This window comes from Pedobacter sp. AW31-3R (genome assembly GCF_052180285.1).
Lineage (GTDB): Bacteria > Bacteroidota > Bacteroidia > Sphingobacteriales > Sphingobacteriaceae > Pedobacter.
On sequence record NZ_CP197475.1, the window covers coordinates 4,094,677 to 4,152,347 of the forward strand.

The 57,671-nt window shown below is 45.9% G+C and carries 47 protein-coding genes (2 of these 47 only partly in view); 16 read left to right on the plus strand and 31 right to left on the minus strand.

Features of this window, described 5'->3' with window-relative positions; translation table 11 throughout:
* Nucleotides 1-982: the 3' portion of a hypothetical protein gene (locus ACSBL2_RS16765; protein WP_442587697.1), read on the plus strand. The gene continues 908 nt to the left of window position 1, outside the view; only the last 982 of its 1,890 coding nucleotides appear in the window; its start codon lies off the left edge, out of view; it ends in the stop codon at nucleotides 980-982.
* 785 nt (nucleotides 983-1,767) lie between these two features.
* Here the strand turns inward: ACSBL2_RS16765 and ACSBL2_RS16770 are convergent.
* The 9 genes from ACSBL2_RS16770 to ACSBL2_RS16810 all read right to left on the minus strand — a co-directional run bounded on the left by ACSBL2_RS16770 (nucleotide 1,768) and on the right by ACSBL2_RS16810 (nucleotide 9,770).
* Entirely contained in the window at nucleotides 1,768-2,526 is a 759-nt protein-coding gene (locus tag ACSBL2_RS16770; RefSeq protein WP_442587698.1) for a LytR/AlgR family response regulator transcription factor, read from the minus strand.
* Nucleotides 2,507-3,532, minus strand: coding sequence for a sensor histidine kinase (locus ACSBL2_RS16775; RefSeq protein ID WP_442587699.1), 1,026 nt, complete (start codon nucleotides 3,530-3,532; stop codon nucleotides 2,507-2,509). The genes ACSBL2_RS16770 and ACSBL2_RS16775 overlap by 20 nt, the downstream gene beginning before the upstream one ends.
* 141 nt (nucleotides 3,533-3,673) lie before the next feature.
* Nucleotides 3,674-4,822: an outer membrane beta-barrel protein gene (locus tag ACSBL2_RS16780; RefSeq protein ID WP_442587700.1), complete on the minus strand. Its 1,149-nt coding sequence runs from the start codon at nucleotides 4,820-4,822 to the stop codon at nucleotides 3,674-3,676.
* The gene (locus ACSBL2_RS16785; protein WP_442587701.1) at nucleotides 4,819-5,436 is read right to left on the minus strand and encodes an RNA polymerase sigma factor; all 618 of its coding nucleotides are present in this window, start codon (nucleotides 5,434-5,436) and stop codon (nucleotides 4,819-4,821) included. Before ACSBL2_RS16785 ends, ACSBL2_RS16780 begins: the two co-directional genes overlap by 4 nt.
* Before the next feature lie 59 nt (nucleotides 5,437-5,495).
* The gene (locus tag ACSBL2_RS16790; protein WP_442587702.1) at nucleotides 5,496-6,200 is read right to left on the minus strand and encodes a DUF4397 domain-containing protein; all 705 of its coding nucleotides are present in this window, start codon (nucleotides 6,198-6,200) and stop codon (nucleotides 5,496-5,498) included.
* A gap of 287 nt (nucleotides 6,201-6,487) precedes the next feature.
* Nucleotides 6,488-7,819: a DUF6089 family protein gene (locus ACSBL2_RS16795; RefSeq protein WP_442587703.1), complete on the minus strand. Its 1,332-nt coding sequence runs from the start codon at nucleotides 7,817-7,819 to the stop codon at nucleotides 6,488-6,490.
* Between the two features lie 276 nt (nucleotides 7,820-8,095).
* The gene (locus ACSBL2_RS16800) at nucleotides 8,096-8,785 is read right to left on the minus strand and encodes a GNAT family N-acetyltransferase (RefSeq protein WP_442587704.1); all 690 of its coding nucleotides are present in this window, start codon (nucleotides 8,783-8,785) and stop codon (nucleotides 8,096-8,098) included.
* A gap of 5 nt (nucleotides 8,786-8,790) precedes the next feature.
* Nucleotides 8,791-9,276, minus strand: a complete 486-nt coding sequence (locus ACSBL2_RS16805) for a MarR family winged helix-turn-helix transcriptional regulator (RefSeq protein WP_442587705.1) — start codon at nucleotides 9,274-9,276, stop codon at nucleotides 8,791-8,793.
* A complete protein-coding gene (locus ACSBL2_RS16810; protein ID WP_442587706.1) occupies nucleotides 9,273-9,770 on the minus strand; it encodes a GNAT family N-acetyltransferase in 498 nt (165 codons plus the stop codon). The genes ACSBL2_RS16805 and ACSBL2_RS16810 overlap by 4 nt, the downstream gene beginning before the upstream one ends.
* 341 nt (nucleotides 9,771-10,111) lie before the next feature.
* On the opposite strand from ACSBL2_RS16810, the gene ACSBL2_RS16815 reads away from it, so the two are divergent.
* Nucleotides 10,112-10,612, plus strand: coding sequence for a PRC-barrel domain-containing protein (locus ACSBL2_RS16815; protein ID WP_442587707.1), 501 nt, complete (start codon nucleotides 10,112-10,114; stop codon nucleotides 10,610-10,612).
* Nucleotides 10,613-10,684: 72 nt separating this feature from the next.
* Here the strand turns inward: ACSBL2_RS16815 and ACSBL2_RS16820 are convergent, their stop codons facing one another.
* The 3 genes from ACSBL2_RS16820 to ACSBL2_RS16830 all read right to left on the minus strand — a co-directional run bounded on the left by ACSBL2_RS16820 (nucleotide 10,685) and on the right by ACSBL2_RS16830 (nucleotide 13,290).
* A complete protein-coding gene (locus ACSBL2_RS16820) occupies nucleotides 10,685-11,149 on the minus strand; it encodes a ferritin-like domain-containing protein (RefSeq protein WP_442587708.1) in 465 nt (154 codons plus the stop codon).
* Between the two features lie 102 nt (nucleotides 11,150-11,251).
* Nucleotides 11,252-12,223 carry an SDR family oxidoreductase gene (locus ACSBL2_RS16825; protein ID WP_442587709.1) on the minus strand — a complete coding sequence of 324 codons (972 nt, stop codon included), beginning with the start codon at nucleotides 12,221-12,223 and terminating at the stop codon, nucleotides 11,252-11,254.
* A gap of 365 nt (nucleotides 12,224-12,588) precedes the next feature.
* Complete coding sequence (locus ACSBL2_RS16830) at nucleotides 12,589-13,290, minus strand: AIM24 family protein (RefSeq protein WP_442587710.1); 702 nt, start codon at nucleotides 13,288-13,290, stop codon at nucleotides 12,589-12,591.
* A 449-nt stretch (nucleotides 13,291-13,739) separates the two neighbouring features.
* On the opposite strand from ACSBL2_RS16830, the gene ACSBL2_RS16835 reads away from it, so the two are divergent.
* The 6 genes from ACSBL2_RS16835 (at nucleotide 13,740) to ACSBL2_RS16860 (ending at nucleotide 22,129) form a co-directional block, all read left to right on the plus strand.
* Nucleotides 13,740-14,000, plus strand: a complete 261-nt coding sequence (locus ACSBL2_RS16835) for a hypothetical protein (protein WP_442587711.1) — start codon at nucleotides 13,740-13,742, stop codon at nucleotides 13,998-14,000.
* Between the two features lie 377 nt (nucleotides 14,001-14,377).
* Nucleotides 14,378-15,493, plus strand: coding sequence for a sensor histidine kinase (locus ACSBL2_RS16840; protein ID WP_442587712.1), 1,116 nt, complete (start codon nucleotides 14,378-14,380; stop codon nucleotides 15,491-15,493).
* Complete coding sequence (locus ACSBL2_RS16845) at nucleotides 15,483-16,238, plus strand: LytR/AlgR family response regulator transcription factor (RefSeq protein WP_442587713.1); 756 nt, start codon at nucleotides 15,483-15,485, stop codon at nucleotides 16,236-16,238. The genes ACSBL2_RS16840 and ACSBL2_RS16845 overlap by 11 nt, the downstream gene beginning before the upstream one ends.
* A gap of 144 nt (nucleotides 16,239-16,382) precedes the next feature.
* On the plus strand, nucleotides 16,383-17,534 hold the full coding sequence (locus ACSBL2_RS16850) for an efflux RND transporter periplasmic adaptor subunit (protein WP_442587714.1): 1,152 nt from the start codon (nucleotides 16,383-16,385) through the stop codon (nucleotides 17,532-17,534).
* Between the two features lie 28 nt (nucleotides 17,535-17,562).
* Nucleotides 17,563-20,694 carry an efflux RND transporter permease subunit gene (locus ACSBL2_RS16855; RefSeq protein WP_442587715.1) on the plus strand — a complete coding sequence of 1,044 codons (3,132 nt, stop codon included), beginning with the start codon at nucleotides 17,563-17,565 and terminating at the stop codon, nucleotides 20,692-20,694.
* Nucleotides 20,695-20,725: 31 nt separating this feature from the next.
* Nucleotides 20,726-22,129: an efflux transporter outer membrane subunit gene (locus ACSBL2_RS16860; RefSeq protein ID WP_442587716.1), complete on the plus strand. Its 1,404-nt coding sequence runs from the start codon at nucleotides 20,726-20,728 to the stop codon at nucleotides 22,127-22,129.
* A gap of 85 nt (nucleotides 22,130-22,214) precedes the next feature.
* On the opposite strand, the gene ACSBL2_RS16865 is transcribed toward ACSBL2_RS16860, so the two are convergent.
* Nucleotides 22,215-23,696 (minus strand): aminotransferase-like domain-containing protein, encoded by a 1,482-nt coding sequence (locus ACSBL2_RS16865; protein ID WP_442587717.1) that lies wholly within the window; start codon nucleotides 23,694-23,696, stop codon nucleotides 22,215-22,217.
* A 75-nt stretch (nucleotides 23,697-23,771) separates the two neighbouring features.
* On the opposite strand from ACSBL2_RS16865, the gene ACSBL2_RS16870 reads away from it, so the two are divergent.
* Nucleotides 23,772-24,416: an FMN-binding negative transcriptional regulator gene (locus tag ACSBL2_RS16870; RefSeq protein ID WP_442587718.1), complete on the plus strand. Its 645-nt coding sequence runs from the start codon at nucleotides 23,772-23,774 to the stop codon at nucleotides 24,414-24,416.
* A gap of 80 nt (nucleotides 24,417-24,496) precedes the next feature.
* Entirely contained in the window at nucleotides 24,497-25,096 is a 600-nt protein-coding gene (locus ACSBL2_RS16875) for a GNAT family N-acetyltransferase (RefSeq protein ID WP_442587719.1), read from the plus strand.
* Between the two features lie 39 nt (nucleotides 25,097-25,135).
* Here the strand turns inward: ACSBL2_RS16875 and ACSBL2_RS16880 are convergent, their stop codons facing one another.
* Both ACSBL2_RS16880 and ACSBL2_RS16885 read right to left on the minus strand, forming a co-directional pair.
* Nucleotides 25,136-26,089, minus strand: coding sequence for a hypothetical protein (locus ACSBL2_RS16880; RefSeq protein WP_442587720.1), 954 nt, complete (start codon nucleotides 26,087-26,089; stop codon nucleotides 25,136-25,138).
* A gap of 255 nt (nucleotides 26,090-26,344) precedes the next feature.
* Nucleotides 26,345-28,486, minus strand: coding sequence for a glycoside hydrolase family 97 protein (locus tag ACSBL2_RS16885; protein WP_442587721.1), 2,142 nt, complete (start codon nucleotides 28,484-28,486; stop codon nucleotides 26,345-26,347).
* Between the two features lie 237 nt (nucleotides 28,487-28,723).
* On the opposite strand from ACSBL2_RS16885, the gene ACSBL2_RS16890 reads away from it, so the two are divergent.
* Entirely contained in the window at nucleotides 28,724-32,800 is a 4,077-nt protein-coding gene (locus ACSBL2_RS16890) for a two-component regulator propeller domain-containing protein (RefSeq protein ID WP_442587722.1), read from the plus strand.
* Nucleotides 32,801-33,145: 345 nt separating this feature from the next.
* Here ACSBL2_RS16890 and ACSBL2_RS16895 read toward each other — a convergent pair whose 3' ends face one another.
* The 10 genes from ACSBL2_RS16895 to ACSBL2_RS16940 form a co-directional block, all read right to left on the minus strand.
* Nucleotides 33,146-35,194 carry an aceric acid hydrolase gene (locus ACSBL2_RS16895; protein WP_442587723.1) on the minus strand — a complete coding sequence of 683 codons (2,049 nt, stop codon included), beginning with the start codon at nucleotides 35,192-35,194 and terminating at the stop codon, nucleotides 33,146-33,148.
* A 111-nt stretch (nucleotides 35,195-35,305) separates the two neighbouring features.
* The gene (gene fucP / locus ACSBL2_RS16900; protein ID WP_442587724.1) at nucleotides 35,306-36,562 is read right to left on the minus strand and encodes an L-fucose:H+ symporter permease; all 1,257 of its coding nucleotides are present in this window, start codon (nucleotides 36,560-36,562) and stop codon (nucleotides 35,306-35,308) included.
* Nucleotides 36,559-37,017: a MaoC/PaaZ C-terminal domain-containing protein gene (locus tag ACSBL2_RS16905; protein WP_442587725.1), complete on the minus strand. Its 459-nt coding sequence runs from the start codon at nucleotides 37,015-37,017 to the stop codon at nucleotides 36,559-36,561. The genes fucP and ACSBL2_RS16905 overlap by 4 nt, the downstream gene beginning before the upstream one ends.
* Before the next feature lie 12 nt (nucleotides 37,018-37,029).
* The gene (locus ACSBL2_RS16910; protein ID WP_442587726.1) at nucleotides 37,030-38,094 is read right to left on the minus strand and encodes a Gfo/Idh/MocA family protein; all 1,065 of its coding nucleotides are present in this window, start codon (nucleotides 38,092-38,094) and stop codon (nucleotides 37,030-37,032) included.
* 3 nt (nucleotides 38,095-38,097) lie between these two features.
* Nucleotides 38,098-39,342: an extracellular solute-binding protein gene (locus ACSBL2_RS16915; protein ID WP_442587727.1), complete on the minus strand. Its 1,245-nt coding sequence runs from the start codon at nucleotides 39,340-39,342 to the stop codon at nucleotides 38,098-38,100.
* Nucleotides 39,329-40,489: a CaiB/BaiF CoA transferase family protein gene (locus tag ACSBL2_RS16920; RefSeq protein WP_442587728.1), complete on the minus strand. Its 1,161-nt coding sequence runs from the start codon at nucleotides 40,487-40,489 to the stop codon at nucleotides 39,329-39,331. The genes ACSBL2_RS16915 and ACSBL2_RS16920 overlap by 14 nt, the downstream gene beginning before the upstream one ends.
* A complete protein-coding gene (locus tag ACSBL2_RS16925) occupies nucleotides 40,489-41,643 on the minus strand; it encodes a CaiB/BaiF CoA transferase family protein (protein ID WP_442587729.1) in 1,155 nt (384 codons plus the stop codon). Before ACSBL2_RS16925 ends, ACSBL2_RS16920 begins: the two co-directional genes overlap by 1 nt.
* Nucleotides 41,640-42,800, minus strand: a complete 1,161-nt coding sequence (locus tag ACSBL2_RS16930) for an ABC transporter substrate-binding protein (protein ID WP_442587730.1) — start codon at nucleotides 42,798-42,800, stop codon at nucleotides 41,640-41,642. Before ACSBL2_RS16930 ends, ACSBL2_RS16925 begins: the two co-directional genes overlap by 4 nt.
* 99 nt (nucleotides 42,801-42,899) lie before the next feature.
* Nucleotides 42,900-44,441 carry a RagB/SusD family nutrient uptake outer membrane protein gene (locus ACSBL2_RS16935; protein ID WP_442587731.1) on the minus strand — a complete coding sequence of 514 codons (1,542 nt, stop codon included), beginning with the start codon at nucleotides 44,439-44,441 and terminating at the stop codon, nucleotides 42,900-42,902.
* Between the two features lie 11 nt (nucleotides 44,442-44,452).
* The gene (locus ACSBL2_RS16940) at nucleotides 44,453-47,593 is read right to left on the minus strand and encodes a SusC/RagA family TonB-linked outer membrane protein (RefSeq protein ID WP_442587732.1); all 3,141 of its coding nucleotides are present in this window, start codon (nucleotides 47,591-47,593) and stop codon (nucleotides 44,453-44,455) included.
* Between the two features lie 431 nt (nucleotides 47,594-48,024).
* On the opposite strand from ACSBL2_RS16940, the gene ACSBL2_RS16945 reads away from it, so the two are divergent.
* Nucleotides 48,025-48,801 carry an IclR family transcriptional regulator gene (locus ACSBL2_RS16945; RefSeq protein WP_442587733.1) on the plus strand — a complete coding sequence of 259 codons (777 nt, stop codon included), beginning with the start codon at nucleotides 48,025-48,027 and terminating at the stop codon, nucleotides 48,799-48,801.
* A gap of 19 nt (nucleotides 48,802-48,820) precedes the next feature.
* On the opposite strand, the gene ACSBL2_RS16950 is transcribed toward ACSBL2_RS16945, so the two are convergent.
* From ACSBL2_RS16950 to ACSBL2_RS16960, 3 genes are all read right to left on the minus strand, one after another.
* Entirely contained in the window at nucleotides 48,821-49,048 is a 228-nt protein-coding gene (locus ACSBL2_RS16950) for a ferredoxin (RefSeq protein ID WP_442587734.1), read from the minus strand.
* Nucleotides 49,048-50,286 carry a peptidase U32 family protein gene (locus tag ACSBL2_RS16955; RefSeq protein ID WP_442587735.1) on the minus strand — a complete coding sequence of 413 codons (1,239 nt, stop codon included), beginning with the start codon at nucleotides 50,284-50,286 and terminating at the stop codon, nucleotides 49,048-49,050. The genes ACSBL2_RS16950 and ACSBL2_RS16955 overlap by 1 nt, the downstream gene beginning before the upstream one ends.
* Nucleotides 50,287-50,402: 116 nt before the next feature.
* Nucleotides 50,403-51,071: an HAD family hydrolase gene (locus ACSBL2_RS16960; RefSeq protein ID WP_442587736.1), complete on the minus strand. Its 669-nt coding sequence runs from the start codon at nucleotides 51,069-51,071 to the stop codon at nucleotides 50,403-50,405.
* A gap of 363 nt (nucleotides 51,072-51,434) precedes the next feature.
* On the opposite strand from ACSBL2_RS16960, the gene ACSBL2_RS16965 reads away from it, so the two are divergent.
* From ACSBL2_RS16965 to moeB, 4 genes are read left to right on the plus strand one after another with little or no spacing between them, the layout of a single operon-like run.
* Nucleotides 51,435-52,844 carry an NAD-dependent epimerase/dehydratase family protein gene (locus ACSBL2_RS16965; protein WP_442587737.1) on the plus strand — a complete coding sequence of 470 codons (1,410 nt, stop codon included), beginning with the start codon at nucleotides 51,435-51,437 and terminating at the stop codon, nucleotides 52,842-52,844.
* Entirely contained in the window at nucleotides 52,837-53,259 is a 423-nt protein-coding gene (locus tag ACSBL2_RS16970) for a M67 family metallopeptidase (protein WP_442587738.1), read from the plus strand. The genes ACSBL2_RS16965 and ACSBL2_RS16970 overlap by 8 nt, the downstream gene beginning before the upstream one ends.
* Before the next feature lie 21 nt (nucleotides 53,260-53,280).
* Nucleotides 53,281-53,616: a MoaD/ThiS family protein gene (locus tag ACSBL2_RS16975; protein WP_442587739.1), complete on the plus strand. Its 336-nt coding sequence runs from the start codon at nucleotides 53,281-53,283 to the stop codon at nucleotides 53,614-53,616.
* Nucleotides 53,603-54,760, plus strand: coding sequence for a molybdopterin-synthase adenylyltransferase MoeB (gene moeB / locus ACSBL2_RS16980; RefSeq protein WP_442587740.1), 1,158 nt, complete (start codon nucleotides 53,603-53,605; stop codon nucleotides 54,758-54,760). The genes ACSBL2_RS16975 and moeB overlap by 14 nt, the downstream gene beginning before the upstream one ends.
* Before the next feature lie 106 nt (nucleotides 54,761-54,866).
* Here the strand turns inward: moeB and ACSBL2_RS16985 are convergent, their stop codons facing one another.
* From ACSBL2_RS16985 to ACSBL2_RS16995, 3 genes are all read right to left on the minus strand, one after another.
* Nucleotides 54,867-56,510 (minus strand): carboxylesterase/lipase family protein, encoded by a 1,644-nt coding sequence (locus ACSBL2_RS16985; protein WP_442587741.1) that lies wholly within the window; start codon nucleotides 56,508-56,510, stop codon nucleotides 54,867-54,869.
* A gap of 134 nt (nucleotides 56,511-56,644) precedes the next feature.
* Nucleotides 56,645-57,181, minus strand: a complete 537-nt coding sequence (locus ACSBL2_RS16990) for an RNA polymerase sigma factor (protein WP_442587742.1) — start codon at nucleotides 57,179-57,181, stop codon at nucleotides 56,645-56,647.
* Between the two features lie 237 nt (nucleotides 57,182-57,418).
* Nucleotides 57,419-57,671: the end of a hemin-degrading factor gene (locus ACSBL2_RS16995; RefSeq protein WP_442587743.1), read on the minus strand. It continues 776 nt past the right edge of the window; only the last 253 of its 1,029 coding nucleotides appear in the window; the start codon falls outside the window, past its right edge; the stop codon is at nucleotides 57,419-57,421.

A 57,671-nucleotide genomic window follows, 5' to 3' on the forward strand; every position in this document is an offset into this window, starting at 1 on the left:
GATTATTTGGGATATTTCGAGGAATTATGAAAACCTTGTCAATCTTGCCTCAAATCCTTTACTCAACCATGAACTTGATGCGAAGCAAAAAGAGGTATTGGAAACTTGTCAGAATAATATTACCAAAAACGCAAATGCAGCCAGCGATTTTTACTCGGCAGCTGAAGATTTCAGAAACAATTACAACAACCTGTCAACCAGCGACCTCGAAGACCACATAGAAAGCTCGATCGAATCCAGGCTACAGAAATATCCGGATGCCATGAACGCCAAGGTTGACCAGATGACAAATGTGTTCAAGAATAAAAACGCCAATAGACTTATATCAAAATCTAAAGAACTCCTCACCCTTCTACAGAATAAAGAAACGTTCATCAAAGCATCAGCACCAATTCAACCTTCAAAGGACATGGTAATTTTCGATATAAAAATTACCAGCAAATTTGATAGCCTGCCCTTCCATGATGCAAAAAAATTCACCTATAGGGATTTTGTACGTGGTGGATTGAGATATGATTTCAGTACAGGACTGGTTTTCAGCCTTGGCGTAGGAGACCGTAGCTATAGTAAATCAGCAGTTAGTGACAGTACATTCAAGATTATCCGAAATCAACGACGGAATGTGTATCTTCCTTCAATTGCAGGCATGTTCCACGCCAGTCTGCGGACCTGGAGAACCACTACCATAGGATTTACACTCGGTGCATCAATAAATACCAACGAATTGTCCTTAAACTCTCTTTTTCCCGGATTGAGCCTGATGGTTGGAAAAAGTGAGAAGTGGATTTTAACGCTCGGCCCGGCATTGCAAAGTGTGGATTATTTAAGTTCACCCTACAGCGAAGGTCAAAATTACCCGAACTCAACATTCTCATCAGATGTGGTTCCTGTAGAAAAAACATTCAGGGTTGGAGGATTTATAGGTATTTCTTATAATCTCACTAAGAAACAGAAAGCCAATTTTACCATTAAAAAAGATTAACGCTATCCTGGATTTCCAGGATTGTAGAATGATGCCAGTCAAACCAGCATCATTCTACAACTTGATAACATTTTCCATTAAAAAAACAGCTGTTTAGCGCTGTGCCTTAATTTAACTTTAAATTAATACACACAAGCACTATTTAGCGCCCAGGATCCAATTCCATCTTCAGCATTTAATACACAAAAGTTAATCGGCCAAAACACTATTTATGGGGCGATAAAATCCGGAAGTTGCCCATCCATTTTCCCATTCCAGCGATTTTAACGAAAAAACCTCACCAATCCTATTCTTGATTTCCAATATAAGCCACATTAACTCCCGCTCAGCCTCTTTATTGGCAGACCGCGACCTACGTGTTCAACACAAAAAAAAACTCCTCTAATCGCTTGTATTCAGTTATTTTTTGTTTCTGGTGATTTTCCGGAATGCCCCGGAAGAAGAAAAGATTGCCACCCTGGACCTTGAACATTTTTCCATAATTCGGAGACGCATTGGGATAGGTCCGTATCAATTCCGTAGTGAGTCCGACCTGGGTCCGACCAAAAACAACTAGCTCAAAACAGTCGGACCCAGGTCGGACTCAGCACGCAGCCAGGTCGCAGCTATCCCAATGCGTCTCCGAATAATCTCTATATCTCTTAAGTAAAACAAAACACCATTAATTCGACATTTATTTACATATAACAATTCATTTTGATATCTCCAATACCTCCCAGTGGCATTATTTTTAGCGACGGGATTTAAACTGATTTCTTAAATTCTACCAGCGGTTCAGTAGGTGGCTATTGTTCAATCCAGGCCAGGAAATCCTGGACTTTGAGACGGCTCACGATAATTTTAATGGGAGTTTCGCATGGTAACTTTACAAAAAGTCTCCTGTTGAAATAATGCTCAATATTCTGAACGGACTCCCTGTTGATGATGAACTGGCGGTTGACCCTGAAAAAAGACTGCGGGTTCAGCATATTTTCCATCTGGTCAATGGTATAAGGGAGTGTATAATCCTGATTTGAGAGCGTCCGGAGGGTAACCAATCCTGCAGCGGCATAAATATAACAGATATCAACCACCTTTACGGGAATAATCTTTTCCCTGTAATAGATCAGGAGGGTCTGTTTATAAGAGACCTCCATCTGTACCATTACCTTGTTGAAATTAGTTGTATAGGTCCCGGAAGCGTAATAATCTTTAATGCGGTGATATTTTAGGAGGCTTCGTTCTACCATGGTTTCTTCTAAAGGTTTCAGCAGGTAGTCTACACTATTGGATTCAAAAGCGTGGATAGCATATTCATCAAAAGCAGTGCAAAAGATGATGGGAATCGTCAATGGTACTTCCTTAAAGATTTCGAAACTCAGTCCATCGCCCAGCTGAATATCTGAAAAGATCAAATCAGGTGCAGGATTGTTCCGGAACCAGGAAATGGCTCCGGCCACTGAAGAAAGGATGGGAAAAATAGTAATTTCACTGTCTAGCTTTTCCAAAATCCCTTTCAGTTCCTTCGCTGTTCGTAATTCGTCCTCAATGATAATGACTTTCATTGCTGATAATGGGTAAAGTGACTGTAAAAAACTCTTCGGTCCGGCTAATCGCAATCTCTTTATTAAAGAGCAACCGGAAACGATCATTGATATTCTGCAGCCCAAGATACGTACTTTCCACAGCAACTTTTTTAGGATGATAGGGATTCTGAACAACCAATTCATTGTTTCCATTCAAAAAAACAGAAATATTCAAGGGGTTCTCCATGGAAACCACATTGTGTTTAATTGCATTTTCGATCAGGAGCTGCAGGGACAGCGGAGGGATCAGATAGTTATGGAAATCATCCGGTATTTCAATGGATACATGAAGCGCCCCTTCAAAGCGGACATGTAAGATATACAGATACGCATGGATAAATTTCAGCTCTTCTGAAAGATTTGTGGTCTGGTGCTCATTGATATTCAATAAATAACGGTATACATGCGACAGTTGGATCACAAAATGCTTGGTATCTGCTTCCTCAGTGATCGTCTTTAAAGTACTTAAGGAGTTGAATAAGAAATGGGGACTGATCTGCTGCTGTAGGGACAGTAACTGGGCACGCAGGTGTGCCTGTTTAAACTGCTCATTCTCAATCCTGGTCTGTTGGAGGATATCTTTTGTGGATATGGTATTAAAAACAATAAAAGAAATCATGGTGAGCAGAAAAGAACCCACATAACGTCTCAGAAAGTCAAAAAACGTAGGTTCATAGGGTGCGTCATTGATGTACATACTGGCAGGCACATAAAATATAATGAAATAATTGAGGCCTAAAATAGCGACACTGGCAACGAATACACTGGCCATGGTGTTGGCATCGGTACTGAGTCCCTGAATACGGTTCATCTTGAAATACCCCATGATCAGCCAGCTGATCAGCACAAAAAGTGTAATTGAGATAATGCGTCCGGCATGCTGTACCGATAGTATTTCTACATCCCACTTTCTCATGAGCGTAGTGGTGGCAACAAGGATGCCGATGAGGATAAAACACCACTTCAACTGATAATTCTGAAACATCCTCAAATTTAACAACTTCAACTGTAGAACGTATCATTGCCTCGGTGAACTGTACAAAACTGGCAATGAAATGTGCATCGACCAACTGTTGCAAGTATCAGCCATGCCCAAGAAGCCTTGCAAAAGCCCTTTCTCAAGTGCTTAAAAATCAACTTTAATGTGCAGACCGGCTTGTCCCAGGTGAAGCTTCTGCTCAGCGTAACTGCTAACCGGCAATTTCACATAAGGTTCAAATGATAAGGTATTGCGTTTGCTGATCTTTTGCTGAAATCCGACTGATAGGTTATACAATGCCACATACTTATTTTGTCTTAGTTTTTCTCCGGGCACGAACTCGGTAGATTCCTGGGTATAATTAATGACTTGCATACGTTCTTGTCCGGCTGCATCAATATAGGAGCTTACCGTTGATATATCCTGGCTATAGGTTAATATTTGTTTTTGCGAGAGAATGGAATAGGCGGAAAGGCCCAGCCCCGCGTATATTTTCTTACTGATGCGGTATTGCAATTCCAGGGGGATTTCAATACCGGTCATACTGGCCTGGGTACTTTCAAGCTTCCTTGAGCTATTCTCTATGTTGAACCCTGCTGGTTGCTGTATTTTTTTAGCCCCGCCAAGTTCATTATAATGTATCCCTGAGCTAATGGCCAGTTTACGGTTAACAGCATACGACACCTGGATCCCCAGATTTAAATTGGCTTTTGAGCGGGAATCGATCGCCCGGCCAAGCATCAGGCCAAAACTCCATTTCTTTTCATCCGGTGCAACCCGTGTTTTTTTTGCATTTAACAGACTTTCCTGTTCCAGGAATTCTTCCATACTCATTTTTTTATGGGCAGGTGTTTTTACGATGACGGAAACCACATTATTTTCTGGGTGTTGATGTACTGAGGTATCTGCAATAGGCTGTTTTTCTATCGCTGCAGCAAGGTCTGTATGGTTTGTTGTCCCGGCTATCAATAAAGGCGAACGCATGGCCTGCAAACCTAAGGGCTGGGCAGGTCGCCTCAGGCCGGCCCCATGTTCGCCGACCATAATTGGAGGGTCTTTCGGAATTATTTTTACGGCAGTTGGAAATGTTGTGGTGTTAGGGTGCTGGCTTATTCTATCAGGCCCCAATAAAAAAAGAGCAATGAATAAACAGGCTGCAACCGATATTCTTTTCCACTGGACTATTTTATGCTGCTTGTTTTTGCGGGCACGGAATTCCTCCCAGGCGCCTGGGCGGTAATCAAATTCCAGTTCTTCCAGCTTTGCTTTGATATGCTCAATCCGTTCGTCTTTCATGATACTGATCGGGTTAGGGTTTGCTGATAGAGTATCCGCAAACGTTCTTTAGCACGGCCCAGGTAAACCCGGCTGTTCTTTACCGGTATATGGAGTTCATTGGCGATCTCTTCGTGTTTGAATCCCTCAATTTCATACATGTTAAAAATAATGCGCTGTATCTGCGGCAAATCGTCCAACAGCTTGAGGATATCCTGTGCATTCATCTTGTCCAACACGTTATAATGGTCCGCCAAGCTGTGAACTTCTGTCAGCTCATCGTTAGTTTGGATATTTTTGGATATCCTCAAAAAATCTATTGCCGTTCGGGAAGCTATTTTTGCCATCCATCCCTTAAATGCTTTCAAAAGGTTTTCCGAACCTTCCGGATAAATAAACATTCGTATATTTTTAAAAATCTTGATGAAGCTGTCGTTCACCAGTTCTTCAGCCTGGCTTACATCTTTGTTGTACCTCACGATTACCCCCATTACGTATCCGTAAAATGATTTGTATACCCACTCCTGGCATTGCTCATCATTGTCTGAACATCCAATAAGTATGTCCTGAAGCTTTTCTATGGGCTTCACCTGTAGCTGGCTTTTAAACTTGAACAACAGTGCTTCGGATTTCATTTCAGCTCAAATACCACCCTTAAGCGCTTAAGGGTGGTGGAGTATGGAAGAGTGTATACTTATTTGTTGGTGATCAGTTTCACAGCGAGTTTGGTATTGTCGGTAGCACTTTTAAGTCCGTTTGCCCAGATCGTGTAGATCTTTCCTTTCTCGATCTTCACTTTCTCTAATTTGGCCAGTACCTCAGTCTTGGTGTTTTCTTTGATCTCGAAGGTCAGTTCCGCGCCAGGAGTTACTGCAGCAAATGAGGTTGATTCCTTAAATGCAGTTTTATTGAACAGGTTGGTGGCAACACCGTTAATACCCAAATCCAATGCACCAGCGTCAGGGCTGAGGTTGATAAATCTTACATTTGCTTTATCAGCAGCAGGAGCAGCAAGATTATCTTCTGTCCATACAAACGCTACCTTATCCGGAAGGTCAGCAATGTATAAGGAGTAATTTTTATTGGCTTTAAGTTCCAGTTTTGATTTCAGCAGCACTGCATCCGCGTCTTTTTTAGTGATGCTGAACTCGTAAGCTTTGGAAATGAGGGCACTGTAAGGTATAATGGTACCGAAAGTGAGTGCGCTTTGGTGCGCTTTGGTACCGTCAGCCTTTAAAATAAGCTCAGGACTGCCCGGTGAAGCGTGTACTACTGCCAGGGCAGACTGGCTCTGAGCCGGAGCTGGCTGATCATCATCGTCATCGCTGCAGGCTGTAAAAGTTAGGGCGATGGCCAATAAAGTCACTGTCGGTTTAAAAAAGGTTTTGATTTTTCTCATGATTTTATTTAATCTTTTGTTTACCTGATAAAACGGGGGTCACTGAAAAAGCGCAACAGTGGCAGTAGATTTTTTTTAGAAGTTTTATTCGGCAATTAAGGATTAATCATGATGGATGGAGGTGCTCGCTAATTTTGTTAAATGAGTTCTGGTGTTAAATGAGTTCTGGGAAATTTCCTGGTGTTCGACATCAATGCCTGGATCTTTAATGCAGCATAGCATCAACTAAAAAGGGCTGTATCGTGTGATACAGCCCTTTGCTTTTTCAATAAATATAATGTGGTGGCTTAGAAAAGCGAAAATTCAACCCTTCTGTTTTTCTGACGCCCCTTAGCAGTTTTGTTGGTTGCAATCGGTTGGTTCGGACCATAACCTGTTGCTTCAATTGTTGAAGGATTAGCACCCTGAGATACAAGGTATGCTTTTACCGCTTCTGCCCTGTCTTTCGATAAACGTAAGTTAACAGCCATTGAACCTGTGTTATCTGTGTGGCCTGCCAGTTTCAGGCTGAAGTTTTTCTCTACCAATAATGAAGCTACACGATTTAATGTTGGATAAGATTTCGCTTTGATCGTAGCTTTACCCAAAGCAAATTCTAAGTTGGAAATCGCTTCACCCACTACCTTACGGTCTGCTTCTGTAATGACTACTTTTTCCTTGATGACGGGTGCCGGAACTTTTAAAGGACAACCTGCACCATCGACAACGGTGTTGGCAGGGGTTCCAGGACATTTATCAAATTTGTTGGCAACACCGTCCATATCGTCATCACCCAAATCTTTGGCATACTGTTCCTGATCTCTCAGCCTGTTTTGCTCTGAAGTAGACAATGCTCTTCTTAACTCTGCACTTTCTGCTGCACTTTCCTGACGAACAGCCGCAATAGCACTGAAGTTTTGTAATTGGGAAGTTCCCTTTTTACCTAAGGCAATCTCTACTCCGGCATGTGCATAAGAGAACTTGTCATTGTACGTACCCGCAACACCATCAAATTCACTGGTTCTCATGAAATTCACCGTATAACCCAAATCAATATTCAGGCCTTTGGATACGCTAATTTTTAAACCTGCTCCAATTGGTATGAACCAGTCTTCATCGTAACCTCTGCTAAAACCAACAGGAGTGTTCACAACATTTGGACTGTAGGACATATAACCAGCACCTCCAGTGACATAGGGTGACAGGATGTTACGTTCCTGGTTTAAACTTAGGTTCGCTACCGTGAAGTTTAGGCTTACCGCTGCCGACCAGTCAATACGTGTTTGGAAACTGCTATTGTCCTGTGCCGATCCCGGAGCCAGAGCGTTTGATCTTAATCCCTTTACTTTACCTGCAAGAAAATCTGCCTGGATACCAAATCCCGGAACGATTTGCTTCTTGATATAACCTCCGTAACCCCAGCTCTCCTGTGGAGTATGCCAGTCACCATTAGTTCTGGACCTGTTATTGAATGGAGTGTGATGCGTAAGCATGCCTCCGTTGAGTCCGATAGACCAGGTACGGAAATTTTTTTTATCAAAACGTTTAGTCGTATCCGAGTTTAAGTCTTGAGCGAATAGGGTTCCTGATAGTCCTAGTAAGGATAGGATCAAAGCCGATTTTGTAATTCCTGAGTTCATAGTGTCAGATTAAGTCTATATCAGGTAATACGATAATTTGTTACAGAAGGCTCAACAATTACAAGAAAAAAAATTCAAACCACCAAAACAAAATACATAAAACACTAACAAACAGACAGTTGACAAATGAAAATTTATTACCAATCAAACGTAAATTGGATAAAAATCGATATTTTCATCACCTGAATCCATCATGAAAGTCGATAGACGACCCCTAATCCCCAGCTGTTCAGGGCAGTTAAAAAATCCGTCTACCTAAATCCATCCTTAAAATTTTCAGGGCTGATGGGCTCGGATAAGGTGCCAGAAACTGATGTTACAGCGGGTACGAAAGCCCAGTTTTTCATAAAGCCCAATTGCTGAGGTATTACTTTTCAATACATGTAAGTAAGGTATTTTTCCATCAGCCAATATTTTACTGCTGACACGGGCAACCAGTTGCTTGGCATAACCCCGCCCTGTATAATCCGGATGGGTAACCACCCCACTGATTTCAGTAAAGCGATCCATCTGCATCCGTTCGCCGGCAACAGCGACCAGCTTGTTACCGGTGTATATGCCATAATAGTTACCCATCAGGGCAGTTTCTTTTCTAAAATACCCCGGCTGAACCAGATTCACGAGATCCGATAAATCCTTCAGGTCTTCTTCTTCGAGTAAACGGGTATTTCCTGTATCAATTACTTGTGGAGTATCTAGAAGAAGCATCTGATTACATAACAACTCCTTGTTGATCCTTAGTCCGGAACTGAAATCCGGCCGTTCACCTACGACGTAAAAATTATCATTTAATAATGCATGCTCGTCAATGCCTTGTATCGTCCGGGCGCCTTCATAGGAACCACCAAATGGGGTATAATCGGGATGATAAAATTTAATTCCCCCATAATCTATGGCAAACTGCCTGTGGCTTTCAGTGAGGGAATAATAAACCGGACTATTTAGCTTTAGTATTTCGTTATTCATTTCTGTTATTGTTCAAGTTTAGCCTTTAATTGTAATGCCCTTTGCAGAAAACTCTGGCTGGCAATTTTTTCTTCAGCTTCCTTTATTGCCTTCAGCATGTTGTTCTGGTTGTTGGTCACTTCGGTAAGTACAGCAATCATGATCTCCCATACCGGTTTCATTTTCAGGATCAGTTCCTTACCTTTTGCCGTGAGCTGGATCAATCGCTTACGTTCATCGACCTTATCTTTTTTCGAGCGGATAAGTTTTTGCTTTTCCAGTTCCTTCAATAAACTGATCGTAGAAGGATGGGTATAGCCAATTTCAGCGGCAATTTCTACCACGCTTAAAATCTCCTTGTGATGTAAAGTATAAATTACAGGAAACCATTTCGGCTCAAAATCTATATCAAATGCTTTATATACCAGGGCACCATCTTTCCGCAACTGCTCACTCAGGCGTTGCAGCCGTGTCGACAATGCCAGAATTCCCGATTCATCTATAATATTCATAAGGATGAATTCAAGTGTAAATGACAAAACACGTTATCCGCACGCATCAAAGGGAAGGCTTCAGGAAGATCTGTTTTTTCCAGACGGATAAAGTGATTCCTTTCATAAAAGCGCAATGCAGCTTCCAGGATAGTTACTGTTCCCAAATATAAATCCTGCAGTCCATTGTCTTTAGCATAAGCGATCAATGTATCCAGCAGCTGCTGGGCGATGTTCAGTTCCTTGCCCCGGTATTCTTTTTTAACAAACATTTTTCTGATTGCCCCCGCCTGGTCATCAAATTTGATCAGCGCGATGGTACCAACCAGCTGTCCATCTATAAATGCTGCCCAGAAACATCCTCCTCCCTGGTAATAGAAATCTGCTATGGTTAAAAGATCAGGCTGATCTTCCAGTGTAATCGGCACATTAAATTCATTTTGCTGTATGTTTAAAATCAATTCAATTACCGGAGTGGCATATTGGTCCTGAATAGGGATAATGTTTACTTTCATGTTCGTTATAAGTGTAAATAAAACTACGTAGTTGAATACATAATATACACAAACATATAAATAAATCTGTCATTTTTAAGGTTTAAATATAGATTCAGGGTTGTTTTTGTGTCATTTTTGATTGTCACTGCAGACCACTTCCAGCCTGATTTATTCCTGCTGAAGATTGACGGTTAATTTCTTAACTACATAAATACAAGAGGCATCCAATTTATTTAAACCCGTACTGGTCGCGGTCAGAAACATGCAAGCACAAAACATTTTCACCTGTCCGGAGGTTTAATATAGCATGTTATAACCTAGCATACAGCACTATAAGTATTAACAAGTCAATTGATATCATGGAAGTAAACGAAAACAACAGAACAACCTATCTGGAAGAACTTGGTGGGAGCGATTTTAAAATTGCCGATCATCAGCCGAACATCATTGGCTGGGAAATAGTGGATAACCATGGGAATGACTTAGGTGATGTAGAAGACCTGATTTTCGATAGCAACGCCAGAAAAGTACGTTACATCGTGGCCAGTATCGGTACAGGTGAATTTGAGGATATAGAGGCCGAAGAAGAATCCAAACTGGTACTGATCCCTATCGGGATTGCTGAACTGAGTGAAGCGGATGACGAGGTTATTCTCCCTGATACTTCCCCTGAGTTTTTAGTTACCTTACCCGAGTTTGAACCCGGAAAGATCATTTCTCCGGCAGAAGAACTTGCAGTGCGTTATGCATTCCTGGGTCAGGATTCCCTGCCGAATGCAGATTCAGTAGCTTATGAAAGCCACCCTGAAGATTTCTACGATCATGGTCATTTCGACGAGCGTCGTTTTATCAAAAGATAGTAAACAAAGGGCAGCACTGAAATCAGTTGCTGCCTTTTGTTTACTATCGATTCCCCAATTGGGGTTCAGATTTTATTGTGCGGCACTTACAGCACGGTGGTAAAATGATTCAATTTCACTAAGGGCCTGTTGAATTGCCGTCCTGTGGCGTTGTAAGAGCTCAAGGTGATCTGTATGTATTTCAGGATGTTCTATAGCTTTATCAAATTTCTCTATGGCAGCTACCTCCCCTGTAACAATCGCTCCCAATATTGCGGCATCTTCTTTACTGCTCAATGCCTGCTTGATATCAATCCAGGTACGGTGCAGTGCACCAAGTACACCACCGCTTTCATTTTCGGAATCCCCTCCATGTTCATTCAGGTGCGTTTTCAACTCTTCGGCAAATGCTTCGCGTTGGGAAGAATAAGTGGCAAAGATACCTTTCAGTTCCGGGTTTTCCGTAGTTTCACTCGCAGAAGCATATCCCTCTTTTCCATCATTCAAAATGTTGACAAGACCTTTCAGGTCGCTGATAATTTCATTGTTTTTTTCCATAACCGGGTAGATTTTAAACTTACAACGCCCAGGAATACATTAAGTTTTCATTTTTTTGAATCTCATCATTCCACAAACATAGCCAAACCCAGCGCTATCGGGTTATCCTTCCGCGATGGTATCTACACTGGCCAGAATAGCGTTTTCCATTGTTATCGGTGTCCAGTCTAGCCTACTTTTCGCTTTTTCATTGGAAATAACCATATGTCTGGCCGCTGCATTAGGCTTCAAACCTGCCACTTTTCCCGCCAGCCCAGGTCTTTCCTTTTTGATCAGCGCTGCTATTTCATAAAAAGTGACTGTACCATCTGCCGTTACAATAAAACGTTCTCCTGCAGCTTCCGGTTTATTCATGGCCAGCAGGTGTAATCTGGCCACATCACGCACATCCACCACACCGAAAGATAATGGAGGGGTTGTGGTCACCTCACCTTCAAGTACACTTTTCACCATGCCTATTGAGCTGGAATAATCTTTGCCCACCGCCGGGCCAAAAATCCCTACCGGATTCATGACAGTCAGCTCAAGTCCTCCACCCTCTCTGGCCATAAAGTCCCATGCCGCTTTTTCTGCTATCGTTTTTGATTTGATATAGGGATGGTCAACAGCCCGCTCATCTGTCCAGTCCTCTTCAGTAAATGTATGTCCATCGGGATCAATGCTATACCCTACTGCAGCGAAAGAGGAAGTCAGCACTACCCTTTTTACGCCAGCATTCCTGGCTGCCCGAAGGACTCTCAATGCTCCATCCCTCGCCGGAACAATCAGCTCATTTTCGTCTTTTGGCTGTTCGGCAGGAAAAGGGGAAGCGACATGAAGCACAAAAGTGCATCCGGCTACGGCCAGATCCCAATTATCGTCTGAAGTTAAATCGGCCTCCACAAAAGTCAGCTTTCCTGAATTGGCTATCTTACATTGTTCCAAAAGCGCTAAGACCTCCTGCTGCCGACCCAGGGAGCGAACTGTAGTTCTTACCGTATAACCATCATTCAATAATGCAATGATGGTATGGATACCTACGAAACCTGTACCTCCCGTAACCAGCACCAGTTCTTTTTTTTCTGTATCGTTCATCTTTTTAATTTTTACCGAATGTAGCCATTACCCTTCCTGCCTGGTTTTGTTCTAAAGTTCTATTTTTATTTGTTCAGGAGTCCGGGAACAGGGTTAATGAGATCAGAGGATCAGTATTTTATCTGAATAAATTTGAATCTCCTGATGTCAGCTGAATAAAAATATCAGTTTAAAATTGAACGGTGGGGTTTCCCTGTAGGTTAAGTGCCTGTGAAAGGAATGTTATGATTATTTTAACCACGAAACAAATGCTACATTTAATATAATTATTTACCTATTTTATACAGAAAAAAGAATGTATTAAGCACAATATTGCCTCAGGTAGCCATCTGAAGCAATTTTGTGCTTAATATCACCTGTAGGCATTAAGATTTTTGTGCGTATTTCACTTCTTCATAAGGCTGTACCAATACCCAACCCTCGCCAGCAAATTCAAGCTGGAAAGATTCACCACTTCCCCTGCCAATGAAAGAACCGAAGGTCAAATTCGTTTTAATTTTCGGGGACAGGTTTTCAGACCATGCCACAGTCGCATTGGGATCCGTAAATACGGGCTGTCCCGGAGTTACCCGAAGAAGAATAGGCTCCCCGTGGGTGGTAATGGCAATATATCCGGAACCAGCAAGTCTGACCTGGAATAAACCACCAGACATCATGCCGGCCACACTTTTAAGCATTTTAATTTCATTGCTGATGCTTTCTTCCAGTGCCAGCACATCATTGCCATTCACAAAAATAGCTTCGTTCTGCAACTTTATAATTTTCACTTTCTTTCCTTCATCTGCCAGGTAAAGTTTTCCACTCCCCCTAGCAAACATTAAGGAAGTACCTTCTCCGGAAATTGCTTTCTTTAATAATCCACCCAGTCCTTTACTTAACATCCCTTCCCTTTTGAAATCAATATTGCCGATATAGGCAACCATAGATCCTGCTTTCGCCATAATGGTCTGGTTGTTCATGTTGATTTCCAACATGGCAGGTTTCTCCAATTCAAAGAAATCATTCTCATTTGGATCTTCTGCAGCCTCCTGTATAAACTCTTTTAAGGTGTACTCTCTTTTTTCCATTGTAAATTTTATTGATTTATCCTCATAATTTATGCCAATCATTTAAACACAAAACAGATATTATAAATATTCCTTAACATCCTCTCCAATGAAATCCGGAAAACAATCCCAGGAACTGTACTGGAAAGGTCTTTTAAAATTGCTTCCAATCGGGAGAATGTGCTCATACAGATGCATCAGGCTTTCCGGAAGCCCCACCAGGTATACCCTTGAAAATCAACAATTGTGAAACAAAGATCAACTCTTTTAAAAGAGAAAAAAAGAAATGGAAAACAGGAATAATCCTGCGCGATTTCAATTGGCTAAACGTACGGTTCGGGAGCGATTTTGGTTGTTTCGGTGAAGTTTCCGGCACATTTTCAGGAGAGCTTCTTATACTTGTATACACACATGATCACCTGTAAGTTTTATTTCCGTATCACCCCTAAGTTTTATTAAAATATCCAAATATGCCACAATTTGTCATCATCCTTTCAACGGTAATCAATAATTCAGCTGAGCTGGAAAGTATCAACCATGCCATCGCATCTACAGCAAACATCATAGAATGGAACCATGACCTTGATGACGATGACAAAGTACTGCGCATCGTTTCCAAAAACAATATCAGTCAACACTTGCTTTTAGCCCTGCAGAATGCTGGAGTAAGTTCGGCATTACTGGGCGTATTCAAGAGGACTAAAACCAGGATAGTAAGTTATTTACAGTAAAACCTTTACCTCCAGACTTCACAATTTCAGTTCTTCCCAATCTTGTATCGGGTACAATTTAAATATCAGCTCGAATACTGGTTCAATTCCTTTATGTGTAAAGGAAGCACTGTACCCTATGACATAAATCCTCCATGGAATAAGCGCATACAAAAATGGGATATGTGCATGAAAAAGGATAAAATCCAAATCCTTTTCTCTTTCTATTGACATTCCCGCGTCATATTCAATCCCATTTCATACCTGCTATATGTATATTCAGTATTCATTTTCTACGCTTAAGTGAAAGAAACGCCACCGCTCAGGAAAAATTGACCAATTTTGTAAATCCATATTATACATGAATTATAAACCAGGTAAAGGAGAAAACAATTAAGATGTCACCATTAGAAAGAAAAATATTAAGCAGGAAGAGTAAGCGGATCGTCTTTGTGATGTGTGCGCTCGTACTCTTATACCTGGTTTCCTTCCTCATGGATCCATATTCAGAGAACTGGACAAACTATTTCGACAGAAGTTACCTGAATATTCTGGCAGAATGGACTGTATCTTTCCTTTTCTGTTTTCTGGTTGCAGAATCGTCTTTAATCATACACCGGAAACTCAATAAAAGATTTCCATGGACCAGGAATCCGGTCAGGAGATTACTGATTGAATCGGCCATCAATTGCTGTGTTGTACTGATCTTAATCTTCCTTGATGGCGTGTGCATGCACCTGATCTTCAAAGAGTCTTTTGCTTCACAGGACCAGTGCTCTATCGAAAACATACGGGAAATGATCAGGTGGACCCTGGTAAGTTTTGCCATTTCCTTTTTTATTATGGCCGTAAATACAGGGAATTACCTGATCAACAACTGGAAAAATACCGAGCTACAGGTCACCGAACATAAACTGCGTGTATCAGAATTACGGCAAGCTTCCGTCGAAGCAGAGCTCAATGCCTTCAAACTGCAGATCGACCCCCATTTTATTTTCAACAACCTCAGTGTACTGTCGGAACTCATCCTTGAAAATCAGGACCTGGGTTATCAGTTTTCAGAGAATTTCTCCAAGGTATACCGTTTCCTGCTGGTCAACTCCAAGAAGAATTTTATTTCTCTGGAAGAGGAAATGAAATTTGTAAAGGCTTATATCTTCCTGATTCAGCACCGCATAGGTTCAGGGGTACATTTTGAAATCACCGTCGAAAAGGAATCCAACGGCTTCTTCCTGCCGCCACTGACCTTACAGCTCCTGGTAGAAAATGCACTCAAACACAACAAAACCCACAAGAACGATCCACTCCAGATTAAAATATACAGTGATGGTCCTGAAAAGATCATCGTAGAGAATACCCTCGCTCCTCTTGAAAATAAAACAGACTATTCCACAGGCATTGGACTTTCAAATATTTTAAACCGCTTCAACCTTTTATCGAGACAAGCTCCAGATATTATCAACCGGGATGGGTATTTTAGGGTAATTATTCATTTGATGAAATATGATAAGTAAAATTCTAATTATTGAAGATGAGAAATTAAATGCCGACAGACTTACAAGGCTGCTCAGGACAATCATCCCTCAGGTTACGATCATCGCAGTCCTGGAAAGTGTGTCGGAGAGTATAGCCTGGTTTGAACAAAACAACACACCCGACCTCGTCATGATGGATGTCCGCTTATCCGACGGCCTGAGTTTTGACCTGCTTAAAAAGGTCGACATGGATTGTCCGATTATCTTCACCACAGCATATGATGAATACGCTGTCCAGGCCTTCAAATACAATGGGATCGATTATCTCCTCAAACCTATTGAACCTGAAGAGCTGGAACATGCCCTCCGTAAAGTAGAAAAATCCAGCCACAAACCATTCGACACACAGTCCATCGAAAACCTGGTCGGTTTACTGCGGCCTAAAGCATACCGAAACAGGTTCTTATTACCCTTTAAAGATGGTTATAAAGCCGTACTGGTACAGGAAATCATTTATATTTATGTGGAGCAAAGGGTAACTATTGCCCACCTGACCGACGGATCAGAGGTAGTCCTTCAGCAAAGCATGGAAGAATTGGACCAGCAGCTTGACCCGAAGATATTTTTCAGGGCAAACCGGCAGTTCATTATCAACATTGATTTTGTGGTGCAGGTACTCAACTATTTTAATGGAAAACTAAAGGTAATATTAAAAGATAGCAACACCGAAATCATTGTCAGCAGGGATAAAGCCAGTGCCTTAAAAGCCTGGATGGATTTTTAAATTCAGGCCATTAACCCCGCACAATTTCAGGAAGCCATTTTTGCAATTCAGGTTGGAATAAATACGTTTCAGCCAATTTCAAACGCTCCGAATCCACATATTTTGTTTCTTTGTCTTTGATATTAAAACAACTCAAAGAATAAAATGAAAGCGGATTTAACAACGAGAACCAGAATAAGCTATGTGATCGTAGCCATAGCAACTGCTGCCCTGTTCGCCTCCTGTGGAGCTGGGGCTAACGACCAGTATGGCCAGCAGGGACCGCCGCCGGAAACTGATTTTGCTCAGTTGAACAATGGCAGTTCAGCAGTGAAAACTACTTATCCGGGAACCATAGAAGGATCCGACAATGTCGACATCAAAGCACAGGTCACCGGTTACCTGGAAACCATTTACGTGAAAGAAGGCGATTATGTACAAAAGGGACAGTCGCTCTTCAAAATCAAAAGTGAAGTCTTCAATGAACAGGTGAGTGGAAGCAATGCCGCCCTGAAAGCAGCGATAGCCGCTCAGACGACGGCAAAACTGGAAGTAGAGAAAATCAAGCCCCTGGTAGAAGGCAAAGTCGTTTCCGAAATACAGCTGCAAACTGCCCAGGCGAACTATGAATCTGCCAAGGCACAGGTAGCCCAGGCAAAAGCCAACCTGGGTTCTTCACAGATCAATGCGGGTTTCGCCCTGATCAAAGCCCCGGTAAGCGGTTATATTGGCCGTATCCCCAAACGTGTGGGCAACCTTGTGACTCCGGGCGACGAGACTCCCCTCACCTCTTTATCGGAAATCAGTCAGGTGAACGTGTATTTCTCTATGAGCGAAGCCGAATTTATTACCTATAAGAAACGCAGTCAGGCTGCAAAAGAAGGTGCTGAAACGGCAGAACTGATTATGGCCGACGGAAGTGTATACGAACATAAAGGCAAGCTGGAAACGGCCAGTGGAAATATCGACCGTACCACCGGAAGTATGACCATGAAAGTAGTCTTCCCGAATCCCGACAAACTTCTACGTGCAGGTGGTGCGGGACGCATTGTTCTCCTGCAAAAAATAGATGATGTACTCACCTTACCGATGAGCAGCGTGAAAGATATACAGGATAAATTCTTCGTGTTCAAACTCGGCGACAGCAATAAAGTGAGCATGACCCCAATTGAATTAGCAGGCAGCACCGGCAACCTTTACCTCGTGAAAAAAGGATTGAAATCGGGCGATAAAGTTGCACTCAACCGTATCGATGTCCTGAATGAAGGCATGGTAGTTCAACCAAAAATGGTAGCCATCGATTCACTCTCTAACTAATTTTACAGCAATACAAGCAGACATTATTATGTTGAAAAAAATAATAGACAGACCTGTCATGGCAACGGTGATTTCCATCATCATCGTTATCCTGGGTATTATAGGTCTCACACGGCTTTCCGTAACCCGGTTTCCCGATATCTCTCCCCCAACCGTTACCGTTTCCGGTAGTTATCCAGGCGGTAACAGCCAGACTGTGATCCGCTCCGTGGTTACCCCACTGGAAGAACAGATCAACGGTGTGGAGGACATGCAATACATTAAGTCCAATGCCAGTAATGATGGTGCTTTTTCCATTTCCATCATTTTCAAGCAGGGTGTAAATGCTGATCAGGCCGCAGTAAACGTACAGAACCGTGTGCAGCAAGCTACGCCGATCCTTCCACAGGAAGTGATCAGGATGGGTCTGACCACTTCGAAGCAGCAGAACAGTATGATCCTGATCTTTAACCTGTTCACGGATGACAATGAAAAATACGACGAGAAATTCCTGCAGAATTATGCCAATATCAACCTGATCCCACAGATCAAAAGGGTTCCCGGTGTAGGTCAGGCCCAGGTATTCGGATCAAAAGATTACTCCATGCGGATCTGGTTAAACCCACGCAAGATGGCGAACTATGGCCTTGTTCCGGCCGATATTACCGCAGCTGTGGCCGACCAGAGTCTGGAGGCCGCCCCAGGTAAATTAGGGGAAGAATCCAACGCCGCACTGGAATATGTGATCCGTTACAAGGGAAAGAAAAACCTGCCGGAAAACTATGAAGAGATTGTGGTTAAAAATAACGGGACTAACCTGGTACGCCTGAAAGATGTGGCAAGGGTAGAATTCGGATCTATATCCTATAGTGGTGACAATAAAACCAATAACAGGAACGCGGTGACGATGGCCATCCTGCAGACTACCGGATCGAATGCGAACGAGATCGAAATTGGAATCAATAAAGAAATTGAACGGCTTTCAGCCTCTTTCCCTCCGGGAATCAAGTACTCTAAGATCATGAGTACCAAAGAAAAACTGGATGAAGCTACAGGTCAGGTGAAATCTACGCTGTTTGAAGCCTTTATCCTGGTATTTATTGTTGTATTCCTGTTCCTTCAGGACTTCCGTTCTACCATTATCCCTGCCATTGCTGTTCCGGTAGCTATTGTAGGAACCTTCTTCTTCCTCTTTGTGCTTGGTTTTACCATCAATGTCCTCACCCTGTTCGCCCTGGTACTGGCTATCGGTATTGTGGTGGATGATGCCATTGTGGTGGTCGAGGCCGTACACAGTAAGATGGAAGACAGCCACATGAGTGGAAAAGAGGCCACCCACAGTGCCATGGGGGAGATTACAGGTGCAGTGATTTCTATTACCCTGGTGATGTCGGCCGTATTTATCCCAATTGGTTTCATGAATGGTTCGGCCGGTATTTTCTATAAGCAATTTGCCTATACCCTGGCTATCGCCATTATTATTTCGGCGGTGAATGCCTTAACGCTTACCCCTGCCCTGTGTGCCTTGTTATTAAAAAATACACACAATGATAAAACACCTGACAAGGCTAAAAAAACCGGTTTTGGCGATCGTTTCTTTGTGGCCTTCAATGCGGGATTCAATAACCTTACCCACAGGTATGTAAAAGGAATCCGCTTCCTGGCGGGACGTAAACTGATTGCTACCGGTTTCGTGACGGCTGTGATTGCCATTGCCATCTGGGCGATGATGAGTACCCCAAAAAGTTTTGTGCCAATGGAAGATGACGGGATGTTCATTTATGCCCTGACCATGCCACCGGGAACAGGATTGAACAGGACTACCGAAGTTGCCAAAAAGATTGACAAGATTCTGGGCGGTATGGAAGCTATTGATGAAAATACGGCGATTACAGGTTTCAATATGTTAAGTAACAGTACAGGACCAGCCTATGCCGTAGGTTTTGTAAAATTCAAAGAGAAAAAGAAACGTGGTGAAGTGAAGGACATTGATGAACTGATGGGCATCATTAACGGGAAGCTTGCGGCAGTAAAAGAAGGTCAGATCATGGCTTTCCGGATGCCTCCGGTGGAAGGATATGGAGTAACCAGTGGTTCCGAAATCGTGTTGCAGGACCGTAAAGGTGGTACTCCGGAAGCCTTGATGGCCAAAGCTAATGAACTGATCGGTCAGCTGATGCAGGTACCGGGCGTACAATTTGCCTATACCACATTCCGTACCGATTATCCACAGATGGAACTGGAAGTGGATGAGGATAAAGCCAAGCAGATCGGTGTAAGTGTAAGCGGAATGTTAGGTGCGATCCAGACTTATTTTTCTGGCGACCAGTCGCTGAACTTCTCCAGGTTTGGTAAGTTCTACCGTGTGAATATCAAAGCGGATGGGATTTATCGTATGGATGAATCAGCTTTCAATGAGATCTTTGTAAAGAATGACAAAGGAGAAATGGTTCCGGTAAAATCTCTGGTGACCTTGCGTAAAGTATACGGACCGGAAGCCGTAAGCCGTTACAACCTGTACAATGCCCTGACCATTAACGTATCTCCCTTACCGGGCGTGAGTAATGGAGAGCTGATGGAAAGGCTGGAAGTGGTCCTGAACAAACTTCCGTCAGATTACAGTTATGAATGGACAGGATTGAGTCTGGAAGAGAAATCAGCAGGAAATCAGACCGTAGCTATTCTGGCTTTATGTCTGTTGTTTGTGTACTTCCTTCTTGCCGCACAATATGAGAGTTACCTCCTTCCACTGGCTGTATTGCTGTCTATCCCAACCGGGGTATTGGGAGCCTACCTCGGGATAAAGGCCGTAGGTCTGGATAACAACATTTATGTACAGATCGGACTCATCATGCTGATTGGATTGCTGGCAAAAAATGCGATCCTGATTGTAGAATTTGCCGTACAGCGAAGGAAAATGGGCATGTCTATTTCCGAATCAGCCTTTGACGCAGCAAAATCAAGGCTTCGCCCGATTATCATGACTTCCCTTGCCTTTATCGTGGGGATGATTCCGCTGATGATTGCTACAGGGGGTACGGCAACGGGTAACCGCTCCATCAGTACCAGTGCAGCCATGGGGATGTTAAGTGGTGTGGTATTGGGGGTATTTGTAATCCCATTGCTGTATATCCTTTTCCAGACTTTACAGGAAAAAGTATCTGTCAACAAACAAGATTAATTCAACCCGTAAATGAACACTAATGAAATCAATGAATAAACATATAGCAGTAGGACTTGTGGTCAGCCTGAGTTTGTCATCCTGTGTGCTGAGCAAGAAATATGCACGTGAGGATATGGGCGCACCGGAAAAATACCGGACAGCCCTCGCCTTGACAGCGGATACCGTACAGCTGCCCTGGAAAACCTTTTTCAAGGATCCCCAGCTGACTGCACTTATCGAAAAGGCACTGGAAAAGAACAATGAAGTGGCTATCGCCTTAAAAAATATGGAACAGCTGGACCTTGCCGTTAAACAGGCAAAACTAGGTTTGCTGCCTACGCTGAACCTTGCTGCCGGGGCGAGCCGCTCATGGCAATCGAAAAACAGTTTAAATGGTACGCTGAGCGAACAATTTATCGGGACGGCTTATATGGACGACTACAACGCCGCATTTCAGCTAAGCTGGGAAGCTGATATCTGGGGGAAAGCAAAAATGCAGAAAAATGTTGCGCGGGCAGATTATTTCGCCCAGCAGGAGAACCTGACGGCCTTAAAGACCCGGATCATTTCGCAGGTAGCCCAGGCCTATTATAACCTGATCAGTCTGGATGAACAGCTGAAAATTGCAGAAAAGAATACCGCATTGAGCGATAGCACCCTGCGTATGATCCAGCTGCAATACCATGCGGGACAGATCAATTCACTGGCGGTGAGTCAGGCAGAAGCACAGAAAAAGACCGCCCAATTGCTGGTTCCCCTGGCACAGCAGAACATTGCTGTACAAGAGAATGCATTGAGTATTTTGTGTGGCAGCTTCCCGGACCATGTAGCCAGGACTGGTAGTTTAGCCAGCGTAAAACCCGAAGAGATTCTTGCTTCAGGTGTTCCCGCACAGCTGCTGAGTCGCCGGCCGGATTTAAAAGCTGCGGAATACGCAGTGATCTCGGCAAATGCAAAAACAGGGCTGGCAAAAGCGGCCATGTACCCTAGTTTTACCTTGAGTCCGCAGATTGGGGCAAACTCTTTTCAATTCGATAAGTGGTTTGATCTTCCGGGATCCATCACCAAGACAATAGCAGTTAACCTGGCACAGCCACTGTTTCAAAAGCGCTCCTTGAGAACTGCCTATGAAACTGCCGCTATTGAACAGGAAAAGGCAGTACTTCAGTTCAGACAGTCGATGATGACCGCTGTTGCCGAGGTTTCCGACGCCATGGCGAAATATAAAGGTACGGCTGACAGGATGGTGCTGGTTCAGGAAAAGACAGCTTCACTGGAAAAAGCCAGCAGCGATGCTTTGAAGTTATACAGAAGTGGTATGGCCACCTACCTGGAAGTCATTACTGCGCAGAATAACAGGCTGCAGAATGACCTGGAGGCGATCAGCATTAAACTGGAAAGCCTGAATGCGACAACAGATCTCTACAGGGCACTGGGCGGTGGTGTAAACTAAGAAAATCCGATCGAATAACGTACGCCGCAAGACCCCGGCTTTGAAATAGTAATATTTCAAAGCCGGGGTCTTTACTTATAATATATTACCTCAGCAATCCTTTTAAAATCTCTACACTCTTCAGCAGTTCTTCTTTTGAAGAAGAAGCAAATCCGAGCCTGGTGCCATTGCTGTTATACCCAGGATACTGACCACTGATCCCACTGGAAATATATAAACTTTTGCGCTGTGCTTTTCCTGCCAGCAATCCCAGATTGATGGAGGGATCAAATTCCGTCCATACCGTCATGCCTCCCTCCGGAATAGTAAAACTCAGCACATCCTTCAATTCATGACTGAGCAAATCGCAAAAAAGATCACGTCTTTCTTCATATACAGCCAATGCTTTCCTGAGATAACGCTGTACAGTACCATCATTTAACAATTCAGCCATCGCATTGTCTAAAATATGATCTCCCTGTCTGTCCAGCAGCATACGTACATTGGCAAGATGCTCAACCACATTTTCCGCAGCCACCAGATATCCCATACGGAAAGCAGGCGAAAAACTTTTACTGAATGAACCGCAGTAAATCACCATTCCGTTTTCATCAGCACTGGCCAAGGGTAACAATGGACGGTGTTTATAATGAAAGTCAAAATCATAGTCATCCTCAAAAATGATAAAACCATACGTTTTTGCCAGACTTAACAGTTCTAACCTCCGGTCCAGTCGCAGGGATACCGTAGTTGGATAATGGTGATGCGGAGTGACATACACCATCCTGACCTTTACTTTCCTGCAGAGCTGTCTCAATTCTTCCACCACCAAACCATATTCATCTACAGGTATGGTCATATGCCTGGCTTTTGCATGGATAAAATTCAATTCCGCCTTATTCCATCCCGGAGCACCGGAAACAATCACGTCACCTTCACTGATCAGCCCATTGCAAACCAGGTTAATCCCCATTACCGTGCCTCTCACTGAGATTATATTTGCAGCTGTAGTTTTCAATCCCCTGGTTTCATTCAGGTAGCGGGACAAGGCTTCCCTGTAAAACTCCGGCCCATAAGGATCACCATACCGACCGAATTTATGGTAAAGACCACTTCTGGTCAGCTGATTACGATAAGCTCTGTACAACTCCTTGATAGGCGCCAGTTTTGGATCAGGAAAACCGTCATCCAGATGCAGATCGGCCGTCACCAGAGAAAGCGGTACAGCCAAGCGGGGATCAGACTTGACACTGAAACCCGCCATCTTCCCTGCTGCTGGGGTATTTTCCTTTTTCCATGCTTGTGGCTCATACTCGGGCAGGTGTGGCGACACAAAAGTTCCGCGTCCGACAAAACTCTCTAACCATCCCTGCGCCTGCAATTCCTCATATGCCTTGGAAACCGTAATTCTATTGATGCGCAACAGGGCAGCCACTTCCCTTGATCCCGGTAATTTTTGTCCCGGACCTAAATGACCATTTTTGATCAGGCCCAAAACCGCATCTGCAAATTGTAGATAAACAGCCCTGCCCGAAGTGTGATCAAGATGAAGCTGATCGAAAAGCTGTGTTAAGATTGGACTATCCATTTTCTTAAAATTGGACTACAAATATAATCCAATTTAAGGGTAGTTTTGGATTCATACAAGAAAAAAGACCCCATTATGTATACACCAAATCTTTTTCAGTTTACGAATGATGCGGAGAAAATTGCGTTTATGAAGCGATACAGCTTCGCAACAATGGTTACCCTCAAAGGAGATATTCCCATTGCTACACAGCTGCCATTTTATATAGACCACAGTTCGGATAAATTAGTGTTAAGCGCTCATTTTGCAGTGGCAAACGAGCAGGCCGGATACTTGGAAGCCAGCCAGTCACTGGTGATCTTTTCTGAACCTCATGCCTATATTTCTCCTAAACACTACGATAAACGGGAAAGTGTACCCACCTGGAATTACATGGCTGTCCATGCCTACGGAAAAGCTAAAGTGATCCAGGACGAAAACGCCAAAATCAAAGTACTGGAACAACTGATTACCTTTCACGATGAGGCTTACCTGGAACAATGGAATAGCCTTTCCGACAAATATAAACAAGGTATGCTGAAAGGTATCGTCGCCTTTGAAATGGAAGTCACCGACCTGCAGGGGCAAAAGAAAATAAGCCAGAATAAGTCGGAAAGCGAGAAACAGCGCATCATAAAGCACCTGAATGAAACTGAGCATACCGTAGAAAAGGACATCGCGGCATATATGGGGAAAATATCTTCAAACCATCATAAGCCTACCACTTACAAACAGCAATGAATAAGCTTATGATCGCTTCATCACCTTTAAAAAAGAAAATATTCACTGATGAAAAAATTTGATAAATTAACAGCAAAGTCATGAATTTACAACCTGTACTAGAAAATGAAAAAGTAATCCTGTATCCTTTGCAGGATACGGATTTTGAAGCCTTATATGCTGTGGCAGCAGACCCGGAAATCTGGAAACAGCATCCCAATAAAGACCGCTGGAAAAAAGAGGTCTTTCAGACCTTTTTTGAGGGAGCAATGCTGAGCAAGGGGGCATTTAAAATTATAGACAAGACCAGCGGAGAGGTGATCGGCAGTACGCGTTTTTATGATTACAACGAGAAAGAAAACCGCATATTCATAGGGTATACTTTTTATGCCACTTCCATTTGGGGCAAGGGAATCAATCCCTCGGTCAAACACCTGATGCTGAATTATCTTTTCGACTACATTTCCACCGTCAATTTCCATGTTGGCGCCCATAATGTGCGTTCGCAAATTGCGGTTGGCCGTATCGGGGCAGAGAAAATTGCCGATCAGGAAGTCAGTTATTTTGGGGAAACACAACAGTTGAATTTTGTGTATGAGATCAGTAAAGAAAAATGGAAAATGAAATGTTTGCCTGGTATCCCATCACCTACCACCAAAATTTTGTACCCGGAAATAGCCAGGGAGAAATTAAATCGGTAGACATGCCTGAATAAAGTTAGCCCAGCACCTGAGCTAACCTTATTCTTTTTCCAGCTGATCACAAGTCGCAACAAACAAGGGCTTATTGTCAATTGCAAAAGGCTGTATCACTTTTGTGCTTAAGGGCACTGCCTCAAACTGATATAAAATATTCATTCTATTATAGGCTTCCTGTTCATCAGGCCTGTACTCCTCCCCTTCAACATAATTGAGGAAATTGATATAGGCATTCTTTTTCTCATCAAATTTCCAGTTGTACGTATCATTTACATCTGCATTGCTCCTGTTATAAAAAGGATTATAAAGTACTTTATCAGTAGACTGCGGAGCATGTGCCACCTGGTCAATAAATTCCTTGTCCTCTCCCTCAGCAGGCAAAGGTTGTTTTTCCGCAATATCATCGTTTCCAAACACCAAGGTCTCCCCCTTCAGCACGGCATAAAAAGGATTCTTCTCCGCATCATCCTTGAAATAATAAGCGATGAAATCATTGTATTTTCTGGTATTCCCAAAAGTATAGATGTTTCGCTGTGCTTTTGGCTCACTTGGGTCGTCTTCAAAATGATAAGGCTGATCCGAAAGCAGAACCTGAGGCAATACACCTTTGAACCTGGCTACCGATGGATAAGGAACACAATTTGGGGAAGGATTGAATACTCTTTTTAACACCACCTTTCCACCTTCCTGTTGTCCGAACCCTATAAAGGTTTCCTCTTCACTAAAATCCTGAAAATAGACCCTGCTGCTGTCTTTTAAATCTTTATTGTACCTGCCATAGACCATAAAATGTTGCTCCCTGACAAAAGGTTTGAACTCGACCTGGTTGTGATCTATAGTCCAGGAACCAACCACCACACCCCCAACATAAGTCACCACAAATTTATGGTCTTCCAGGACAAAGAGATAACTCGCGCCATGCGGATCATTACTGCTACGGTTATAAACCCCTGCAATATTTTGTTGAGATTGACTCAGGCTGATATTTGTGATCATCAGTAATAGGGTTAACATGTACACTCGGCATTTTCTCATGGAATCTTTTTTGGAGCAACTGTTTGCTGAACATACCATACCTTAATTTACATGCCAAAACTTCTGCAAATGGAAAATCATCCTGATGAATAGTTGCAGAAATACGTAAAAAGCCGTTCCCTCATCAAAAAGGAACGGCTTTTTCTATCAACAGGTTTCAACTGCTATTTTACAGGACTCTCCTTTTTAAAGGAGTAAGCTGTTTTTGCTGGTGTATTACAAACGTTTCAATGTTTTCATCTCTTCTTTACCGGCAACAGTAAAGCTGATGGCATAACCTCCGCCCGGAGCAGATAACTGCGCCAGTTTCGATTTGCTGTTTACCAATACTTTTCTGATGGTATACGCCTGTGGGTTAGTTTTGTAATGCGCATCTTTTGCATCTGCATAAATTGTTGCCACATAGGTCTTTCCTGCATCCAGGAAGGAGAAAGAAATTTTAGAAGTGCGTGCCGCATCACCGTTCACATTCCCTGCAAACCATTGTCCTGTACCTTTAGCCTTACGCGCTACAGTAATGTACTGTCCCGGTTCTGCTTCAAGGTATTTGCTGTCATCCCAGTCCACGGCCACATCTTTGATAAACTGGAAGGCATCAGGGAAACGGTCGTAGTTCTCTGGCAGGTCGGCCGCCATTTGCAAAGGACTGTACATGGTTAAATACAAGGCCAGCTGATTGGCAATGGTACTGTTCACATGTGAAGTATTGCTCGGGTTCAGTTTGCTCAGGTCCATTTCAAAAATTCCCGGTGTATAATCCATTGGTCCGCCAATTAAACGGGTGAATGGAAGTACAGTCACGTGGTTAGGTTTTGATCCGCCGAACGACTGGTATTCTGTTCCCCTTGCCGCTTCATTACCGATAAGGTTCGGGTAGGTACGCGCAATTCCTGTCGGACGAACCGCCTCATGTGCATTTACCATGATCTGGTATTCCGCAGCTTTCTCAATGGCATATTGGTAATGGTTCACAATCCACTGGCTGTAGTGGTTCTCGCCTCTTGGCAGAATATCACCTACATAGCCACTTTTCACGGCATCATAACCATTGTCTTTCATGAATTGATACGCCTTATCCATATGGCGCTCGTAGTTACGCACAGAAGCTGAAGTTTCGTGGTGCATAATCATCTTCACATTTTTAGACTTCGCATACGCATGGATTTCTTTCACGTTGAAATCCGGATAAGGCGTCACAAAGTCGAATACATAATCTTTGGAATGACCATACCAGTCTTCCCAGCCTTCATTCCAGCCTTCTACGAGTACCCCATCAAAGCCATTTTTGGCAGCAAAGTCAATATATTTTTTCACATTTGCAGTGTTGGCCCCATGGGTGCCGTTTGGTTTGGCTTTGCTGTAATCAGTTATGCCAAGCTCTACAGTCGGATAGTCATTTGTATAGGCCCATGAGCTTTTTCCAGTGATCATTTCCCACCATACCCCAACATATTTCACCGGTTTAATCCAGGAGGTATTCGCAATTTTACTTGGTTCATTCAGGTTGTAGTTCATTTTTGAAGCCAGGATATTACGTGCATCATCGCTGACCATGACGGTACGCCAGGGCGATTGCGCAGGTGCCTGCATATATCCTTTGTCACCCTTCATATCCGGGGTTAACCAGGACTCGAAAATCATGTTCTTGTCGTCCAGGTTCAGGTGCATACAGGCATAGTTGATCAATGCCGCCTCATGCAGGTTGATATAAATCCCGTCACTGGTCTTCATCATCAGCGAGGTCTGTACCCCTGTCGGAGAGAAAGAAGTCTGGGAAAGATTTTCTGTTCTTGCTTTTGTCGCCAGTTCCCTGATTTCAGAAAGTCTGGAAGTGGTGTAATCATATTCCTGGGTATCATAATCACCCGCAATCCAGAAGGCCGTATGGTCACCCGCCATTGCAAATTGTGTTTTTTCTTCCTTGATCGTGAAATAAGTCAGGTTTTTCTGTGAAGGGAATTCATACCTGAAGCCCAGTCCGTCATTGAACAAACGGAAACGGATGATGAGCTGACGTTCCGTTTCCTTCTGGTTCAGCGTAACCGCAAATTCATTGTACTGGTTGCGGATGGTTTTCACTTCACCCCATACCGGGTTCCAGGATTCATCAAAAGAGGATGTTTTTGAATCCACAATGGTAAAATCATTTAACAAGGATTTTTTGTCATTTTTTAACTCCAGTCCCAGTTTACTGGGCTTCACCACCACTTTATTTTTGTAGGTCAGGCTGTAACTCGGCGTGCCGTCACCCAGCACTGAAAAGGTCATGTTTAATTTCCCATCAGGGGATTTGAGCTGCTGTGCCTGCGCAATCATCAGACTGCCCAGGAAAAACGCGAGAAAAAATAGTTTCTTCATCTTGTGTGTTATTTATTTGATATACGGTTATTGATAGATGGATGATTTGATTGATTGATTGATGATTCGATAGACAGATGATTTGATAGAAGGATCAATCAAATTTAGCTCTGCTTTGGTTTCAAAAAGATGACCGGGATGACCATGGATAAGAATAGGGATCATCTATTGTGATGACGGGATCGTAAATCATTTGCAATAATATTTCATATAGAAGGTTATATTTGGTTAATAATTATGTGTACAAAAGAACGGACAGGTAGTTTACCTGATCAGATCAACAGTTACGAAAGTAAGGCATTGCTCAAGAGTAACAGCATCTGTGCTTATCATTTTAGAATCAAATTGTATCAATATACGTTCATACTGCTGTTTTATCTGTTTCCGGCCGTATGCTGTGCACAAACACCAGTACATTACTTTAAAAACTATCAGGTCAATCAGGGGCTCTTCAGCAATACGGTAACTTCAGTGACACAGGATAAAAAAGGCTTCATGTGGTTCGGTACCCGCAACGGATTGAACCGTTTTGACGGCTCCGTCTTTCGCAATTACAAACATCTTCCGGGCGACAGCCATAGCCTGGGCAGCAATTCCATCCTGAGCCTACACACCGGGAGTACCTGCCTATGGGTGGGTACCGCCAGGGGATTATACCTTTACCATCCGGAAGAAGATTCCTTTTCCCGGCTCAAGGGTATCCCGGCAGGAGAAGTGCGGTTCATCACGGAAGACCTCCAGCACAACCTCTGGATCATCTGTAATGAACAACTGTATCAATACAACCCACAGAAGAAAACAGCAAGCCACTTTGCTTTTAAAAATGATGCAGCTTTATCCCTTCACCTGTCAGATCAAGGCACCTTATGGGTGTCAACTACAGCAGGAAATCTGCAAAAACTGGAAGCAAAGGGCCAATCCTTCCAAACCTATACCCTTCCCAACCTGCCTGCAGCAGCAAAAATCAATGCCATCAATGGGCTGTATTCGCTCGGAGACACCACCCTCATCCTGGGTACAGTAAGACAAATCCTTGCCTACAACCTGAAGACCAACACCCTATCCGACATCGGCAAAAAAAATAACCTGGGCAGCATATTTGTCCATACCATTGCTGCACCATCCAAAACAGAACTCTGGCTGGGGACAGAAACGGGCTTATGCATCCTGAATACACAGCACTTTAAAACCCAGCTGATCACCAAGGCTTACAACAATCCTTACTCCATTACCGATAACATTGTCTCCGCGATCTATAAAGACCGGGAAGGCGGCACCTGGCTGGGCACTTATTTCGGTGGCATCAATTACACTTCCGGTTCTTTCAATTACTTCCATAAGTATGATCCCGCAGCAGGTAAGCACTCCATCGGCGGAAACCTGGTCCATGAAATATGCAGGGATAACCTGGGGAACCTATGGATCGGCACCGAAGATTCGGGCCTGAATAAAATGGAACTGTCTACCGGAAAAATCACCAATTACCTCCCTACAGGTGAAAAGGGCAGTATTTCTTACCACAATATCCACGGACTGGCCGTCGACGGGAATGAATTGTGGATCGGTACTTTCGACCACGGACTGGATGTCATGGATATCAGAACCGGAAAAGTGGTCCGGAATTACAGGGCTGGCAATGCCCCAAACCAGCTGAAAAGCGATTTCATTGTCACCCTGTACCGAACAGGATCGGGCGATATCCTTGCCGGTACCTGGAAAGGGCTTTTCCGCTATAACCGCAGGACGAACGATTTCTCCCCCTATAAAGGGATCAGCACCCATGTACAAAGTATCCTTGAAGATAAAAAAGGAAATTTATGGGTGGGCACCTACGGATCAGGGGTATATGAATTTGCGGCCGGCAGCAATGCCAAAAAACAACTGGCGCCAGGAATAATCAATGCCAATGTCAACAATGTTTATGAGGACAGTCACGAAAAACTATGGATTTGTACCGAAGGTGGATTGTACCGCTATGATCCGCTGAGCCGGAAGCTGAATACCTATACCACCCATAGCGGATTACCAAACCCACAGGTATTCAGGATCATGGAAGACCAGCAGGGTTTGTTCTGGATCTCCACCGGTAAAGGATTGTGCCGTTTTAATCCCGCCACGAAAGCATACAAAAACTTTTATGCCACCCATGGCCTGCCAACGGAACAATTCAATTACAACTCTTCCTTTAAGGATAAATCCGGCACACTTTATTTCGGTACCTTAAAAGGAATGATCAGCTTCCAGCCGGCCGATTTTAAGGATTCCCCATTGATCGCCCCTATATATATTACCAATATCCAGGTCAACAATAGCGACATCTCCAAAAGTCCGTATGCGGATGCCCTGGAAAAGGATATCCTGTATACAGCTCAACTCAGCTTACCCTATACCGCGTCGAACATCAATTTTGATGTCGCCACCCTCAGTTACCTGAACCCGGAAACGAACCGTTACCAGTATAAACTGGAAGGATTCGACCAGCAATGGACCACTGCAGATCAGCAGAAAAGGATATTTTATAGCAAGCTGCCTCCAGGAAAGTATACATTTATGCTGAGGGGGCAGGACAGGGAAGGTTCCTGGAACGGCAACAGCAGCTCCCTCCAACTTCACATTAGTCCACCCTGGTGGCAGACAAAGCTGGCATATTCCCTATATTTGCTGCTGTCGGCCGCCATGGTCTTTACCATGGCCAGCATTTACAGGAAGGCAGCAAGAGAGAAAAGGAAACGTGTCGCTGATGCCCTGGAACGTGCGAAAGAACAGGAAATCTATTCCGCAAAGATCGATTTCTTCACCAATGTGGCGCATGAAATCCGTACCCCACTGACACTGATCAAAATGCCGCTCGACAAACTATTAAAAGAGGATATAAAAGATCCGGAAATGAAGGAGAACCTGATGATGATGAAGAAAAATACAAACCGGCTTATTGACCTCAGCAATGAACTGCTCGACTTCAGAAAGGCAGAAGCGAATAAATTCAGCCTTACTTTCAGCAGGGTTGATATCAATGCGGCACTGGCAGAATTATACACCACCTTCAGGCCCATTGCAGAAGAAAAATCCCTGCAGTACCAGATTGAACTTCCACGCATGCCATTACAAGCTTCCGTGGATGCTGAAGCTTTCCGGAAAATCATCAGCAACCTGATCAGTAATGCCATCAAGTATGGGAGTACCAGCGTAATTGTCCGTCTTGTTCCCTTCAGCAGTGAGGACGATTTTTTCCATGTCGAATTCCGCAACGACGGAAATGTCATTGCAGCCGAAATGGGCGAAAAGATATTTGAACCTTTTTACAGGATCAATGGCGACCATACCGCACAGGGAACCGGAATCGGACTTCCTCTGGCAAGGTCACTCGCGGAATTGCACCAGGGAAAACTGGAACTGAAAAAAGGCAGCGACCAGGATGAAAATGTGTTTCTACTTTCCCTGCCCATCCACCAGGATCAGGAAAGCAGCACAAAAAATCCGGATACAGAAAATGAAGTAAAAGAAGACCTTCCGGAAAAAGCCGTCCCCACCGACACCTCCAAGCCGGGGATCCTCCTAGTGGAAGACCATAAAGACATCCTGGACTACCTGACGCGGGAACTCAGTGAAGATTACCAGATCCTGAAGGCCACCAATGGCATCGAAGCCCTGGAACTGCTGCAACAGGAACACATTCAACTGGTGATCAGCGATATCATGATGCCCATCATGGATGGAGTGGAATTGTGCAGGAAAATAAAAAACGACTTCCAGTACAGCCATATCCCGATCATCCTGCTGACTGCGCGGACTTCGATCAACGCCAAGATTGAAGGACTGGAAGCGGGTGCCGATGCCTATATCGAGAAACCATTTTCTTTGGAACACCTGCATGCACAGGTCAACAGCCTGCTGATGAACAGAAAGTCCATCAGGGACTATTTCGCCAGTTCGCCACTGACCCATATGAAGGGAATGGGTTATGCCAGGGCGGATAAGGAGTTCCTGGAAAAACTGAATGATACGATCTACCACCACATCACCGACCCGAATCTCGATGTGGAACACCTTTCCAACAGGATGAATGTCAGCAAAGCCACCTTGTACAGAAAGATCAAAGGCTTGTCCAACCTTACACCAAATGAGCTGATTAACCTGACAAGGTTGAAAAAAGCAGCAGAGCTGCTCGCCAGCGGAGACTATAAAATCAATGAGGTCGCCAATCTTATCGGATACAGCCTGCCCTCCAATTTTTCAAGGGATTTCCAGAAACAGTTTGGCATGAGTCCGAGTATTTACCTGCAGAAAATCAAATCAGGAGATCAATCGCTGTAATGCAGAATACAGTATTTTAGTCGTTGATGTGCAGCACAATAGATGATGACAGCCTTATGCCTGCAACTTCTGAACAGCATCAGCAGTAGCAGCAATCTATGAACGCCTCATGCCTGCAACTCCTGAACAGCATCAGCATTAGCAGCAATCTATGAACGCCTCATGCCCGCAACTTCTGAACAGCATTAGCAGCAATCTATGATAACCTCATGCCTGCAACTTCTGAACAATGCCAGCATTAACAATTGAAATAGGGCAACAAAATACATCCTGGTCCTTTTTGTTACCACCGAATAATAGCTGAACAAAAAAGACCAGGATCATACCCATACTTTCCTCACGGAATTACCGGCTTACCGGCAACCAGACCGACATTTCTGCATGTCCCCTGTTGCCCCAGGCAAAATAAGGAATCAGACGAATAGGAGTACTCACACTTTTATCTTCCAGTGTACGGTACAGCACATTTGTCCAGTCCTGATGTTCAACCAGCTTCGCCTCTCCTTCCAGGGCCATCATTTCTGCCCCTTCAATTTTGATGGGACTGGCCTTTAGTTGTATGGATGAAGGGATGCATACATTAAAAATACGCTGACCGGGAAGGTCTTTAGACTCCAGGCAGTACACCACCGGACCGCGTTTTACCGCCACCTGATTCCTGTTTTCTTCCACCAGCGGATTGGACTCCACCAACTGTGCTTCCATCGGTAAAACCAGTTCCAGCACATCGCCTTTTTTCCATTTGCGGCTGATTTCCGCATATTGACCAGGCTGCAGTGCCACTCCGCTCAGTACGCCATTCACTTTCAGCTCTGCATTTTTTGTCCATCCCGGAATACGGAAAAACAGGGAATAGGGTTTAGCAGCATTTTCTTTCAGTGTCACCCTGATATTTCCATCCCATGGATAATTGGTCTCCTGGTCCAGGCTCACTTTCTGGCCATTACCCAGCTTGGTACGCAGGGTATTTCCTCCATATAAATTGAACCAGACCCCCTTTTCAGAGATACTGTAGGCATAGTCGCCCACTTCGGCAATGGTACGTACGACATTCGGGGGACAGCAATTTGATAAACCAATATAAGGAACACGGTCTTTGGACCAGCGCTGTTTGAAAGGCAGGTCGTCTGCATAACTCAGGGGATTCGTATATAAAAACTTCGTCCCGTCGAGGCTGATCCCCGACAATACACTATTGAACAGGGCGAGTTCCATCACATCTGCATATTTCGCCTCCCCGGTAATCTGCAGCATCCTCCAGTTCCACATCACATTGCCAATATTGGCACAGGTTTCATTGTGAGCCGTAAAATTCGGCAGCTGGTAATCCCTTCCGAAAGCCTGGTGGATCTTCTGTACCTCTGCAGGATCATAGGACGTTCCATCCGGAGAAGTTCCATCATACAATGATCCGCAGCCACCGGTAATGTACATTTTATGGGCAGTCAGATCGTCCCACATCAGGTTCAGCGTATGCATCAGGGAGTCATTTCCTGTTTCCGCATACAAATCGGCCACGCCTGCAAACAGGTAATTCGCCCTTACAGCATGGCCTTTAACCTTGGTCTGCTGCAGGAAAGGAATCCGGTCCTGGTTGTCATCCGTACCATCTTCAATCTTTCCTTTGATGGCAATCAGGTGCTGTGCCAGTTCCAGGTACCTGGGATCTTTTGTGCTGCGGTACATCTCAATCACCCCCATATAGTGGGATGGACAAATGGCATTTCTCGCCAATGCCGGAGATGCTTTCTGATAAAAATTATAGAGGTAGTCGGTTGCACGTTTCGCTACTTCCAGCAGGTTTGTTTTTCCGGTAGCCCGGTAATGGACACAGCCTGCAGTCATCAGGTGGCCGATGTTATACGCTTCAAAACTCAGGCGGTCCTGAAACTGGTTATTTGATCCGGTCTTGCGCTGTTCAATCATGGCCTTGGTATAGATATAACCATCCTCCCGCTGCGATTTCGCAATCACCGCAATGGCTTTGTCCATCAGGATAGTTAATTTCGGATCGCCAGTAGAAGCATACATACTGGCCATTGCTTCCAGTGTTTTGTAATAATCGCCGTCGTGAAAAGAAGGGCCGGTATGCGATCCGGTGTCCAGTCCCGCCGCAATTTCAAAGTTTTTAAACGCATGGCTGATCTTGGCATCATTATAAATCGCCCACATATTGGGCACCATCGTTTCCCTGGCTACCTTAAAGCGGTCTGCCCAAAAGCCCTTTGTCCAGCTCAGGGCCTTCATATCAGGACTATGGAGTTTGGCATGTGTACTCCTGCTGGTGTTCATCAGACTTTTTTCCTGCGCCTGTACATCATTTAAGGGAAGGAATAGGGAAGGCCATACACTGCACACTAAAATACCGCCTAATGTTGCTATAAATCGTCTCATCTTTAAATTTGGTTGTTCTTAATTTTAAGGATAAAGCGATCAGGCATTACCAGAACAGCTCCATCCTGTGCCGTAAAAATGATTACTTTAGCCATAAAATTCTGATATGATCTATTCAATTTTATATACTTTATAACCTTTCAGCGCAAAACACAGAATCACCAGGTAACACAGCAAAGGCACCGTATATCCGATCTGTATATCGTCATGGTTGAAGTCGATCACCGCCCCCATCACATAGGGAAATATGGCTCCGCCGACAATCGACATGATCAGCCAGGAAGAAGCGGCTTTGGTCCCTTCCCCCAGTCCCGCAATACCCAGCGCAAAAATGGTAGGGAACATGATCGACATAAACAATCCCAATCCCCCTAAAGCATAAATCACATAGGCCCCATTTCCAAGGATACAAATCAGGCTGAGGAATATGGCCATCAGGGCATAGACGGCCAGCAAGCGCTGTGCAGTCACGTAACGGAGGAAAATAGTACCGATAAAACGGCCGCCCATAAACAGCAGCCCATAAATCACGAGGTAATATCCGGCCGTTTTCTCATCTGCCCCCGCCCCCTGCTGGGCCATACGGATGAAAAAACTGGTCACGCAAACCTGGGCACCCACATAGAAAAACTGGGCAGCGACCGCCCATTTCAGGTGACGGTGTTTCAGTACAGTGAAAAATCCGCTTCCTCCCGGTCCTTCAAGTCCTTCAGGTTTCACTTCCGGGAGATGGATGAACCTGAAAATAAGGGCGACCAGCAGCAGTATACTTCCCAGGATGAGGTAAGGCATCTTTACCGAGGAAGCTTCTTCCAGCAGGTAAGCCAAACGGTTCGCCTCCGGCATGGCTGCCAGCTCCCCTGCACTGTACTCCTTGCCGGAAAGGATAAAACGGGTGCCAATGATCGGGGCAATCATGGCCGCCAAACCATTAAATGAAGCCGCCAGGTTAATCCTGCCCGTTGCTGTCGCTTTGTCCCCCAATACCGTAACATACGGATTGGCAGCAGTTTCCAGCAGGGTTAAACCACAGCCAATAATGAACAAGGCAACCAGGAACAGCTCATAAGCCCGAGTATTTGCAGCAGGAATAAATAAAAAAGCGCCTGCAGCAAAGACCAGCAATCCGGTGATGATACTGTTTTTATAGCCCCATTTTCTCAGCACCATCCCCGCCGGCACGGCCATCAGGAAATAGGCGAAAAATACGGAAGTGTCTACCAGGGTCGACTGCCGGTTATTCAGCTGGCAAGCCTTTTTCAGGTGCGGGATCAGGATAGAATCCAGGTTATGTGCCATCCCCCACAGGAAAAACAGGCTTGTGGTTAAAATAAAGGGCAGCAGGTATTTGTTGTTTGGACTACTCATACGAAGCTGCTTTTATCTTGCCTTTTGACCAGCAACAGGTGATCACAGACCAATACCACCTCCCCATGCTGGTTGATGATCTCGACATGTTCCGTTACCGTGCCGTATTCCGGTTTTTTAGCTTCCAGTTTTTCTGAAATCGTGATTTCTGAATGGATAGTATCACCGATGTGTACCGGTTTAACGAAGCGCAGACGGTCGTACCCTTTGGAAAAGGCTTCCGGATTGATTTCCGAGGCCGTGAGTCCGATGCCAATGCTGAAGACCATCGTTCCATGGGCAATCCGCTTTTTGAAAGGCTGGGTTTTACACCACTCCTCATCCATATGGTGAGGGAAAAAGTCGCCCGTATGTCCCGCATGTACCACAAAATCAGTTTCTGTGAGCGTACGGCCAAGGGTGACCCGTTTATCTTGTAATTGGTAATCTTCAAAAAATATAGACTTAAAATACATCTGCGTAAGTTTTTAGTAGGTTAAGGATATTCCCCCCTGATCGCTGGAGGTGTAAGCGGATTCCACCGTGGCCATGGTTTTGATGACATCCTCCACGCTGGTCGGCAATATTTTGGAAGAACCTTCCCGGAAACGCATGAGGGAAGCCATGGTTCCTATAAAGGCTTCGGGGAACCAGGATCCTTCCAGGAGCAGGCGCTCCCATTTCAGGGGTTTCCCCGCTTCGGGAATACAGTATTCAAAAGTATCCGGTATGCCATGTGGATAATCCATCAGCAAGCCCATTTTAGCTTTTATGGCCCCCTTCGTCCCTTCCCATTTGATATAACTTTCCTGGTGCTCAGGCCCGAAATCGTGGTCATGGTTAGTATTGATGACCGCATGCAGCGTATCCCCATAATCAAACAATAAGGTGGAACGGGAGGAAGACAAGTCCTTTGCCGGGTGCCGCAGCGTTTTGGCCAGCATGCTTTTCGGATTGCCCAGGAAGGAACGCACCAGGTCCACATAATGGATACTGTGGTACTGGATTTCAAGCCGCGGATGCACCATCACATGCGGAAAGATTTCCCATGGGGTCTGGATCGTCACTTTCACTTCCATATCATACAATTCACCAATGAATCCCCTGCTGATCATCCACCTGGCCGCAGTCACGAAAGAGGCATAACGCAGCTGGAAATTCACCGCCGCCACCAGTTTCTTTTTCCTGCACAATTCCAGGATGGCACGGGCCTGCTTAAAATCATCGCCCATAGGCTTCTGGATCAGCACCGCCGCGCCATCGGGCAGCTGTTCCAGCGTTTCCAGGTACTGTGCCGGCATCAGCGTCAGGTCGTACACCGCATTCGGCGGAGCCGATAACACTGCTTCCGCTACCGTACCATACACATGGGGAATATGGAATTGTGCAGCCAGCTTTTCTGCCCGCTCCCGGGTACGGTTGACAATTCCATAGACCTCAAAACCTGCAAGGGCATAGGCAGGAAGATGGGCGTCAGCAACAATTCCCCCGGCACCGATGATGATGACAGGCTGTGCCGTTTCCGGTAATTCAGGTTTATACTTGATTTCCATAGTTTATCGGTTTAACAGTTGAATATCCGCATTTGCGCTTTTGATCAGTTGTTCAGTAGGCAGGGAGGTATGTAAAGCATCCAGCACCAGCTGGTCTATGATGGCCGCGATCTGTACCCAGTTCTTTTTCTGTGGCAGGGAAACCGCTCCTTCGTGCAGCTGCTCCAGCTGCCGGTAATAGGGAATGATACGGTTGATATCCTCATCCTTCCAGCTGGACATCCGGCAGCCGATGCCGCCCTCCAGGGTCAGCAGTTTATCGTTTTCCTCATTTACCGCAAAGCGGATGAAGTCGTACGCCACCTGCTTGTGCAGGCTCCCGCTGCCAATGGTATACAACCAGTACACGTTCAGGGAAACCGGGGTGTTCCCCTCGGTTGCGGGCAGGCCGGAGACCGCCACTTTCCCCTTTAGAAAGGACAGCGGATCGACCTCACAGATGGAGGCAAAACCAAACCAGTTGATCATCATGGCGACTTCGCCGCGACCGAATGCCATTCCGGCCTGTACCGAGTCGTATGTCGCAGAACCGGGATGAACTGCCTGCGCATCGCCCATGAGGGCCCTGTAATAGTCCAGGGCTTCCACAGCCTCCGGGGAATCCAGATCAATATCCCCCGCTGCATTGACCAGCTCCCTTCCCCTGCTCCAGAGCTGCAGGCAAAAGTCGAATACGGTATTGTGCCCATCTGGAAATCCGGCGAAGACCGTTCCGTACAGCTGCTGTTCCGGACGATGGAAAAACCGGGCTACCTGCCGGAACTCTTCCCAATTCGCCGGCACACGCAAGTCCTGCCCGTATCGCTCCGCATACCTCCGTTTTTCTTCCGGATCTTCAAAAAGGTCCTTCCGGTAAATCAGGCATTCCGGCCCATTGTGGAAAGGCAGGCCGGCGACCTGTTCCCCAAACTGCTGCAATTCCAGCAGAGAGGGACTCCAGGCTTCCGGGAAACCGGAGGGTGGCGACTGCCGGATATAGGGCTGCAGGTTTTCGAATGCCCCCGCTTCAAAGCCTCCATATACCCAATCGGTATTGATATGGGCAATGTCCCAGCGCCCTTCTGCCAGTCCGTTTTCCAGCAAAGTGCCGGTATAAAGCTCATGCAGGTCCAAAGCCACAAATTCTGCTGAAAGCTGGCATCCGGAATACCGGCAATAGCGGTCCCATAATTTTTCCATGGCCGACTCAAAAGGGCCGAACTTACGCACAGCCATCCTTAAGGTGTCCTGTGTTTTATGTATTCCCATTTGTGTATAAGCTAAATTCCTGAATCAGTTGTGCATTGTCCTGTCCCAGTTTCGGTGACCCGACAGGGGAAGTCAGCCGCTCCCCGTTGATCCTGATCGGACAGCGGGTGGTGCGGTAGCGGTATCCGTCATTCATCTCCACTTCCTGCACCATGTCCAGCACCTTAAACCCTTCATGGGCCATCAGCTCCTTCCAGTTCAGGACAGCCGAACACCAGATATCGGCAGGCTCCAGGATGGACAACCATTTTTCTGTTGTTCCACCCAGCAAGTGTGCCGCCAGGATGTCCTTGATCTCATCACGCTGGTCGAATGCCTGTGCGGGATCCTTAAAATCAAGCAGGGCTGCACATCCCAGCAGGCTCCCCAGCACAGGAACAGATCCCATGGCCAGGGAAAGGTAACCGTCCTCCGTTTTGTAAATCCCGTAAGGGGCACCGAGGTAGGCATGTGCATTATTTTTCAGGGAGCGCTCCGGCAGTTCCCCGCCATCATTCATAAACGTCGTGAGGGTTTCAAACTGGAAGTCATGTGCCGATTCCAGCATACTCACCTGCACAAAGGCACCGGTCCCTTTGATGGCTTTACGGTATAAACAGGCAAGGATTCCCTGCGCGAGGTGTGTCCCGGCCAGCATATCGACAATAGAAAGTCCCATGGCTACAGGACCTGCATCTCCGTTTCCACTGAGGGTGGTCAATCCCGTTACCGATTGCAGCAACAGATCCTGCCCCGGTTTACCCGACCAGGAACCTGCAGCACCATAGCCTGAAATCTCTCCATAGATGATCCCCGGATTGTATTTTTTCACCGCTTCATAGCCAAATCCCAGCCGTTCCATTACGCCAGGACGAAAATTGTGGATCAATACATCGGCCTTCAGCAGCAACTGGTGCACCTGTTCGGCATCACTTTCCAGCTTCAGGTCGGCCGCAAAACTTTCCTTATTCCTGTTGATCGCGTGAAAAACAGAGGATTCCCCGTTCATCACCAGATTGGACGTATAGAGCGTCCGGCAGATGTCACCCGTACCTGGCTTTTCAATTTTTATCACCCGCGCCCCCATGTCGGCCAGCTTCAGGCTGGCAGAGGGACCGGAAAGGAACTGGCTGAAGTCAATAACCAGATAGTCGTCAAGTACACTCATTATTGTCCTGTTATAAATTCTTTATCAATCATTTCATTGCCCGATCCTATTTTCGGGGCGGCTTTATCCGTCACTATTTTTTCCCCGTCAATCCGGATAGGATGACGGGTAGTGTCCAGCCTGGTTCCATCCGGAAGTTTCAGGCTTTGCCTGATCTCCATATCCCTGAACACCTCCAGTTCCGTCGCTTCTTTATAATTCAGTACAGCAGCACACCAGATGTCATGTGGTTCTAAAAGGTCTAACCAAAAACTGTTCGACTGTGTTTTAAACGTAGCGGATAATCTCTGCAGCAGCTGGTCACGGTTGTCAAATGCAGAACTGGCATCCAGATAATCTGCACTGATGTCACAACCGATCAGATTGCAGATCAGGGGCAGGTTGCCCATGGCCATCGCCAGGAAGCTGTCGGCCGTCTGGTAGATCGCATAAGGTGCACTTAAATACGCATGTGCACTTCCCCGCACCACACTGCGTGCAGGGAGCTGTCCCCCATCATTCAGAAAGGTGGTGAGGACTTCAAACTGTACGTCAAGCACCGATTCCAGGAGGCTGACTTCCACCAGCATGCCTTTTCCTGTTTTCGCCCTTTTAATGAGGGCGGCAAGCAGTCCCTGTACCAGGTGGTTGCCACCCATGATATCCGTTACGGCAATCCCGAATGGCACAGGTCCGTCTTCACTGCTGCCCGACAGATAGTTCAGGCCGGAAACGGACTGGATGAGCAGGTCCTGTCCCGGTTTATTGGCCCAGGGCCCTTCATTTCCATAACCGGTCACCAGGCCATAGATGAGTTTCGGATTAATTTGCTGCGCCGCAGCGAAATCAAGCCCTATTTTCTCCATCACGCCGGGCCGGAAATTATGGGTCATCACATCAGCCCTCGCGATCAGCTGCTTCACCTTTTCCAGGTCATCCGGATTTTTCAGGTCTGCCGCATAGGATTCCTTATTCCTGTTGATGGTATGGAACAACAGGCTGTCCTCCCCTACAAAAAGGTTTTTAATCGACAATTGCCTGCAGGCATCCCCTTTATGGGGACGTTCAATTTTAATGACCCTGGCACCCAGGTCTGCCAGCTTTAATCCTGCAGATGGCCCCGCCAGAAACTGGCAAAATTCTAAAACGAGGAGTCCTTCCAGTGGCCTGTTCATGATAACTGCAGTTTTCTGGATTCCACATACAATTTATTCAGGGTAGCCAGCACTTCCTTTTCCCGGCCACCTTCCATCAGGTACTGCCGCAGGATATCACCTGCATGGTCCTGAAAATAGAGGTGACCATGGTAACGGGGGCGTAAAAATGCACGCTGCAGGGCGGGGAGGGTACGACTGAAATACTGTTCACATTTCCCGTTCACCCCGGAATCTTTCCAGGCAGCCAGGTGTCCGGGTTGACCGCCATTATCGAAGAAAACCGTCTGCTGGCAGCCCGGCGAAGCCACGTACGCCGCATAACGGACCGCCATTTCCTGATGCGCTGAGGAGGCCGAGACGGCCAAACCTGTTCCGCCCAGGGTACTCCGCAGGTTATTTTTTCCATCGAGACTAACCATATCATGAAAATGCAGCAGCCGGCGGGCATATCCCCTTCTGGAATAATTCGAATAGCCATAGGCAAAAGGACAATAGGCAATATCGTCGCTTAAAGTCATCGCTTCATATACCTGGATCGGGTTTCTGTTGAAGTTCTCCGGGTGTATATGTGCCGCCAGCTCCCGGAAAAGCTGTAAGGCCTGGATTCCGGTAGCTTCCGAGATGAGCCGATCTTCCTGCTGGCAGGGATCTTCACCGAGGGAGCAGCAAAAAGTATAAAAGTTCATCAGCACATCTATCGGTATTCCGGCGAAAGCCACCAGGCCTTTTGCAGCCAGGGCAAGCAGCTCCTCAAAAGTCCGGGGAAGGTCAATCCCCTTTTCAAGGAGCAGGTCTGGCCTGCTGGAAGCCACGGGAGTCGCGGCATCAATGGGCAATGCCCATTGGTGACCGCCATAGTGGTAACTTTCGTAGGATTGTCCCACACTGTTCAGCCGCTGGTCTTCCAGGTAAGCCTCCGGCAGGAAGGCATCGAGCGGAAGAATAGACTTCGTTTTTGCAGCAAAACCCGCCCAGGGATGGTCGATCACCAGCAGATCGAAACGTTCTGCCAGCTGCTGGATAGAAAAATCTGCAAACTCCTGCAGGCTCCTTTTTTCCCATTTGATCTCTACCTCCGGATGGAGTTCTGAAAACCGTTGTGCCGTGGCCACCATCGGGGTATATCCCCTGCTATGGTTCCAGGTAATTCCTTTTAAACTTATTTTTTCAGTCATGAGCGGTATCGGCTAATCTTTATATTTCTGTTGATAGGTGTAGGTTTAAAATAATTGATAGGTGTAGGTTAAAAACATGAGATACAGGATCAATTTCATTTAATAGCCCGCATTCTGCACCAGTCTTGGGTTTGCATCCAGTTCTGATGTCGGGAAAGGCAGTAAATAATTATGCAGGGCGAATACCAGGGGACTTCCGGCAGGACTCTGTAACTGCGGTAATTTGAGATGGGCAATGTTCCATCTTTTCAGGTCATTGTAGCGCTGTCCTTCCAGGGCAAACTCGATACGCCTTTCATGGCGGATATAGTTTCTGAGCTTCTCCTGGGTATTGTAGGCTGACTCATCCACCACCGGCATGCCGATGCCTGTTCTGCCACGGACATCATTCAGCGCCTTGTACACCGATGGATCCGGCCCTCCGCTTTCATTCTGTGCCTCGGCATACATCAGCAGCACATCTGCATAACGCAGATGGATATAATCCTGGTCGGTCGAGGTAGCCGTATTAGACGTAAAAGGTGCGCGGGAAAGATCCACATATTTTTCCATCAGGAAACCCGTGGAAGGAATGATAAACCCAGTCCATGCCACATTCAAGGAATTCCGCCATACTTCATCCGGTAGTTTCACCGTCAGGTCCAGTCGAGGATCGCGGTTGGCATATGGCTGCAGCGGATTGTATAAAGGAGAAGTGGCTGTGGTTTTTCCATCCGTCATTTCGTAATCATCCACCAGGTCTTTATAGGGCTGTATCAGGGAGAACCAGCCCAGTTCAATGTCCATTCCGCCTGCACCGGGACTGGTACGCTGTGGATTGGTTGGTGCAAGGTATTGCGTGGAGAACATGATTTCCGTATTTACAGCGGCATTTGATTGTCCGCTGGTTTTAAACAAGGCCGCATAATTATTGGACAGCGCAAACTTACCGGCGGTCATGATCTCCCTCAGCAGGCTAACTGCCTCCGTCCATTTCTGCTCGGTGATCAGCACTCTGGCTTTGATCCCCTGCGCGCTTCCTTTCACCACATGCCCATTATATTTTTCGTCAGGTAAATTGGCAATAGCGAAATCAAGGTCTTCCCTGATAAAGGCATACACCTCTTCTTTGGTACTTTTCGGGATTTTCACCTCATCTACGGTATTGGGATAGGTCTTATTGATCGGTACACCACCGAAACTCTGTACCAGGTCGAAGTAGGCAAAAGCCCTGATAAATCGGACTTCCGCCTTATACAGGTTCTTCTGTGATTCATTGACGGGTGCTTTGTCGACATTATCCAGAAAGTAATTGCAGGAAGTAATGGCCCGGTAAGGCGAGGACAGCATATTGTTCAGCGCGCCACCGATCCCCGGAGAGATACTGCCTGTAGTCAGTTCCAGCAGGCTGTTCTGGTTGGTGTTCTGGAAGGCAAAGGCATTGTCACTCAAGGCATCGAGGTACACCCGTTCATAACCGAGGAAATTTTGCTGCAGGCGGGAGTATACCCCTGCAAGAGCCGTCTGCACATCTGCCTCAGAGTTCCAGAAAATCTCATTGGACACGCTGTTCAGCGGATTTCTATCCAGGAATTCCTTCTGGCAGGAATTGAAAGTCAGCAGCGCAAAGGCTGCACAGGTAAGGATATATTTAGCTTTCATGGGGATACAATTTAAAATTTAACATTAAAACCAACATTGTAGACTTTCGTCTGCGGGTACTGGGCCAGGTTTCCGGTCACGCTGGAACGCTCAGGATCCCCACCTTCATAGTCTGTCAGGGTAAACAGGTTATCGGCAGAGACATACACACCCAATCCCTTTACCCCAATTTTTGATAATGCCGTTACCGGTACATCATAACTCAGGATGATATTTTTCAGTCTCAGGTAAGAGGCATCCTGCAGGAAAAAGGTAGATCCGGCATAATTCGCTGCCGCACTGTAACCTGCCACATAAATCCCCGGTAAGGTATTGCTCCTGTTTTCCGGTGTCCAGGCATCTCTCCATTTTGTTGTCGGTGCAGTGCCCTGCATAAAAGGATCTATCCCCCAGTTGGTTACCCGGTTTTTAACGCCCTGTACCCCCTGGAAGAAAGCATTCAGGCTAAAACGCTTATAACCCACATTAAAGCCAAAGGAATAATTGAAATCCGGATAAGCACCATCAACCACCACGCGGTCATTGTCATTCACTACCCCATCTCCGTTCACATCTTTCATCTTCAGGTCGCCCGCTTTCGGATTCGGGTTACGTGCATGTACCGGTACTGCCGGATTGCCGATGTCTTCTACCTGGAATACGCCATCCCACTGGAAAAGATAGTGTGAACCATAAGGAAGTCCGACTTCATTGATCGTGGTTCCCTTGGTTGGGGTACGCAGTTCAATCACCTTATTCTTCGCGGTGGAGATCAGGAAATTCAGGCCATAGCTGAGCTCCCCGATCCTGTTCTGGTGTGTCAGTGCCAGCTCAATTCCCTGGCTCCGCATTTTACCATCATTGATCGTAGGTGCATTTAAGCCCAGACTCAGGGGTACCGGAGGTCTCGACAGGATATTGAAGGTGGAGCGCCTGAACCAGTCGAACGTGACCCCAAACAAGCCGTTTTTAATGTTCAGGTCAAAACCGGCGTCAATACTTTGTGTCGATTCCCAGCGAAGGCTCACGTCTTTAAAGTCGTTGATGGCCCCACCCTGCTGAAGGGCACCATTTCCAAAAGGATAATTCACATTGCCGATAACGATGTTATTCTGGTACAGATAGGTTCCGATATCCTGGTTACCCAGTGTTCCATAGGAACCCCTCAGCTTCAGGCTGCTCAGCCAGCTCAGTTTATTTTTGATGAAATCTTCCTCGCTCAGCAGCCAGCCCAGGGAGAAGGAAGGAAACATTCCCCACCTGAAATCGGGCGACACTTTCGAGGTCCCATCGTAGCGCAGGTTTCCTTCCAGCAGGTATTTACCTTTATACTCATAGTTCAGGCGGCCAAAGAAGGAACGCATTCCCCATTCCGAGGGGCCCGCCAGGGAAGGCAGGCGCGGGTGGGTGAAGTACAATGATTCTCCGGAAGGTGAATAGCCGGTCAGGTCTTCCAGTACCGGGGCAACCGAGTTGATCCGGCGCCCCCTCAGGTTCTGGTATTTATTGAATAACTGCTCATAACCGGCGAGGGCCTTGATGTGGTGGTTACTGGCAATGGTCGTTTCATACGTCAGGGTAGAGTACAGGGTCGGATTTAAAGTTTTGGCAAACTGGTCGGTCACCCCTAAAATATCAGGCCCGAAAGTATCCCTTTTGTATTCATTTGTGGTGGCATTCCTGTCCTGCAGCAGATAGGCATCATAGGGATGCTGGTACATCTTATACTGTTCATCGGTATAGTTAATGGCGACTTTGGAACTCCAGGTAAAACCTTTAAAAGGTTTGATATCGATATAGGCCTGGGCATTCAGGTTATATTCCTTGGTATTTTGTTCCCCCATGGCATAGGCTTCCTGTGGATTGCGGTTCCTGCCTTCGCCGGCATAGGCACGGGAAACTACACGGCCGGAGCCGTCAGGCAGAAAAGGCCCGTAAAGCGGTCCCGCGGCATAGACCAGTAGCGCCATATTTTCACCGGTAAAAGGAGGTTCCTTACGGTCTTTATAGGTCATGTTCATGATCGTTCCTACACTGACATTCTTGCTCAGCTGATTGGTATAATTCAGCAATACATTATAGCGTTTGAATTTATAGCCCTGAAAAACCGCATCCTGGTCCAGGAATCCGGCAGAGAGATTGAACGTACTTTTCTCCGTTCCGCCAGATACGGACAGGTTATGTGTCATCACGGTTGCAGGATTGATATAATAATCCATGTTATCAAAACTTGGAAACTGCGGATCCCCATTGGAATTCCTGTATTTTTCGATATCGGCCAGCGGGTACCTAAAAGTCAATCCCGACCGCTGTGCAGCCACGTTGTATAACTCCATGTAATCTGCCGAATTGGTAATCAGGTCGGGCAATGCCGTTGGGGTGTGTCTTGCCAGGTTCGCCCGGTAGCTGACTACGGTCTGCCCCTTCTTACCCCTCTTCGTGGTCACCAGGATCACCCCGTTTGCCGCCCTCGCACCGTAAATAGCGGCAGAGGAAGCATCTTTCAGTACGGTTACATTCTCGATATCGTCTGGTGACAGGTTATTAAAAGAGCCTGCTACCCCATCAATGAGGATCAGCGGATCGGTGCTGCCGCCATAGGTAGAGCGGCCGCGGATCAGGAAATTGGGATTGTCCCTTCCAGGCTCGCCTGAAGGTTGCGTCACCTGCACCCCGGTAATTCTTCCCTGCAGCAGGTTTGCCGCATTTGGCGCTGCACGCTGCGTGAGTGTGGCACCACTCACAGTAGCCACCGCACCGGTGAGACTGGCTTTTTTCTGCGTACCGTAGCCCACCACCAGGACTTCATCCAGTGCGGTCTGGTCTTCCAGCAGTTTGATATTGAGCTGTGTCCTGTTATTTAGCGGGACTTCCTGCACCAGGTAACCGACAAAAGAAAATACGAGGGTGGCGGCAGAAGAGGGCGCGGCAATCGTGTACCGGCCATTCACATCCGTCACTGCACCGATAGTGGTTCCTTTGACTTTGACACTCACGCCAGGTAAAGTCTCGCCGGTTGCAGAAGCGACTTCACCCCTCACCGTAAGGGTTACAGGATTATTTTGTGCCTTCCCCGCGAATGCGGAAAAGATCAGGAGCAACGCGATAAAATTCGAGGTTAAAGCGCTGCCATACCATGCAGAGCAATGGTATTTGCAATTCATTGTGTTCATACGTTTATTGATTTGGTTGTGTTTGTTTGCATGCTGAACCGTATTTCAGGTCGTTTTTCCGGAAGAATCCCGGCTTTCATTTTCTGTTGAAATGATATTTTCTCCTTGGGCGTTTGAGGTTGACAAATCTGTTAATTGAATTGTTACTTTTTCAGCAACACGCATCTGCAATCAGGAATACAGCCCCAGTAAAACACTGAAAACCAGACATCCACACAATAAAGGATCTATATCTATATTTGGTTATTATTCAAATATAAATATTGTTTTCATATTTGAATCATTTGTATATAAATATTTTACACAATTGTAAATATTTTGACGATTTTCAGCGCTGTCCGGACAGCCCTTTTCTTTCTTTCATCCGCCTCCTGACCGGAAAATTGAAATGATGGTCTAATTGGTTATGTTTGTACCATAAATTGCAGGCCATGAACACGGACAACAAATACCAGGCACCGGCATTAGATAAAGGGTTGGATATCCTGGAATATCTTTCTGCGCAGTCAGCCCCCCAGTCACAGACAGATATCGGTTTGGGAATTGACAGGAATCCGAATGAGATTTACCGGATGCTGATGAGCCTTGAGAGTCGCGGTTACATTCTGAGGGACCATGTTTCAGGAAAATACCGCTTATCGCTGAAGCTTTTCTACCTTTCGCACCGCCATTCTCCGGTAGATGAGCTGTTGAAAGCCGCAAAATATCCTTTGGAAGAACTTGCCCATATCCTCCGCGAGTCCTGCCACCTCAGTGTATTGTACCTGAACCAGGTGATGGTGGTAACCCATGTCAAAAGTCCTGCCCCAATTGCCTTGTCCATTGAAGAGGGGCATCTGTTTGAATTGCCCTTAACCGCTTCCGGAAAGGTATTGCTGGCATTTATGGAAGAAGCGGAACAGGCGACAGTCCTGGCCGCAAATGAGGTCTATAAAAAGTTTCCGAAGAAGGAAAAAGAGCAGTTTCTTCTTTCCCTGCAACAGATCAGGGAGGATGGCGCATACATCCGGTCGAGCGAGCTCGCGGAAGGTGTGGTCGATATCTCATTGCCCATCGGTGATGCACATACCGGGGTCATCGCCTGTCTCACCATATCCAGGTTAACCACACTGAACAGCAGTAAAAGTATGGCCCATACCGATGCCGTGGAAGAAGCCCGTAAATGTGTTAAGAAAATTGAAGACAGGATAGGGATAATCAGGTCATGATTTTTAAATCACCGGGTGTTTATACCCTTTCCACGCGGATGATATTCACCGGGCAATTCAGGGCAGCACGCCTGTTGCTCTCATATTCATCATCCCCCACCAGTACGGTATAAAAATCCTTCTTTTCCAGGCCGTGTACCAGTGTACATTTCCCGTCCTTGCGGGACATGCGCCAGCGATAGGCATCGGCCTCTACACAGGCATTACAGCCAATACATTTTACTCTTTGCTGGGTGATCCTTACCATCAGGCATCTACAATTTTATACAACTTATCTGACGGACGGATTTTGCCGGACAGCGCTATGGAAATCGAATCCCCTTTGCTTACCCTGCGTGTCACCACATTGTCCCGCCTGATCTCCGTCACTTTGCTCTGTATCACCCCTGTGGTGGGGCCGGTAATGAGGATATCATCTCCCTCCTCCAGGCTCTGTGCTTCCATTTTAAATTCTGCCACCCCGGCTTTCTCGAAGTATTTCACCCCTTTACCGATGTAAATCTTCTTTTTCGTTGCCTTGGAACCATACACCTCACTCCATTCTCCCATTTTACGTCCCAGGTAATAGCCATCCCAGAAACCACGGTTAAATACGGTAGAAAGGCGTTCTTTCCATAAAACCGCTTTCTCCCTGGTATAGGTTCCTGCCTGATACGCATCGATAGCCTCCCTGTAGCAGGAAATGGTGGTATACACATAATCGGCACTCCTGCCCCGGCCTTCAATTTTCAGGACCGTCACCCCGGCATTTAACATTTCATCCAGAAAGTCGATGGTACACAAATCCTTGGCCGACATGATATACTCATTATCGACTTCAAATTCCACCCCCTGTTCCTTGTCGGTCACGATATAACTGCGGCGGCAATTCTGGATACATGCACCCCTGTTGGCGGAAGCGAAATCAGAATGCAGGCTTAAATAACACTTACCGGAAACGGCCATACACAAGGCTCCATGGGCGAACATCTCCACCTGTACCAGTTTCCCGGAAGGCCCGGTAATATTCCTTCTTTTGATATCGCGGGTAATCGCTGCAACCTGCATCAGGCTCAGCTCCCTGGCCAGCACCACCACATCGGCAAAAGCGGCAAAAAACTCTACGGTATCAATATTGGACACATTCGCCTGTGTGGAGATATGGATTTCCACTTCCTGTTTACAGGCATAATTCAATACGGCATAATCGGAGGCAATAATGGCATCCACCTGGTTTTCCTTCGCGGTGTCCACAATACGTTTCATGAGGTTAATGTCATGGTCGTACAAAATGGTATTGAGGGTAAGATAGCTTTTCAGGCCATGGGTACGGCAAATGGAGGTAATCTCTGCCAGGTCATCCAGGGTAAAATTGGCGATCGACCGGGCACGCATGTTTAATTGTTCAATACCAAAATATATGGAATTGGCACCTGCCTGGATGGCGGCCTGCAAAGATTCGAAAGAACCTACAGGAGCCATCAGCTCTATGTTAGGGTGAGTCATGATAAAGGGTTTCCTATTTGAATGCAAAACTTTGCATTTTTTGCTTTTTAAAATATGACGGAGATCATATTATCCCTTAAACAATTTTTCCTGACATTAGAAACAGGAAACGAAGGCTAACTATTCAAAGCCAACAGCTGTTTGATGGTATCAATGGATAAACCCGTATAGTCATCAATATACCAATCACATGGAGGCAATTCCTCTTTGGTATGGGAAGAAAGCACGCCCACCACACGCATTCCGGCATTCAGGGCTGCGCTGATTCCGGAAAATGAATCCTCAAAAACCACACATTGTGCGGCGGAGACCCCCAGGTTTGCGGCAGAAGACAGATACACTTCAGGATCCGGTTTATGTTTCTTTACATTTTCACTGGCCAGTATTGAACCAAAGTTCCCGCGGATGTCGACCTTGCTTAAAATCAGGTCCAGGTTGGCCCGTGGTGCCGAAGTGGCAACGCCAAGTTTTGCCCCATTGGCTTTCAGACTGGTAATGAACTCCACGATACCTGCGATAGGTTCCACAAAAGGTTCATAAATCTTTCGGAAAAGACCTTCCTTCTCTTCCTCCAGCTGCAGCAATTCCTCCCCGGCAATAGGACGTTTCAAAAAATGGCTCATGATATAACTGTTGCTCTTACCGAACATATGTGTAGCGAACTCCTCATCTGTAGGAGCAAGGTCCCTTACGGAGAAAAACTCACGGAAGGCAATGGAATGATAGGGATTGGTATGGCAGATCACGCCATCCATATCAAATATAACTGCTATTTCTTTACTCATCCTGCAAAGTTAACATCATTTTTGGTTTGGAGAAAACAGATCCCAAACAAGCGGTCTGGCGATGGCGACAAGCCAGTTCTCCCAGGACTGGGCTACAGCCTGCCTCTACTGCAGGGCCGTTCCCCAAAATTTAATCCATTATTAAAAAAAATGACATTCCCTATCAAATCCGGGTCATTTGTCCTGCCATCCACACCAAGAGTTAACCCAGCTATAAACCAACGAAATAACAAGCCTACGGCTACACACTTTTTCACGAAATTGTGATATAAAATGTGTAGGGAATGACCTGCAAAACCGGGCGCGTATCCTTAAATTTATTATCATAATTAATTTAATTATTCACAACATCAACGACGCTCCATGCAACGATCCTATCCGCTTCCGGCCACCTCGATTTATGAAAAGATATGGGAACATTCTCCCAGTTTTAAAAAGCCCGATTCCTATGCCATTTTGCAGGATTTAACCCAAAAACTGATAAAAAATTATGCGGAGGCAGGACGTCTGGAGGAAAACCCCTTTCATCCGGCGACGAAAAGAACACTGCATCTTCCCTTCGAAGAAATTAACTCTCTCTTAACAAATAGTACCTGCCTGATTACTGGCGGACTGGGTTGCGTGGGAACGGGCCTGCTGAACCGGTTATCCGCCTTTGACGTCAGCAGGATTATTGTGCTGGACAAACAACCGATCCCCACTGAACCCCTGGTCCGGCATAAAAATATCATTTATGTGGAGGCTGATATTCTCGATGAAAAAGGCCTGAATGACCTCTTCCAGCTATACCGGCCCCAGTTTGTTTTCCATACCGCAGCACAGCGTAATCCCGGATATGCTGAGCGGCATATTGAAGATACCGTGAACATCAACATCTTCGGTACCCTGAATGTGGTCAATGCCTGTGAGAAATGCGATTCTGTGTTGCAGTGTGTATTTTCTTCCACCGGAAAAGCCAGCCGTTATTATACCGATGAGGTCTATGCCGCCACCAAGAAGGTTTGTGAATATATCTTTGATACCTACGCCAGTTTCAGCGAGGTCCTGTACTCCTTTGTGCGCTTCACGCATATTCTCGACAACAGCCTGATGCATACAGAACTGAAGGACCTGGCGAATGCCGATTACCTGCCTGTCCATAGTCCCGGAAAGTATGTCACTGCCCAGAATGTGGATGAAGCCGCCTGCCTCCTCATCAATTCCCTGCTTACGGCAGTACATGGTGTATGCAATTTCTCGATTGTACGCCACCTGGAATGGCCTGTAGAAAGTCTGGAGGTGGCCCTCTATTATATCAGGATTGGCAAAAGCAATATTCCTGTGATCTTTAAAGGCAATCCTCCGGGATATGGAGAGAAGTTCTTCCGGGGACAAATGGACTGGAATAACCCAGAGGAAATGAACCTGCTGATCAATGTCTATGAGCACAAATACAGTGGTTACAATGAAGCAGGTGACACCATCATTTCCCGCATTGTCCCCACCTGTCCATTTGTGCTGCAGGAGGCATTGGAGCAGATCAGGCATGCCCATGGAGAAGAAGAGGTAAAAAACTGCTTATGCAGGGAGCTGAAAAACATGGTACAGTCGGCCCTGCAGCATGTGGATAAAAAGGATACCCTTAATATCCTGCAATGGGGACTGCAACCCCAATTCCTTGCCGCTGAAGGGACAACCATGACGGATTACGGGGCAACCGTACTGCTCCTGATGGACAGCCTGGAAGACATCGGCATCCCCGAGAAAAAATCCTATTCAACAAGCTATGAATAACAAGTTAATCTTTGAAGAACTCCCCAGGTTAATGATGAACAGGAATGCCATAAACACCTATCCCTTAGAATGCTGTGGTTTTCTTGTGGGACATACCGCCGGGCAGCAGGCCACCGTAAAAATGGCCATTGCCGTGAAAAATGCAGCGGCTTCCAACCAACATTGCTATTTTTTAATCCCTGCACAAAACTATGTGGCCGCAGAGCGCTTTGCTGAGAAAAATAACCTCTCCCTGCTGGGCGTTTACCACTCCCATCCCAATCAGTCCCCCTTACCCTCAGGAACTGACATGAGGTTCGCCCTGCCCAACTTTTTCTATGTCATCCTTTCTGTGAGGGACAAGAAAGTCACGGAAACCAAATGCTGGCAGCTGGGGAAAGAGGAATACTTTGAAGAACAGTCCCTCGACATATAAACAACCAAAAACAAAACCGATATGGCCACGATCTTAATCCCGACCCCCTTAAGAAAATTTACCGGCAATTTGTCCAGGATCACCGTATCAGGGACAGTCATTGCCGAAATCATCCATAATATGATGAAGGAATACCCCGATATGCAAAAGTACCTGCTGGACACCGAAGGTGCCGTACGTCCCTTTATCAACATTTTTGTCGACCAGGACGACATCCGGAGCCTGAACGACCAGCTCACGGAAGTCGATGCACATTCCGTCGTCAGTATCGTCCCTGCCATTGCCGGCGGAGGGGCCATATGTCCTGATCAAACTGTTTTCCCTCCACTCAATTCCTCCAGCCATGGAAGCCGCTAAGCTGTTCTCGAAAGCAGAACTCAACCGTTACAACCGGCACATCATCATCCCCGGATTTGGGCTGATGTCGCAGGAAAAGCTTAAAAATGCGCGCGTGCTGGTCGTTGGTGCCGGGGGACTGGGAAGTCCTGTCCTCCTGTATTTGGCCGCAGCCGGAATTGGGACCATTGGCATTGTCGACGGTGATGTGGTGGAAGACAGCAACCTGCATCGGCAGGTGCTGTATAGCGTAGAGGAGATCGGCATGGCCAAAACAAAGGCGGCAAAGGCAAGGCTGGAATCACTGAATCCCTACCTCAATATCATGGTACATCCCCTGCAACTGACTGCCGAAAATGCGGAGGGCATCATCACCCAGTATGATGTAGTCGCGGATGGCACAGATAATTTCCCTACCCGTTACCTGGTGAATGATGCCTGCGTTTTATTCCATAAGACCAATGTGTATGCTTCCATCTATCAGTTCGAGGGACAGGTATCGGTCTTCAATGCCCTGCATCCTGATGGCAGCCGGGGACCAAATTACAGGGACCTGTATCCTGAACCGCCGGAACCTGGTGTAGTCGCCAATTGTTCAGAAGCCGGTGTCCTGGGTGTCCTTCCAGGGATCATTGGCAGTCTGCAGGCCCTGGAAGTCATTAAGGTGGTCACCGGGGTGGGCGACATCCTCAGTGAGCGGTTGTATACCTTCGATGCCCTTAGCTTTGAATCCCGGATCTTCAATTTGACGAAAAATCCTGGTAATCCGCTGACCGGGAGGAATCCGGCCATCACTGGGCTGATAGATTATGAACAATTCTGCGGGGTAAAAGCTGTGGAGAGGGCAGTGAAACAAGTCAGTGCGGCTGATTTATACGCCATGCAGGTCCGCGGTGCCGATTTCCAGCTGATTGATGTACGTGAAAAAGAAGAATACGACCGGGCCAATATTGGCGGGGAACTGATTCCGCTGGGAACGATTGTTGAAAATGCCGGAAGAATAAAAACCCATAAAAAGACAATCATCATTTGCCGGTCCGGCAACAGAAGTGCCCTGGCCATCCGGCAACTCGAAGATGCCTATGGCTTCAGCAACCTCTATAACCTTGAAGGGGGCCTCAGCAGGTATTTCGACGAACTGGAACTCGACCTCCCTATCTATTGAGTGATTTAAACCTACATATACCTTTCCACAAAAATTGGCTGACCATCACAGGGATGATGCAGCCAATTTTTTTCCTATTAGGGAGAATCCCCCAGCTATTGATGACTTATTTGTTGTACTCCTTATCCAGGAACAGGTAGCGGTCACGGTGCTGCTCTTTTTGTTGTCCGCTGCTTACATTGATGTGCATATAGGAAGCCTCTTTCTCCCTGATCGCATCCCAGGCAGGTAATCCTTTACCATTTGGATTTCCGGTTTTGACAAAGTTGGCGAAATATTCCAGCATCAGTTCCGACACCTTAAAATCCTCTGCTTTCCAGGCATATACCTTATTCGTCGCCAGGTTACCCATCGCATATTCAATCTCAAAAGCATGCGGGGCACCTTCAGACACCGGCGCCTGGCTTTCCGGTTTGGCTTCTTTACCTTTCGTGAAGCCACCGGCCAGTCCCGGCACGGAATTTTTCATTTCTTCGGTCATTTCCGGTTTCGTTTTTCCGAAAATATAACCATATACGGGTTGACCTCCGGTTTTGTGCTGCAGGTCCATCCATTTCCAGGTACTGTACACAATAAAACGGTCGCTGGACAAATCGGTTGCCGATTTCAGCACTTGTGCCGCTGTATTGCCGGGATAAAGCTTCAGCGCTTCCTCCGCCTGTTCGCCATACAGCTGTTTCACTTTATGATGATAGTTTTCCGGCGTCAGGGCATCCATTCCCATCACCACCTGGTAAGGCACCTCCGCAGAATTCCAGCCTGCGAGTAAAGGTACTTTGGCCTGCTCCCCTGCGGCAAAGATCTCTGCAGGGAGTTTTGGGAGAAAATAACCGTCAACTGTAGCGGCGGTCTGGAAAGCACCTGGTTTGGCAGCAAGGTCCAGCAGCGTTGCCGCAGGGATGGCACGCAGTTCAGCGAGTGTCTTTACATTTGCTGTTGCTGTAAAGGCAGTGCCATTTTTTTCAGCCTCGGCAAGGGATATCGGAGCCAGCGTAGGTTTGATCATCGCACCGCTTTCCCCAATCGCCCCGGCAATCAGGCCTTTAGACAAAGGGGAGGCCATTTGTGCAGAGACCGAAATGGAACCGGCGGATTCCCCTGCAATGGTAATTTTATCGGGATCGCCGCCAAAAGCAGCAATATTGGCCTTCACCCATTTCAGGGCTGCATGCTGATCCAGCAGTGCATAGTTTCCGGAAGACTGGTGTGCCGATTCTTTGCTCAGTTCAGGATGGGCCATAAATCCGAAAACCCCCAGGCGGTAATTGACCGTCAGGGCTACAATTCCTTTCTTCGAGATGGCCTCCCCGTCATAACGTGCCTCAGAGCCATCACCAGCCACATAACCACCACCATAAAAATAAACCAGTACGGGAAGTTTCTCTTTACCTGATTTTGCCGGCGTCCATACATTTAAATACAAACAATCTTCACTCATGCCTGCGGAACGGAAATTCATATCCCCAAACACCGGTTTTTGCATGGCATTTGGCCCAAAATGATCGGCTTTTAAGATACCCGTCCACTTTTTAACGGGCTGGGGATCCTTCCATCTCAGTTCAGCCAGGGGTGGCTGGGCAAAGGGAATGCCTTTAAAGCTACGTACCCCGGAGGCTTCTATGCGTCCCTCCAGCATTCCGTCTGCTATTTTTACCTGCGGGGCCTTCAGCACACCCTTGGATGGTGCCTGGGAAAATGCCTGAAATACCATCACCTGAATGACAGCAAAGAGTAAAGAAAATGTTTTCATCTATTATAGGGTTTGTTAAGTAAAAGAGAAGTAAAATCAGGATTGATCCCTATTTTGGGGCTTTGAAAATCCTGATGCTTTCCTCCTGATTTAACGTTTATCCAACAAGATACGTATTGATTTTAAAAAAAACACTACGATTTCATGGCTGCCCTAAGGGTAGAAATGGCGGTATACATATGGTTATACACGGTCCTTGGTTTCAGTTGAAGCTGAACTGCAATCTGTTCGTAACTTTTTCCTTCATAAAACTTCAGCCTGATCATCTGCCGCTGCATCCGGGTAAGCGATTTCAAAGCGGAGCCTATTCTCCCCCTGCGTTCCTCCCCCTCCTGTAATTCAATCAGCAAGTACTCATAAGACTCTTCTCCCAGCAGTTCATGGGTATCTTCTTCCGACAGGCTCACCAGGTTCTTTTCTTTTGCGATCTCCTTAAAAATCCGGTTTCTGACACAGGTTTTCAGGTAAGAACGTACATAAACGACCTCAAGGATACTTTCTCTTCTCCCCCATAGTTCACAGAAAACCTCATGCAGGCAATCCTTCACTTTATCCTTATCGGCAATCATCCTAAAACCGTAGGTATACAGCTCCTGATAATACTCCTGGTACAATGTCTTCATTGCACCCGTATCACCATTACGAATTTGTTGCCAGAGATCTGTTGACATGAAAAACTTAAAGTTTACGCTTCATTATTAATTATCATTTGAGCACAGGGCTCTCCTATTTGTATCATTAAATATCATTTCCAGTGGAATCCCCCCAGAAAAAGAGTATACTTTAATAAAATTCGGGTCGTACGGAATAGAAAAATGACAGGAATGCAAAAAAATGCTGATGATCTCCTGCATTCCCGTAAAAATAACATATAATTCACAATATTTTTATATTACGCACAAAATATTTTAAACTATAACCGCCAATTTGTTCACCATTAACCTCCAGTCTTCATTTTCCGGGATTCCAGGTTTACGGCGGCCAAAAAACTGTACGATCACGCCTCCGTTTTCGTCGAATACTTCTATACTGGTAATGATTCCATCGCTTGTCGGTTTCTTCACCAGCCATACCGAGGCAATTGCGTCTTCCCGCAGGTGCATATTGAAGTCGGGGTCAAGTACATTAAACCATGGACCGGTTTGTACCAGTTTTTTAATC

Coding starts and splice junctions, on each gene's coding strand:
- ACSBL2_RS16770 (WP_442587698.1), bottom strand. CDS start 2,526: ATGAAAGTCATTATCATTGAGGACGAATTACGAACAGCGAAGGAACTG.
- ACSBL2_RS16775 (WP_442587699.1), bottom strand. CDS start 3,532: ATGTTTCAGAATTATCAGTTGAAGTGGTGTTTTATCCTCATCGGCATC.
- ACSBL2_RS16780 (WP_442587700.1), bottom strand. CDS start 4,822: ATGAAAGACGAACGGATTGAGCATATCAAAGCAAAGCTGGAAGAACTG.
- ACSBL2_RS16785 (WP_442587701.1), bottom strand. CDS start 5,436: ATGAAATCCGAAGCACTGTTGTTCAAGTTTAAAAGCCAGCTACAGGTG.
- ACSBL2_RS16790 (WP_442587702.1), bottom strand. CDS start 6,200: ATGAGAAAAATCAAAACCTTTTTTAAACCGACAGTGACTTTATTGGCC.
- ACSBL2_RS16795 (WP_442587703.1), bottom strand. CDS start 7,819: ATGAACTCAGGAATTACAAAATCGGCTTTGATCCTATCCTTACTAGGA.
- ACSBL2_RS16800 (WP_442587704.1), bottom strand. CDS start 8,785: ATGAATAACGAAATACTAAAGCTAAATAGTCCGGTTTATTATTCCCTC.
- ACSBL2_RS16805 (WP_442587705.1), bottom strand. CDS start 9,276: ATGAATATTATAGATGAATCGGGAATTCTGGCATTGTCGACACGGCTG.
- ACSBL2_RS16810 (WP_442587706.1), bottom strand. CDS start 9,770: ATGAAAGTAAACATTATCCCTATTCAGGACCAATATGCCACTCCGGTA.
- ACSBL2_RS16815 (WP_442587707.1), top strand. CDS start 10,112: ATGGAAGTAAACGAAAACAACAGAACAACCTATCTGGAAGAACTTGGT.
- ACSBL2_RS16820 (WP_442587708.1), bottom strand. CDS start 11,149: ATGGAAAAAAACAATGAAATTATCAGCGACCTGAAAGGTCTTGTCAAC.
- ACSBL2_RS16825 (WP_442587709.1), bottom strand. CDS start 12,223: ATGAACGATACAGAAAAAAAAGAACTGGTGCTGGTTACGGGAGGTACA.
- ACSBL2_RS16830 (WP_442587710.1), bottom strand. CDS start 13,290: ATGGAAAAAAGAGAGTACACCTTAAAAGAGTTTATACAGGAGGCTGCA.
- ACSBL2_RS16835 (WP_442587711.1), top strand. CDS start 13,740: ATGCCACAATTTGTCATCATCCTTTCAACGGTAATCAATAATTCAGCT.
- ACSBL2_RS16840 (WP_442587712.1), top strand. CDS start 14,378: ATGTCACCATTAGAAAGAAAAATATTAAGCAGGAAGAGTAAGCGGATC.
- ACSBL2_RS16845 (WP_442587713.1), top strand. CDS start 15,483: ATGATAAGTAAAATTCTAATTATTGAAGATGAGAAATTAAATGCCGAC.
- ACSBL2_RS16850 (WP_442587714.1), top strand. CDS start 16,383: ATGAAAGCGGATTTAACAACGAGAACCAGAATAAGCTATGTGATCGTA.
- ACSBL2_RS16855 (WP_442587715.1), top strand. CDS start 17,563: ATGTTGAAAAAAATAATAGACAGACCTGTCATGGCAACGGTGATTTCC.
- ACSBL2_RS16860 (WP_442587716.1), top strand. CDS start 20,726: ATGAATAAACATATAGCAGTAGGACTTGTGGTCAGCCTGAGTTTGTCA.
- ACSBL2_RS16865 (WP_442587717.1), bottom strand. CDS start 23,696: ATGGATAGTCCAATCTTAACACAGCTTTTCGATCAGCTTCATCTTGAT.
- ACSBL2_RS16870 (WP_442587718.1), top strand. CDS start 23,772: ATGTATACACCAAATCTTTTTCAGTTTACGAATGATGCGGAGAAAATT.
- ACSBL2_RS16875 (WP_442587719.1), top strand. CDS start 24,497: ATGAATTTACAACCTGTACTAGAAAATGAAAAAGTAATCCTGTATCCT.
- ACSBL2_RS16880 (WP_442587720.1), bottom strand. CDS start 26,089: ATGATCACAAATATCAGCCTGAGTCAATCTCAACAAAATATTGCAGGG.
- ACSBL2_RS16885 (WP_442587721.1), bottom strand. CDS start 28,486: ATGAAGAAACTATTTTTTCTCGCGTTTTTCCTGGGCAGTCTGATGATT.
- ACSBL2_RS16890 (WP_442587722.1), top strand. CDS start 28,724: ATGTGTACAAAAGAACGGACAGGTAGTTTACCTGATCAGATCAACAGT.
- ACSBL2_RS16895 (WP_442587723.1), bottom strand. CDS start 35,194: ATGAGACGATTTATAGCAACATTAGGCGGTATTTTAGTGTGCAGTGTA.
- fucP (WP_442587724.1), bottom strand. CDS start 36,562: ATGAGTAGTCCAAACAACAAATACCTGCTGCCCTTTATTTTAACCACA.
- ACSBL2_RS16905 (WP_442587725.1), bottom strand. CDS start 37,017: ATGTATTTTAAGTCTATATTTTTTGAAGATTACCAATTACAAGATAAA.
- ACSBL2_RS16910 (WP_442587726.1), bottom strand. CDS start 38,094: ATGGAAATCAAGTATAAACCTGAATTACCGGAAACGGCACAGCCTGTC.
- ACSBL2_RS16915 (WP_442587727.1), bottom strand. CDS start 39,342: ATGGGAATACATAAAACACAGGACACCTTAAGGATGGCTGTGCGTAAG.
- ACSBL2_RS16920 (WP_442587728.1), bottom strand. CDS start 40,489: ATGAGTGTACTTGACGACTATCTGGTTATTGACTTCAGCCAGTTCCTT.
- ACSBL2_RS16925 (WP_442587729.1), bottom strand. CDS start 41,643: ATGAACAGGCCACTGGAAGGACTCCTCGTTTTAGAATTTTGCCAGTTT.
- ACSBL2_RS16930 (WP_442587730.1), bottom strand. CDS start 42,800: ATGACTGAAAAAATAAGTTTAAAAGGAATTACCTGGAACCATAGCAGG.
- ACSBL2_RS16935 (WP_442587731.1), bottom strand. CDS start 44,441: ATGAAAGCTAAATATATCCTTACCTGTGCAGCCTTTGCGCTGCTGACT.
- ACSBL2_RS16940 (WP_442587732.1), bottom strand. CDS start 47,593: ATGAACACAATGAATTGCAAATACCATTGCTCTGCATGGTATGGCAGC.
- ACSBL2_RS16945 (WP_442587733.1), top strand. CDS start 48,025: ATGAACACGGACAACAAATACCAGGCACCGGCATTAGATAAAGGGTTG.
- ACSBL2_RS16950 (WP_442587734.1), bottom strand. CDS start 49,048: ATGGTAAGGATCACCCAGCAAAGAGTAAAATGTATTGGCTGTAATGCC.
- ACSBL2_RS16955 (WP_442587735.1), bottom strand. CDS start 50,286: ATGACTCACCCTAACATAGAGCTGATGGCTCCTGTAGGTTCTTTCGAA.
- ACSBL2_RS16960 (WP_442587736.1), bottom strand. CDS start 51,071: ATGAGTAAAGAAATAGCAGTTATATTTGATATGGATGGCGTGATCTGC.
- ACSBL2_RS16965 (WP_442587737.1), top strand. CDS start 51,435: ATGCAACGATCCTATCCGCTTCCGGCCACCTCGATTTATGAAAAGATA.
- ACSBL2_RS16970 (WP_442587738.1), top strand. CDS start 52,837: ATGAATAACAAGTTAATCTTTGAAGAACTCCCCAGGTTAATGATGAAC.
- ACSBL2_RS16975 (WP_442587739.1), top strand. CDS start 53,281: ATGGCCACGATCTTAATCCCGACCCCCTTAAGAAAATTTACCGGCAAT.
- moeB (WP_442587740.1), top strand. CDS start 53,603: ATGGAAGCCGCTAAGCTGTTCTCGAAAGCAGAACTCAACCGTTACAAC.
- ACSBL2_RS16985 (WP_442587741.1), bottom strand. CDS start 56,510: ATGAAAACATTTTCTTTACTCTTTGCTGTCATTCAGGTGATGGTATTT.
- ACSBL2_RS16990 (WP_442587742.1), bottom strand. CDS start 57,181: ATGTCAACAGATCTCTGGCAACAAATTCGTAATGGTGATACGGGTGCA.